This window comes from Paraburkholderia solitsugae, assembly GCF_013177695.1.
Lineage (GTDB): Bacteria > Pseudomonadota > Gammaproteobacteria > Burkholderiales > Burkholderiaceae > Paraburkholderia > Paraburkholderia solitsugae.
The window spans coordinates 57672-110348 of record NZ_WOEY01000089.1 but is presented as its reverse complement, the minus strand read 5'-3'; the positions used below and the strand labels follow the sequence as shown (position 1 = coordinate 110348).

48 protein-coding genes (1 of these 48 cut by a window edge) are annotated in these 52677 nt (G+C 60.3%); 22 read left to right on the top strand and 26 right to left on the bottom strand.

What is annotated here, in order from left to right; all coding sequences use genetic code 11:
• A partial coding sequence (locus GNZ12_RS22910) for a LysE family translocator (protein WP_172313927.1) occupies positions 1 to 321 on the top strand: 321 nt, incomplete at its 5' end.
• Positions 322 to 404: 83 nt separating this feature from the next.
• Here GNZ12_RS22910 and GNZ12_RS22905 read toward each other — a convergent pair.
• The 9 genes from GNZ12_RS22905 to GNZ12_RS22865 all read right to left on the bottom strand — a co-directional run bounded on the left by GNZ12_RS22905 (position 405) and on the right by GNZ12_RS22865 (position 8061).
• Positions 405 to 776 (bottom strand): hypothetical protein, encoded by a 372-nt coding sequence (locus GNZ12_RS22905; RefSeq protein ID WP_172313925.1) that lies wholly within the window; start codon positions 774 to 776, stop codon positions 405 to 407.
• Positions 777 to 1213: 437 nt separating this feature from the next.
• On the bottom strand, positions 1214 to 1369 hold the full coding sequence (locus tag GNZ12_RS22900; RefSeq protein WP_172313923.1) for a DUF3309 family protein: 156 nt from the start codon (positions 1367 to 1369) through the stop codon (positions 1214 to 1216).
• Between the two features lie 145 nt (positions 1370 to 1514).
• Positions 1515 to 1742 carry a hypothetical protein gene (locus tag GNZ12_RS22895; RefSeq protein ID WP_172313762.1) on the bottom strand — a complete coding sequence of 76 codons (228 nt, stop codon included), beginning with the start codon at positions 1740 to 1742 and terminating at the stop codon, positions 1515 to 1517.
• Positions 1743 to 1810: 68 nt separating this feature from the next.
• Positions 1811 to 2317, bottom strand: coding sequence for a DNA-binding protein (locus GNZ12_RS22890; protein WP_216673321.1), 507 nt, complete (start codon positions 2315 to 2317; stop codon positions 1811 to 1813).
• Positions 2318 to 2562: 245 nt separating this feature from the next.
• A complete protein-coding gene (locus tag GNZ12_RS22885) occupies positions 2563 to 3780 on the bottom strand; it encodes a glycosyltransferase (protein WP_172313919.1) in 1218 nt (405 codons plus the stop codon).
• A complete protein-coding gene (locus tag GNZ12_RS22880) occupies positions 3777 to 4454 on the bottom strand; it encodes a glycoside hydrolase family 16 protein (RefSeq protein WP_172313917.1) in 678 nt (225 codons plus the stop codon). The genes GNZ12_RS22885 and GNZ12_RS22880 overlap by 4 nt, the downstream gene beginning before the upstream one ends.
• A 99-nt stretch (positions 4455 to 4553) precedes the next feature.
• Positions 4554 to 5855, bottom strand: a complete 1302-nt coding sequence (locus GNZ12_RS22875) for a nucleotide sugar dehydrogenase (protein ID WP_172313915.1) — start codon at positions 5853 to 5855, stop codon at positions 4554 to 4556.
• Complete coding sequence (locus GNZ12_RS22870) at positions 5839 to 6864, bottom strand: hypothetical protein (RefSeq protein WP_172313913.1); 1026 nt, start codon at positions 6862 to 6864, stop codon at positions 5839 to 5841. The genes GNZ12_RS22875 and GNZ12_RS22870 overlap by 17 nt, the downstream gene beginning before the upstream one ends.
• 135 nt (positions 6865 to 6999) lie before the next feature.
• Positions 7000 to 8061, bottom strand: a complete 1062-nt coding sequence (locus GNZ12_RS22865; protein ID WP_172313911.1) for a hypothetical protein — start codon at positions 8059 to 8061, stop codon at positions 7000 to 7002.
• 777 nt (positions 8062 to 8838) lie between these two features.
• On the opposite strand from GNZ12_RS22865, the gene GNZ12_RS22860 reads away from it, so the two are divergent.
• Positions 8839 to 9921: a glycosyl hydrolase family 18 protein gene (locus GNZ12_RS22860; RefSeq protein WP_172313909.1), complete on the top strand. Its 1083-nt coding sequence runs from the start codon at positions 8839 to 8841 to the stop codon at positions 9919 to 9921.
• Positions 9922 to 10017: 96 nt separating this feature from the next.
• Here GNZ12_RS22860 and GNZ12_RS22855 read toward each other — a convergent pair whose 3' ends face one another.
• The 6 genes from GNZ12_RS22855 to GNZ12_RS22830 form a co-directional block, all read right to left on the bottom strand.
• Positions 10018 to 10242: a hypothetical protein gene (locus GNZ12_RS22855; RefSeq protein ID WP_235993847.1), complete on the bottom strand. Its 225-nt coding sequence runs from the start codon at positions 10240 to 10242 to the stop codon at positions 10018 to 10020.
• Positions 10243 to 10821: 579 nt separating this feature from the next.
• Positions 10822 to 12462, bottom strand: coding sequence for an MFS transporter (locus GNZ12_RS22850; protein ID WP_172313907.1), 1641 nt, complete (start codon positions 12460 to 12462; stop codon positions 10822 to 10824).
• A gap of 19 nt (positions 12463 to 12481) precedes the next feature.
• Positions 12482 to 12766 carry a DUF3303 domain-containing protein gene (locus GNZ12_RS22845; protein WP_172313905.1) on the bottom strand — a complete coding sequence of 95 codons (285 nt, stop codon included), beginning with the start codon at positions 12764 to 12766 and terminating at the stop codon, positions 12482 to 12484.
• A gap of 486 nt (positions 12767 to 13252) precedes the next feature.
• On the bottom strand, positions 13253 to 13480 hold the full coding sequence (locus GNZ12_RS22840; RefSeq protein ID WP_172313904.1) for a hypothetical protein: 228 nt from the start codon (positions 13478 to 13480) through the stop codon (positions 13253 to 13255).
• Between the two features lie 183 nt (positions 13481 to 13663).
• On the bottom strand, positions 13664 to 13948 hold the full coding sequence (locus GNZ12_RS22835; protein WP_172313902.1) for a hypothetical protein: 285 nt from the start codon (positions 13946 to 13948) through the stop codon (positions 13664 to 13666).
• A gap of 88 nt (positions 13949 to 14036) precedes the next feature.
• A complete protein-coding gene (locus tag GNZ12_RS22830; protein WP_172313900.1) occupies positions 14037 to 14318 on the bottom strand; it encodes a hypothetical protein in 282 nt (93 codons plus the stop codon).
• 415 nt (positions 14319 to 14733) lie between these two features.
• Here GNZ12_RS22830 and GNZ12_RS22825 point away from each other — a divergent pair, with 415 nt between their 5' ends.
• Entirely contained in the window at positions 14734 to 16794 is a 2061-nt protein-coding gene (locus tag GNZ12_RS22825; protein WP_172313898.1) for a serine/threonine protein kinase, read from the top strand.
• A gap of 69 nt (positions 16795 to 16863) precedes the next feature.
• Here the strand turns inward: GNZ12_RS22825 and GNZ12_RS22820 are convergent, their stop codons facing one another.
• Positions 16864 to 18603: an IS1634 family transposase gene (locus tag GNZ12_RS22820; protein WP_172313896.1), complete on the bottom strand. Its 1740-nt coding sequence runs from the start codon at positions 18601 to 18603 to the stop codon at positions 16864 to 16866.
• Between the two features lie 217 nt (positions 18604 to 18820).
• Positions 18821 to 20827, bottom strand: coding sequence for an SUMF1/EgtB/PvdO family nonheme iron enzyme (locus GNZ12_RS22815; protein ID WP_172313894.1), 2007 nt, complete (start codon positions 20825 to 20827; stop codon positions 18821 to 18823).
• A gap of 399 nt (positions 20828 to 21226) precedes the next feature.
• Here GNZ12_RS22815 and GNZ12_RS22810 point away from each other — a divergent pair, with 399 nt between their 5' ends.
• The 9 genes from GNZ12_RS22810 (at position 21227) to GNZ12_RS22770 (ending at position 33982) form a co-directional block, all read left to right on the top strand.
• A complete protein-coding gene (locus GNZ12_RS22810) occupies positions 21227 to 21730 on the top strand; it encodes a DUF4399 domain-containing protein (RefSeq protein ID WP_172313892.1) in 504 nt (167 codons plus the stop codon).
• A gap of 47 nt (positions 21731 to 21777) precedes the next feature.
• The gene (locus GNZ12_RS22805) at positions 21778 to 22212 is read left to right on the top strand and encodes a DUF4399 domain-containing protein (protein ID WP_172313890.1); all 435 of its coding nucleotides are present in this window, start codon (positions 21778 to 21780) and stop codon (positions 22210 to 22212) included.
• Positions 22213 to 22497: 285 nt separating this feature from the next.
• Positions 22498 to 22782, top strand: coding sequence for a hypothetical protein (locus GNZ12_RS22800; RefSeq protein WP_172313888.1), 285 nt, complete (start codon positions 22498 to 22500; stop codon positions 22780 to 22782).
• Positions 22783 to 23113: 331 nt separating this feature from the next.
• Positions 23114 to 24514 carry an efflux transporter outer membrane subunit gene (locus GNZ12_RS22795; RefSeq protein ID WP_172313943.1) on the top strand — a complete coding sequence of 467 codons (1401 nt, stop codon included), beginning with the start codon at positions 23114 to 23116 and terminating at the stop codon, positions 24512 to 24514.
• Between the two features lie 228 nt (positions 24515 to 24742).
• Complete coding sequence (locus tag GNZ12_RS22790) at positions 24743 to 27352, top strand: FHA domain-containing protein (RefSeq protein WP_172313886.1); 2610 nt, start codon at positions 24743 to 24745, stop codon at positions 27350 to 27352.
• Positions 27330 to 28703 (top strand): HlyD family efflux transporter periplasmic adaptor subunit, encoded by a 1374-nt coding sequence (locus GNZ12_RS22785; protein WP_172313884.1) that lies wholly within the window; start codon positions 27330 to 27332, stop codon positions 28701 to 28703. The genes GNZ12_RS22790 and GNZ12_RS22785 overlap by 23 nt, the downstream gene beginning before the upstream one ends.
• Before the next feature lie 37 nt (positions 28704 to 28740).
• The gene (locus tag GNZ12_RS22780; protein WP_172313882.1) at positions 28741 to 29493 is read left to right on the top strand and encodes a peptidylprolyl isomerase; all 753 of its coding nucleotides are present in this window, start codon (positions 28741 to 28743) and stop codon (positions 29491 to 29493) included.
• A gap of 77 nt (positions 29494 to 29570) precedes the next feature.
• Entirely contained in the window at positions 29571 to 32627 is a 3057-nt protein-coding gene (locus GNZ12_RS22775; protein ID WP_172313880.1) for a peptidase domain-containing ABC transporter, read from the top strand.
• Positions 32624 to 33982, top strand: coding sequence for a sigma-54 interaction domain-containing protein (locus GNZ12_RS22770; protein WP_172313878.1), 1359 nt, complete (start codon positions 32624 to 32626; stop codon positions 33980 to 33982). The genes GNZ12_RS22775 and GNZ12_RS22770 overlap by 4 nt, the downstream gene beginning before the upstream one ends.
• A 28-nt stretch (positions 33983 to 34010) precedes the next feature.
• On the opposite strand, the gene GNZ12_RS22765 is transcribed toward GNZ12_RS22770, so the two are convergent.
• Positions 34011 to 34169, bottom strand: coding sequence for a response regulator transcription factor (locus GNZ12_RS22765; protein WP_172313876.1), 159 nt, complete (start codon positions 34167 to 34169; stop codon positions 34011 to 34013).
• Between the two features lie 130 nt (positions 34170 to 34299).
• Between GNZ12_RS22765 and GNZ12_RS22760 the strand changes: the two genes are divergently transcribed.
• The 5 genes from GNZ12_RS22760 (at position 34300) to GNZ12_RS22740 (ending at position 41132) form a co-directional block, all read left to right on the top strand.
• Positions 34300 to 35421 carry a sensor histidine kinase gene (locus tag GNZ12_RS22760; protein WP_172313874.1) on the top strand — a complete coding sequence of 374 codons (1122 nt, stop codon included), beginning with the start codon at positions 34300 to 34302 and terminating at the stop codon, positions 35419 to 35421.
• A gap of 144 nt (positions 35422 to 35565) precedes the next feature.
• Entirely contained in the window at positions 35566 to 35817 is a 252-nt protein-coding gene (locus tag GNZ12_RS22755) for a hypothetical protein (RefSeq protein WP_172313941.1), read from the top strand.
• Positions 35818 to 35906: 89 nt separating this feature from the next.
• Positions 35907 to 39365: an adenylate/guanylate cyclase domain-containing protein gene (locus GNZ12_RS22750; protein WP_172313872.1), complete on the top strand. Its 3459-nt coding sequence runs from the start codon at positions 35907 to 35909 to the stop codon at positions 39363 to 39365.
• Positions 39366 to 39376: 11 nt separating this feature from the next.
• Positions 39377 to 40426, top strand: coding sequence for a patatin-like phospholipase family protein (locus GNZ12_RS22745; RefSeq protein WP_172313870.1), 1050 nt, complete (start codon positions 39377 to 39379; stop codon positions 40424 to 40426).
• 91 nt (positions 40427 to 40517) lie between these two features.
• The gene (locus GNZ12_RS22740) at positions 40518 to 41132 is read left to right on the top strand and encodes an HD domain-containing protein (RefSeq protein ID WP_172313868.1); all 615 of its coding nucleotides are present in this window, start codon (positions 40518 to 40520) and stop codon (positions 41130 to 41132) included.
• Positions 41133 to 41194: 62 nt separating this feature from the next.
• Here the strand turns inward: GNZ12_RS22740 and GNZ12_RS22735 are convergent, their stop codons facing one another.
• Positions 41195 to 41965: a PP2C family protein-serine/threonine phosphatase gene (locus GNZ12_RS22735; protein WP_172313866.1), complete on the bottom strand. Its 771-nt coding sequence runs from the start codon at positions 41963 to 41965 to the stop codon at positions 41195 to 41197.
• A gap of 5 nt (positions 41966 to 41970) precedes the next feature.
• A complete protein-coding gene (locus tag GNZ12_RS22730; RefSeq protein WP_054035641.1) occupies positions 41971 to 42258 on the bottom strand; it encodes a hypothetical protein in 288 nt (95 codons plus the stop codon).
• Between the two features lie 460 nt (positions 42259 to 42718).
• On the opposite strand from GNZ12_RS22730, the gene GNZ12_RS22725 reads away from it, so the two are divergent.
• Both GNZ12_RS22725 and GNZ12_RS22720 read left to right on the top strand, forming a co-directional pair.
• Positions 42719 to 43222, top strand: coding sequence for a lecithin retinol acyltransferase family protein (locus tag GNZ12_RS22725; RefSeq protein ID WP_172313864.1), 504 nt, complete (start codon positions 42719 to 42721; stop codon positions 43220 to 43222).
• A 58-nt stretch (positions 43223 to 43280) separates the two neighbouring features.
• A complete protein-coding gene (locus tag GNZ12_RS22720) occupies positions 43281 to 43535 on the top strand; it encodes a hypothetical protein (protein WP_172313862.1) in 255 nt (84 codons plus the stop codon).
• Here GNZ12_RS22720 and GNZ12_RS22715 read toward each other — a convergent pair.
• Positions 43532 to 44410, bottom strand: a complete 879-nt coding sequence (locus GNZ12_RS22715) for a LysR family transcriptional regulator (protein ID WP_172313860.1) — start codon at positions 44408 to 44410, stop codon at positions 43532 to 43534. The genes GNZ12_RS22720 and GNZ12_RS22715 overlap by 4 nt on opposite strands.
• A 99-nt stretch (positions 44411 to 44509) precedes the next feature.
• On the opposite strand from GNZ12_RS22715, the gene bla reads away from it, so the two are divergent.
• From bla to GNZ12_RS22700, 3 genes are all read left to right on the top strand, one after another.
• Positions 44510 to 45448, top strand: coding sequence for a class A beta-lactamase (bla, locus tag GNZ12_RS22710; protein ID WP_172313858.1), 939 nt, complete (start codon positions 44510 to 44512; stop codon positions 45446 to 45448).
• Between the two features lie 301 nt (positions 45449 to 45749).
• Positions 45750 to 46214 (top strand): DUF4126 family protein, encoded by a 465-nt coding sequence (locus GNZ12_RS22705; RefSeq protein ID WP_172313856.1) that lies wholly within the window; start codon positions 45750 to 45752, stop codon positions 46212 to 46214.
• A gap of 290 nt (positions 46215 to 46504) precedes the next feature.
• On the top strand, positions 46505 to 47269 hold the full coding sequence (locus GNZ12_RS22700; protein WP_172313854.1) for an IclR family transcriptional regulator: 765 nt from the start codon (positions 46505 to 46507) through the stop codon (positions 47267 to 47269).
• On the opposite strand, the gene GNZ12_RS22695 is transcribed toward GNZ12_RS22700, so the two are convergent.
• The 5 genes from GNZ12_RS22695 to GNZ12_RS22675 form a co-directional block, all read right to left on the bottom strand.
• On the bottom strand, positions 47257 to 48081 hold the full coding sequence (locus GNZ12_RS22695; protein WP_172313852.1) for a citryl-CoA lyase: 825 nt from the start codon (positions 48079 to 48081) through the stop codon (positions 47257 to 47259). The genes GNZ12_RS22700 and GNZ12_RS22695 overlap by 13 nt on opposite strands.
• Before the next feature lie 2 nt (positions 48082 to 48083).
• Positions 48084 to 49283 carry a CaiB/BaiF CoA transferase family protein gene (locus GNZ12_RS22690; protein WP_172313850.1) on the bottom strand — a complete coding sequence of 400 codons (1200 nt, stop codon included), beginning with the start codon at positions 49281 to 49283 and terminating at the stop codon, positions 48084 to 48086.
• Between the two features lie 16 nt (positions 49284 to 49299).
• On the bottom strand, positions 49300 to 50733 hold the full coding sequence (locus tag GNZ12_RS22685; protein WP_172313848.1) for an MFS transporter: 1434 nt from the start codon (positions 50731 to 50733) through the stop codon (positions 49300 to 49302).
• A 124-nt stretch (positions 50734 to 50857) separates the two neighbouring features.
• Positions 50858 to 51208, bottom strand: a complete 351-nt coding sequence (locus GNZ12_RS22680; RefSeq protein WP_172313846.1) for a response regulator — start codon at positions 51206 to 51208, stop codon at positions 50858 to 50860.
• Between the two features lie 506 nt (positions 51209 to 51714).
• Positions 51715 to 52677, bottom strand: partial view of a porin gene (locus GNZ12_RS22675; RefSeq protein ID WP_172313844.1) — the 3' portion only. 177 nt of this gene lie beyond the right edge of the window; only the last 963 of its 1140 coding nucleotides appear in the window; its start codon lies off the right edge, out of view; its stop codon occupies positions 51715 to 51717.

Sequence of the window (52677 nt, the reverse complement as noted above, 5' to 3'; positions counted from 1 at the left end):
GGCACGGATCAGCAACGCAGTCTGTTCTGGCGTGGGTTCGCAACGTCCGGGCTCAATCCGAAGACGCTGCTGTTCTTCCCGTCGTTTTTCCCGCAGTTCATCAGTGCGCCTTCAGATGAGGTGAACTGGTCCGCGAATCAGCAATATCTCTTGCTGGCCGCGACGTTTGCGCTGGTATTCGCGCTAGGCGTGGCGTCGACGGCGGTGTTTTCGCACCGCTTGCGGACGGTGTTGCAACGGCCGAAGCGGCTGCGTGCGGTCAATCGGCTGATGGGCAGTGTGCTGGTCGGCATGGGCGCGTTGATGGCGGCGGTCCGCTGATCGAGTCACTGCGTACCGCCAGGATCAACGTCATACCACCGACGATAAAACTCATCACTGGCGAGACAGATGACAGGTCGCGTTCAGCCTGGTTTGGTCGGCGTTCTGACCGCGCTTTGCACCTCGACATGGCGATAGACGTCACGACAAAATTGCATGCCGCCTTCTTGCGTGCCTTTTACGGCGACCGCTATCTGCGCAGCGCCCTCAACATGTTCAGGCACCGGCGGATTGACGAGCGCGGCGTCGATAGCGAGTGGATCGGTCGGCGAGGTCCGCATGATGCCGATGCCCTTGATCGTCACGGCGAGGCAGGGATCCGGCACTTGCGGACCGTGAGTGGCGGCGACGTTGAAATTGATGTTCAGCGTCCAGAAGCCCTCGTGAATATTCTGATGAATGATCACTGCCTTCACCACGTCCTGATGTGACAGTGTGTATTCGTTGTTTGCCATTGGTCCCTCCTTGCTCGTACGCAGTCTGTGCGTACGCGTGCAGATATGGCATGTGCGAGGACTAGAGGGCTAGTTTTGCGCACCGTTTTGACCAGCGCAAGGGGAAAGGTAGGGGCGTCGATGCGCGGATCGGTGCTGAGGGGGGGGAGGAAGCGGACGCAAGAAGAGGACACAGGAAGGCGCCCTGGTTGCGGGCGTCTTGGGATGCGCGTCCGCAGGAACTGGCAGAGCCGCATGGAATGACCTTCAGGTGAACTGCATATCTGGCAAAGGATTAATGGAAAATGAGGTACAGGATAACCAGTACGATCAGCGGGACGCCAAGAAGCCAGCCAAGAAGGTAAGGCATGATGTGATCTCCTTTCGTATCGATGTTTGAATACGATGGAGATTCAGCATCCGGCGTGCCTGACGGTATTCGCTTTACTTCAACCCGGCTATATCACGCCGGCGATGACCAGCACGATCACGACAATCACCACGATGCCGAGGCCGCCGGTCGGCCCATAACCCCACGAACGACTATGCGGCCACGTCGGAAAAGCACCGATGAGGAGAAGGATCAGCACAATCAGAAGAATAGTTCCCAACATATCAATCACCTCCGCTTGGGTTGACAGGACCTGCCTGTCACGACAGCCGTGCAGCGCGCGGTTGGGCGAGCTTGCGAAAAGGCAGTATCGATGTGTTGGGTTGAGCAACCCATGTGCCCGAGGCGAAAGTCCGGGCGTGAACTGTTTAAAAGAGGACATAAGAAGAGGCGCCCCTGGTTGCTGGCGTCTCGGGGCGCGCGGCCTCCTGCGCGAGCGACTTCATAAACATCTGAATCCCACCCTTGGACGCCACGTAATCGAAATGCCCGGCCAGGTCTTCATCGCGCGGCTCACGCTTTTTGTCAGCAGGTGATCTTGCCTTGCGGGTCCTATCCGCGACAAAACCATCTGCCGATATCCTCCGCTTGTCCATCACCAGCTACCAGTTTATCGGGTTGACTACCTTAACCGATTCGCCAAACCCGGTTGCATCAGGGCCTTTCATGGCGTTTCGTTAGCTCTCGCGACAACTGCGAGGTGAGTAAGCAATCCGTTCAGCCGTTCAGTGATCGCTTGACTATGCTCCTCTAGCGTTGCGATTTTGAGCTTTAGCTGCTGTTCGCGCTCCATGAACCCGGTCCGCTCCTCATCAAAAGCCTGCCGCGCACTATCAAATGCTTTAGACGCTTCTGTACGCGCGTGGGCATATATTTCAAGTATTCCTTCCAGGAATGAAGCCTGGACGCTGATTGGCAACTTGGTTTCGGGAAATGGCGCTGGTCCTTGGGCGCGAAGCGCCCGCATGAAAGATTTGACATCCTGCTGGACGTCCGAATGAGAACCCCAGCCAGTGATTTCCCTGACCACCCGCGTCGTCGGCGTTTCTCCCATTTCGTAAAGTAGCTTCCTACAAACGAAATGTGAAGCTTCTTGCCTGGTAGCACCGCTTGAGCGAATTGCGTTGACCGCGTCCGCTATCTGAATGTATTCGGGGCAAAGGGATTGCATATTTTTGTGTACTTGTCGGTCGACGTGCGGCCGAAAAACAGTACATTAGGATAGTTAACTTAAGCGACGCGGCACTCCAGCATCAGAGCAACCGCCACGCATTTCCACGTATCGAAGGTCTGGGTGTGAAGTGCCCGCCCCTGCCTTGCGTCGGTGTGGTAACACCACGGCATGAACGGATTTTCCATCTGATCGTGAACCGAAGCGAAACGTTCGCCTCTTCGCATCCTGTTGCATTGATGACATCACGCCTTCTTTTCGGATGTGCCACGCGTACCCCATTCACCGACGTCGAAGGTGCAGAGAGCTACCAGGGTGGTGAAGAACGAATCGACGATGAACCAGAGACCCAACGAGCCTACGATTAACGGGTTAATCCTCTGCTCAGGATTGCGGTTGCGGATGTACATGTTGAAACAGATACCGAATACCACGTAGGCGCCAAAGTAGACTTGCGTATCCAGAAAGAGATGCTGGGCTGCCCAACCCGACGCAAGCGCATAGATGTACATGGCCGGCCAAAGCACGGTCAGCGTGCCCGGCATGAGAATGTTCACCACCGTCAATGGATGAAGGACCTCCAGATTGTCTCCGAACGTTCGAAGCGTCCAGAAGAGATCGCGAAGGCCACTGCGTCTCCAACGAAGTTGTTGCATGAATAGCTGCTTGAAGTTGCTCGGCGCCGCCGTCCAGCACTGTGCAGTGATGTCGATGTAGGTCTTCAATCCCTTGAGCAACAGAAGATGGGTCATGTAGCGATCTTCACCGTCCCTGACGCCGATCCCAAACCAGTTTCTCCTCTTCACCTGTTCCTCGATCGCTTCGAAATGTTCGCGCCGGACAGCAAACAGGCAACCGGAAATACATGTGACATTTCTCGTCCAATTCTGCGACATTTTCATAATCTGAAATGCGTAGTAGTAAACGAGCGTTTGACACTGTGTAAGGATGTTTTCCATGGAGTTACTAATGCCAACTCGACCACCCACAGCACCGATGGTTTCATCGATGAAGCAGGCGGTCATTTCTCTGATTGCGCGCTTGTCGAAAATGCAGTCAGAGTCTATGCAGATCAGAATCTCACCCGATGAATACGACAGTGCATGAGACAACGTGTGGTGCTTGCCGGAATTCACGGTATTCCTGAACGCCCGAACAGTAGGCCATTTCTTCGCCGCTTGTTCGATCCATGCGAACGTATCGTCGGCCGAGCAGTCATCTACTGCAATGATCTCAATCTTGTGCAGTGGATAATCACTGTCGATAATGCTTTCGATCGTAGTAAATACGTGCTCCCCCTCATTAAAGCAAGGTAGAAGAACACTCACTTTCGGCTCAAGCTCATAATTTTTTTCAATGAAGGTCGATTTCCCACATAGCCTGAGAAGGAGTGTGATACCAAAATTCATCACCATTACCATCAATGGCAATGCGAAAATAAGATGAACGAGCGAATCAATCACTGGAGCCTCATTGATTTGATGACGAATTCAACCTCGTTATGGTCCTCGGGACTTGGACTATGAAATAACCACAGGTTGATAATTAAAGTCTGAGGCTGATCAGCAATGTCGCCACGAAAGTCGATTGTCTTTCCGTGCTGGATCGGGGACTCCCATGTCACCTGATCATGCTGCCACGTCATGTCGAACGTCGCGTTCGCAAGGTCTTTGGGCACCTCAACTGTGTCATGCCGGTTGCCCTTGTGACTGCGGTACCAAGCGGTGTAATTGACTTGTGGAGCTAATGCGTGGCCCCAGCGTGCAATCTCTATATCAATCTCGTTCGTCCCGTCTTCGCCAACATCTTTGGGTGGGTACATAAAGATACCGAAAACGACGTTCTTGTCTATTGAGCCTATCGGCCCGCTGACTTCGAAGGAATATCGACCGAATCCAAAGCGTTTAACAGATTCAATTTCAACGCACGTGAATTCACCCGACTGCGATCTGGTCATCCTCAGATGCAGCCAACCTTTGGTGTCAACCCACACTCCCTGCTGGCTCCAGATGCCCGATGCGCATGGTTGACCGCTGCCGGTCCGCACATGCCATTTCGCTCCGGCCCAATCGATCTCCGCCGCGCTAGCTATCGACAGAGATAGAAACGCAAACGCCGCACATAAAAGTTTTTTCATTCTGCATCGCTATAAATCTGATCTTCGAAGACCGCAGGCGTACGCGCGGCCGCCTATTAAAGCGAGCGCGCGTTCATTCCGTTGCAGCCGGCAACTGTATTACGCTCGGATCAAGGTCACGTTGCGTGGCTCATCGCCTCGATTGAGAATGCCCTTTACGTCGGTCACCACGGAAGATTGATGGGGATGAATGTGTTTGAGAATAGTTGCCCAGCCATCGCTCACGAATTCGCTATGTGCTACAGCCAGAACAACGGCGCGCGCCGTTTCATATTTGTCATACCGGGTGAGTCTGATGCCGTATTCCCGCTGAACCTGTTCGGGATCTGCAAGAGGATCGATAACCTGAACGTCGATGCCCCAACTCATGAATTCTCTTACCAACCCAACCGCCTTCGAGTTTCGGATATCAGGAACGTTCTCCTTAAAGGTAATGCCAAGCACCGTAATTCTCGAATCCAGCGGCAATCCGCGATGTCTCATCGCCTTCAACGTTTTTTCCGCCAGCAGCCCTGGCATCTTGTCGTTTACCTCCCTTGCGGCAAGTATCAGTGAAGGAATGTAGCCTACCTGAGCCGAGCGGTGGGTGAGGTAATAAGGATCCACAGAAATGCAGTGACCGCCCACGAATCCAGGCACGTACTTGTGAAAATTCCACTTCGATGCAGCCGCGTTGATGGCATCGTGCGTGTCGATGTCAAGCCTTGAGAATATCTGCGACAGCTCGTTCATCAACGCGATATTGACATCTCGCTGCGTGTTTTCGATCACTTTAGCCGCCTCGGCAATCTTGATACTCGCAGCGCGATAGGTCGTCGTGATCCGTGAATAAATGCTGTCCACCAGGTCGAGCGTTTCCCGAGTATCTCCCGAAATGATCTTGGTCGTGTTCGTGAGAGTGTGAACCTTGTCGCCGGGGTTGATTCTCTCTGGCGAGTAGCCCACCCAGAAATCGTGCCCATATTGCCGCACATGACTTTTGTCCAGGGTACCGTTTTGCTCCAGGATTGGAACGCAAACATCTTCCGTTACACCGGGATAAACGGTGCTCTCGTAGATGACAGTGGTCCCTGCACTCATATGCGCCGCAATTGTCCGCGTTGCGCCGATTACGGGCCCAAGGTCAGGAACGTTCGCATCGGTAACCGGCGTTGGCACGGTCACAATAATAACGTCGGCGTCACGCATGGCAAGGTGTGGCTGGTGCGTGAGTTGCCACTTCGCGGCCAGCAGCAAGCTTTCCTCCAACTCGCCCGTCCGATCATGCCCAGAAAGCAGTTCGGCGACTCGATTGCTGTCGATGTCAAAGCCGACCACGTCGAAATGTCGTGCCAGCTCACAAGCGAGCGGAGCGCCCACGTACCCAAGACCGACCACTAGAATTTTATTGGCTTTGCGCATAATCGTTGGAAAGTAGGGTGATTTTGAATCTCGCCAGATGCGCTTCCATAGCGGCAATGGCGAGGCTAACCCGGATCAGCGACTTCATCCTCAGTGCCTCAGTCGAATCCGCTTCACGCAAGCTCCCTAAGTCGGAACTTAGGCGGTTTGTCTCTTCAATGAGTTGTGGCAGAACGCTTTTCTCTGCCGCCAGGCTGGCGGAGATGCTTTGTTGGAGTACGAATGCCTGATGAGAGAGCTCGTCGTTTTGCTGACGACGCATCTCCATTAAGGAACTCGTGGAATTCTCGAGCTTCCTCTTGTACGATGCGGCATTGAAGTTATAGGTGAAAGTCAGGGATACGAACGGTTGAGCCCCCGTCGAAGTGCCAAACGGCTGACCGGAAATCGGTTTCTGCATTCCGCCGACGAGCGAAACGTCCCATGCCTGCAATGCCTGTTTGTGATTGAGTTCCTCCTGTAATTCCAACGTCAGGTCGTCTACCTGATGCAACGCCTGTTCAACGTTGATCTGGGGGATCTCCGGGAACTGGGATATGGCCGCCTCGCTCTTCGCGGTGGTGTACTGATGATAGATTTCCATACGCTGCTGAGTCAGCGCAACGATATCGGCAACAGTTGCATTACCTGCGCGCTTCCGCTTTTCAGTTGCGGCGATTTCTTCATCGAGGATACTAAGGACATTTGCGAGATCGGTTATCCGTTGGAGCGTGACCTGGTTTTCAATGAAGGGCAGCTTGTATTTGACAATGCGCTCGACGTCCAGGCTGTGGTCATATAATTCGCATTCGAGAGCGGCCGCTCGGATCGCGGAGTTTCCCTGAAGATGTTTCGAAAGACTTTTCGATACGCCAATCACGGCTTGTTTGAGCGTCGGATTCGTGTCCGATTGCCCCATGCGCCCAAAGCCTTCGATCCCGCTATCGAGGGTTTTTTCCGCATCCCCCACGTCTTTCACATACTGACAATATGCATTCTTTTCATCCGCGTTCGGAGTTTGAGCGAACACGGAGGTGGCCAGTATTGTGAGCAGAAGCGCTGCGTATTTTCTTTTACACATTTGGTATGAAAATCAATTTTTTGATGATATGAATCGATGTATTCATGCGGATAATGGTATCTACATGGAAGCGAACAACGACTCCTAAAACAGCAGCGGTTTGCGTCCCAGGAATACGACAGATGATTCACTCGATTTTTTATCGTCGAAGTTGACGCCGGCGAATTTGCCTTTAATGTCAGTCTTGAACAGTGGATGACGGGCATATTCCTCCGCGTCGAAAACACGCGTGATCGTCCCGACCCTACGGCACAGCACCACCTGTAGGTAGCAGTCGTAAACCGGTGCTCCTTGCTTTGCATAAGACAGGTTGTCGTATTGAACGAACACAACTGGAACTGGCTTGGTGAGTGCCTGGTAATATGCCGATTGCCGGGCGATCTCCAGCACCCGCTCGCCGTCCGCAACGCTCGCTCGTAATTGTTCAACAGAACGTCGCGCCGTTTCTGTGCCAATGATCGCCTGCGCCTGCGCGATTTTCAGCTGTGCTTCGCTATTGAGCGACTGTAGTGCCTCTAGCGATGTAGCGCCATTCATGCCGAGCGTCTTGCCGGCATCAGAAGCGAGTCGCGCCTGCTCCCCAAGCGTCACTTCGTTGATACGCGAATCCGTGACAGCGTTGAGACTCGATTGAATCGTGAGACGGCGGGATATCGCATCGTTCCTGGTAATCAATCCGGAGGCAAGCTCCGAGTCGAGCGATGCGAGCATTGGCCTTACATCGCTAACGGCCTGTTCCGTCTCGATCGTATCCGCGCGTTTTTGCTGAAGTACTTTCCGGATATCAGCGCCAGTCTTCGAAAGTCCTTTCGATTCGTTGCGTGCAGCCGCGTCAAAGCGCGCTATGAGGGATTGAGTTTCAGCAATCTGCTCGCCACCGACCCGGTACGTCTGAAGCGCTGTTGAAAGATCTACCTCGTTCTTGAGTAACGTTGCCTCAAGCGTGGCGACCTGCGGCTGATATGCCAACACCTTTTCCTGTGTTGGGGAGAGGACAATCGGCGCTGACCAGTTACGATTGAGCGCGTAAAACACCATGAGGGAAAGGTAGGACAAGACACCCGTAACGATGATAATTAGAACGCTGGTCATCGTCAGCCGATATGTCGAAATAATCGTTTTTTGAAAATTTTTAAAATTTAACATTGTCAATGGATCTGTATTTTTAATTGATCACAGCGAAGTGACAAAGCGCTATCCCCTATCTCTGGTTCTGTCCCAGAGATCTAGCCTAGGCAGTCCGTCCTACCCCCGAACGCAATACAACCAGGAGAACCGCCACCGTCCGCTTACGATTCATACTGAGCAGGATCCGTGCCAATTCATTGCGCGAAATTTTTCCCGGTCGCGACCCAAGGATGATTAGCTAGCCTCCAGAGGCATCTAAACACCAGCAGACAAGTCTCACGGGGCGTCTGACGGCTGCCACGAAGCAGTGATGCTGCCGAATACGTGTGGCTATTCCTCGTACGACAGCGCGAAAAGATGAGTCAAATAACCCGCTTCGTGTACTGGCGGGAACCAACACGTTACGAATCCAGATGCGGTGTTACGTAACAAAACGCGTTACAGACGAACGCGTGCGCTGATTGTTCAAGATTCCTTCGGCGGGTATTTTTGGCCATCTTCCGAAATCTGAAAATCTTCTCCAAACCCTTTCTAGGACTGGTTTTCAGTGGTGCGCGACAGCGGCAGCAAGAAGTTGTCCGAGGCACCGCTTGCCTCTCCTCGCATGCCGCTTCGGTTATCGCCGGATTGGCCAGCCCCCCAGCAGTGAGAACACGTCGCTTACGCTCGACTGGCAGTGCTCGGCCATGGCGTGGATTTCTATCGTCTGTAGCGGAGGCGCATTCTCGCTTCGGTACTCAAGTTTTCGCTCAGCGGACCGTAAATAGAGCCACGAGTTCGCCTAACTGGACCGCCATGAAAATAGTCTCTCTGATCTGCGCTGTTGGCACCGCGCTCACACTATCCGGCTGTGGTGGTGGTGGTGGTGGCACGTCGGCGACAAACGCTTCTACTTCAGCTTTTACCGCCACTGGCGCTTCGCCGCCTGTCGCAGCACAAGCCAAACAGGTGCTTGGCTTCTCTAGCGGCAGCAGCGATTCCATAGTGTCCGCTGAATCTGCCTCCACGCCCGTTACCGCCGTGTCGATAGGTAACGTACTAGTGGCGGCTGATGGCAGCATGAGCGGGACGCTTCCCGCGAATCTCCTATCCAGTGTCCAGGTCGCCGGCAAGGCGTCGTATGTTCGGATCTCAAATTCCGGCGTGACGGGCTTCGATCCGACTATCGCCCACGGCGCGTTGGTCACCAACCGTGCCGCCACCCTCCAGAACATTGTCGCGCTCGCCACAACGGCGAACCTCACCGGCATCAACCTTGATTTCGAAGGCATTGATCCTGCAGATCGCGATGTGTACACCAGCTTTGTGACCGACCTGGCAGCAAAATTACATGCAATTCACTCGACGTTGCTACTGAGCGTGCCGGCAAAGACGAGTGACAATGCGAGCCAAGCGTGGACGTGGCCATACAATTACGCGGCGCTAGGCCAGAACGCAGACCTGATCCAAGTGATGACCTATGACGAAAACATTCCCAGCGGCAAACCAGGGCCGGTTGCGGGTAGCGACTGGATGCTGGCGTCGCTGCAGTACGCCGCGACCCAGATCCCAGCGAGCAAGATACTGCTCGGTTTGCCTGCATATGGATACGACTGGAATCTGACTTCCGGTTCAGGTACTTCGATTGCGTTCAAGGACATTCCTGCGCTGCTCGCGTCGACCGGCGCCCCCCCGCAGTGGGATGCCGCAACCAACTCCAGTCATATTGCCTATGTCGCGTCGGACGGGAGTACACATCAGGTCTGGTTCGAGACGACGCAAAGCATTCAGGTGAAAGCGCAATTCGCGAATACACTCAATCTCGCGGGGGTGTCGATGTGGGCCTTGGGTGACGAAGATGCGAGCTTCTGGAGCGCGATTAAGGCTGCGATCAACTGAGTGATCTGCTTCGATGTGTCCAAACTTCGGGGCAGGTGCGTGAGATGGTGAACGCGTCCGCCATGGGCGGACGCGCTCGAACTGCCACTCCGATTTTCACGGCCCCGTGAACTCGTCTGCCCGCTCCGCCTCAAACCGATCCAACTCCCCAAGCAAACGCTCGATTTGAAACGTCTGCAATTCGTTCAGGGGGAATTCATCCTGTATGCGTTGTAGCCGCTTCCGCCAATATGCTGGTGGCAGCACAGGTTCACCACGAAAGGCGCGCAGCGATGGCGCCATCACACGCGCTACGTGCGCGATGTCTTCATCCATTGTCATGCAGGAACCCCGGAAGACCTCGTTGTTTAGTTTTGGCCTTGTTTTATGGGCGCGCTTGGGTGAAAGCGGGTTGGTAGTAAGTGCGCAAGCGGCGTCGCCAATGGTAAGAAAACACAATCGTTCGGTCAAGCTTTCTGACGATTACTTATGCGAACAGTGCGTCGAATTTCCCCCCATTTAAACATCTTTTCGATCACGCCACGGTTCCATGCGGTAGCTCTGTTAGTCCTCGAGAAAGGGTAACTAGAGTCCCGCAATCGCATCAACGCATCACGAGTCAAACGGTGCAAGTGAGTGCCTCCACACCTGAAGACGCAGATGGAAAAACAGGGGCGTGCTGGAAGCGGACGTGCGACTGAGGTGTAGCAGCGCCGGCAAAAGGATCAGTGCCCGGAGGAACGCAGCATTGGGAGATCATTCGTTGAATGCGCAACTACCCTGCGGCTTAAGTTGGCGGTGTCAAAAATCCGTGCGTAGGCCGCGCGAACCAGTGCGTGCGAAAACTGGCGAGCTGATAACTGCGACCGCTCACTGATACACGCGAACGACATCGGAGCCCGAGTGTAAACCCGCAACCGTCTAAAGCGCATTACCCCGCGGCGGAAGCGCCTCGGCTTGCGTCGACCCTCCGTCGGGCACCCACTCCGCCTCCGGATAACTAATCCTCACCGGCGGCACAAACCACGCCAGACACAACCCAATCAACGCAGCCGCACCCGCCACCAAAATCCCGATATGAATCGACTGCACCAACGCATCCCGTGCAGAATTCATCATCGCATCGCCCGCATGCCCCGCGCTCACCAGACGATTGATCAACGCCGCCTGCTCCGCGCGGTCCACCAGCAGCTCAGGACTTGCGAACGATTTGAACCACTGCGTCGCCTGATATGACGCGAGCGATCGATGCACCCCTTGCGTGTAGAGATGCCCAAGCAACGCTCCCGTCATCACCGTACCCAGCATCCCACCAAAAGTCCGCAGCGACTGCAGTAGCGCAGTTGCCGCACCGAGCTGATCACGCGCCACGATCTGCTGCGAACAGACCGTCAGGCTGGTCGCCACCAGACCGAGCCCAAGACCGCTGATACCCATGCACGACATCCACACAAGATGCGGCTCGTTACCTCTCAGCACGATCACAGCCAAACACGCCAGCGCGGACAGCGCAAAACCCACATACATAATCCCGTTCGCGCGACGGATTCGTGTGACGATACGATTGTTCACCACGCTGCCGACAGTCGTGCCGAGCAGCAACGGCGTAATCAACATCCCCGAGTCGTGCGCGGACATTGCATAGCCGCCCTGAAACAACAGCGGCACATAAAACACCAGCGAAAACAGCGCGAAACCGCCGAGCACCGACATCGCGAAGAGCGCAGAGAGCTTACGGTCCAACAGCATATCCACCGGAATGATCGGATACTTGATCCTCCGCTCCCATAGCCAAAGCGTTAGCGCAAAACTCCCCGCAACAACGGCCAGCACGATCGTTATCGTGTCGACGCCGTACTTCGGAAACAATTCGATCAGCAATTGCAGCGAACCGAACGTGACGGCGACCACGAACGCCCCGAGCCAGTCGAGCCGCACGGGACCCTTATGCCGCAGATGGAGCAGCGGCGGTAGAAAGCGCTGCACGAACAGCAGCGACACAACGCCGACCGGTACGTTAACGAAAAACACCAGCCGCCAGCCGCCGTATTGTGTGAGGATGCCCCCGAGCGTCGGCCCGACCATATTGGCGATGCCAAACGCGGACGTGACGAACACGAGCCAGCGCAGCCGCAGCTTCGGATTGGGGAACAGATCGGCGACGGTGGCGAACACCGTGCCGATCAGAATGCCGCCACCTATCCCCTGCAGGCCGCGCGAAATCACCAGCAACAGCATGCTGGTCGAAAGGCCACACAATACCGAGGAGCCGGTGAACAGCAGAATGGCGGCGATCAGAAACGGCTTGCGGCCGAACAGATCCCCCAGCCGCCCGAAGATCGGAATAGTGATCACGGAAGCCAGCATGTACGCCGTCGCGACCCATGCGTACAGATCGAAGCCCTTCAGATCGGCGACGATGCGCGGTAGCGCGGTGCCGACAATGGTCTGATCGAGCGCCACCAGCATCGAGACAAAGGCAATGCCAAGCATCGCCAGCAGCGACTCGCGAAACGGCAGCAGTTGTCCGCTGGGTAGAGGCGTGTCGAGACCAGGCGTCATGACGGTCCTATTTGCGTACTTACTTGCGCGCGGCCTGATATGCACCCAATGCCGCACCGAGGTCCTCGTCCGTCATCGCGGGGACGATGCTCATCGTCAGTAAATCGCCCCATTCGAGCGCCAGCGCCGATAGTCCGCGCGAATCGTCCGCCTCGACGACCGCAAAACCATGTAATGCGCCGATCGCATGCCAGCGCCCCAGCAATTTGACACCCTCAGGCGCTTGGCCGCCGGTTTTCATGAAGCGCTCGATGACGGAATTCTCCGCTGTCGGCAGGCCATTCCATTGCACGATGAATTTCATTGCATGTCTCCAATATGAATTTTCGGTGCCGGCTCGTGGCGCGCCGTCATCGCCGCTCGTGCCGTGCGACGCTTTTGCATGCCTCGCGCCGCCAACACTTCTGCGCCGGGTTGCCGTCAGGATAGCGGGTGCTATCGGCGAACGGCATAAAACCACGTGGCATCCTAAATATCATAGGTGAGCGCACGGTCGCTAACGTCGCCGCGTGCGGACATTCGCCAGGTCGATTGGACAATGCGTCCGCCGCCGGGAAAGCGTGACGGGCGCGTCTGTTTCCAATTACGGTCATCTCGCGCGTCCTACAAGAAGGACCTTTAAATACGGCTGTCGACGATGTCGGTATCGATCTGGTTCGAAGCGCGCCATGCAGTGCGCCGGTACGACCGGCACGCAAGCGAACGGCCAGCGCACAAGGCGCGTATGCATGAAACACAAACGGCACGCGCGTTAAGCGCATGCCGTTGCTTCGGATGTCTGGGTCCGGGCCTAGCCGGGCGGCGAATTGCGCGGCACCGCGGCAACGGGCACATCGGCAATGGTCTGATGTGCCGCGGGAAAACCCGGCGGATAGTCGACGACACGTGCAGAACCCGGCACCCCCTGAACGGCGATGCTCGCACGCGCACCGATCCGTGCGCCGCCGACAATGGCGGCCATCGCCTGGCGGTCGAGTTCGACGCTGTCGGTGAGGTCTTTGATAACGAGCTTTGTCATGGCGGCTCCAGGGATCAGGCGAGGGCGGCGGTTGGCGCGATTCTCCCGTCGCCGCCCGAGTGTGTTTTTAAGTATTCAGAGGTCTCGTCGCACTATCAGTATAGGAAATCTGCTTACAGTTCGTCTGTCGGATGTGACCAGGTCGCAGTAGGGAAGCCCCCGGCCCCACGCTACCGCACGCCGTTAAACGTTGGCGAAATTGGCGCCGAACAGAGACGGGCTGACATTCAGATTCAACGGCACGAATCCCGCGCCGATCACACCGATATTGTTGAGGGCGGCAACATTGACGGTTTGTATCTGGCTGAGGTTCTGGTTCACCGAGACGTTGACGTTGGCGATGCCGCTCAGGCCGGCCACCGACGGCAAGCCGGGCACGCTGCTGCCGGTGCCGCCGGCCACCGCCGACATTGCGTGGCGGTCGAGCTCGCGGGTGCGGGACAGATCGCGAATCATGAGGGATGACATGGTGATTCTCCAAAGGTGCGCGGAAGACGGGCGTGTTCGGGGCGAAGCGGAGATTGCCGAAGGCCTCTTCGCTTCGCCGAATTACGCTTTACACGTGGATGTTGTTGCTCGACGTGACGGAGGGATTGATCGTCGAGGTGAGGCCAGCGGCGAACGCGACGTTGTTGGCGTTGGCGCTCTGGATGTTCATCTCGTTGCTGATCAACTGCGTGGCGTCGACATTCTTGCTGTTGTTCGGTGCGACCACCGGGCTGAAGTTGAAGTACGACGAGCTGGGGAAGCCGTAGCCGTAGCCGCCACGCACGGCGCGCATTGCCTTGCTGTCGAGTTGTTCGGTGATCGAGAGGTCTTTGATCATCAGCGTGTTCATGGTAAATCTCCTGGAAGAAAACATCACAGTCTTGCGGTTGGGTTCGAGCATCTTGTCTGCTCGAGTGTCACTAATGCATGGGCTGTGCCAGCTTTATTCTCGTCTCCTAATAAAATGGGCGAATGCTTGATGCACAAGGCTGTCGCGCCACGCTGCCGCGCCGGAGCCGCAGCACGACCCCTGGCAGGCGACGGGCGGTTGACGGTGCGTACCCAACAACGCACCGGATTCTGTTGGCTGTCGCAAGACACTCTCCGGCGGTGCACGCAGCGGGGCAATCCTGGTTTGCGAAAGCGCGGGTCGGGGACTAGTATCGAAGCGGCACATGTAACTGGTTACGACAGGTTTTCTATCAGCCCGAGGGGCACCGGTCGCATGCGATCCGGCCCAACGGCAGCGGCGGCGCTTCGCACAAATGGCTAGCCTTGCGCATGTGATTCGCGACTATCAGAACGGCGATCTGTCACGTGACGAGTTCGTCGCTCAACTCGACAGCACGTTGACGACCGAAGGACTCGGTCCAACGCAGCTGCTGGAGATGCTCGGCGCGGCGCATCGCAAAGCCCCTCTGCCTGACGATCTCTACGCCGAAGTGCGGCGGCGCATCGAACAGTTGCGCGTCTCGAACGTGGCGGCGGGCGGCGAGGAAACCGGCATGCAGACTACCGTCGAGATACCGTCGGTACGCTCTGCGAGTGCGGCAAGCTCGGCAAGCGAGGCGAGCGCCGCCGGTACACCGGGAACTGATCAGATCAAAGGCACGGGCGATACGCTGAACAACCGCTTTGTCCTCGAGGAATGTCTGGGTGTCGGCGGGATGGGCACGGTGTACAAGGCGCTCGATATGCGCAAGCTCGAGGCGTCGGATCGCAAGCCGTATGTCGCGATCAAGGTGCTCAACGTCCAGTTCCGTGGCAACCCGAATTCGCTCGTCGCGCTGCAACGCGAGGCGCGCAAGGCCCAGGTACTCGCGCACCGCAACATCATCACGGTGTACGACTTCGATCGCGACGGACCGATCGTCTATCTGACGATGGAGTACCTGACTGGCAAGCCGTTGAGCCAGCTATTGCGCACGCCGGGCTATAAGGGGATGCCGGTTCGCGCCGCGTTGCCGATCGTGCGGGGAATGTGCAATGCGCTCGCCTATGCCCACGAGCACGGCTTCGTGCATTGCGATTTCAAACCCGCCAACGTCTTTCTCACGACGAATGCCGAAGTGAAGGTGATCGACTTCGGCATCGCCCGTGTGTTCCAGCGGCCGGAGGAAGAGAGCGATGCAACGGTCTTCGACCCCGGCAGTCTCGGCGCGTTGACGCCTGCGTATGCGAGTCCGGAAATGATCGAACATCGCGAGCCGGACCCGCGTGACGATATCTACGCGCTCGGTTGCATTACCTACGAGTTGTTGACGGGCCACCATCCGTTCGACCGATTGTCGGCGACGCAGGCTCGCAATGCGCAGTTCAAGCCGCAGCGCCCGCCCAATCTTGATGCGAAACAGTGGCACGCATTACGGGCCGCGCTTTCGTTCGATCGCAACACGCGCATGCCGAGTGTCGCGCGTTTCATTGCGGCGTTCGACAACGAAGCGCGCTCGGAGAAATCGGGTACCTTCGTCAAGGCGGGGTTCGCGGGTTTCGCCGTGGTGTGTGCCGCAGCTGTTGCCGTGTTTGCTTTGCGGTCGGCGCCGAATCGTCAAAGTGGCACGCAGCCGGGTGCGGCGGCTTCGGAGGCGTCAGCGTCGCTCGGGGCATCACCGCCGGCGCAACCTCCGGCACCGCCAGCGCCGAAACCCGCGCTGACCCTGGCCGCCGTCGCACCGGTGCTGGCGCAGGTGCCATGCTCAGCGCTGTCCGCTTCGACGCAGGACCACTCCTTGACGGTGCGCGGCTATGTCCCACAGCACTACGGCGCGGCTCGCCTGAAGGACACGCTGACCGAATTGCCGGGTGTCGACACGCTGACGCTCCAGGTCGAACCGGTCGCCGACGATAAATGCGACACGATCAATGCGCTCGCCCCCTATTGGACCCGCAACTGGCAAGCAGGCCACCTTGCGTCGCTGCATGTGCGCCCGCCCGGCGGCCAGTTGAGCGAGGGCGATCCGCTGGTCGTCGACGTGACCACGCCTGCTTTCGACTCGTATGTGAACCTCGACTACTACCAGCTCGACGGCAGCGTCGTGCACATGGTGCCGAGTCCGCGCGCGAAGGACAATCAGGCGCCGCCGCACTACGCGGCCACTATCGGTAGCGCCGGTGACTGGATTATTTCGAAGCCGTTTGGATCGGAGATGGTGGTGCTTCTGATTACGCCTGCCCAGTTATTCGACAAGCCGCGGCCCGAAAGCGAATCACGTGCCGATTATCTGCGCGCACTGAATACCCGGCTTGCGCAGATTGCCGGAAAATACGGTCAGGATCACATCGTCGCGGACTTCGCGCCGATCACGACGAAGCCGCACACACCTTAGGCCGAACTTTGACCAGGCCGAAACATAAGCTATTGATTTCGCGCTGTTATGCGTGCGAAGGCGGGATGGTTACTGGGTACAGGCGGGGTTAACGTTCAGGAGGCGGAAGGCTTTTTCCTGAATGGGCGTGGGCCGCGTCGTCATGACGAGCCTGGCATCCGGATTGAGTGGCGTATGACAGACGTTGTACGCGAGCGTGGCCAGATCATCGAGCAAGGTGCGGAAGCTATGGACCGGCAAGCCGTCCTCGCCAAGCCTGGTCGCGTCCTTAGCTTTCGCCTGGTCCGAACGTCGTGCCTTGGCCACCGGCGACGCGCGGCTAGCGCGCGCCTGCTCGACATATTCATCGTCAAACAGCATCGGCTTTAACTTCTCGCGCATGTGCCACTCGACGTAGTAAGCGAGCATGCACAGAAAGACATGCGCGCGCACGCGCCCGGCGTTCCAATGGAATACCGGACGCACCTGCAGGTCGACCGTCTTGAGCGAACGGAAGGCCCGCTCCACGACTGCCAGGCCCTTGTAGGCCGTCACGGCCGCCTCGGCTGACAGAGCCGCTGCCGGCAGACTCGTACGCACCACATACAGACCATCAAGTGCTGCCTCCTGCTGGATCTGCACCGTCTTGCGCTCCCAGCTAAAGCTCGTGTCGGTGATGCTCAACTCGAAGTGCTTGGCCATCTTGAAGTGATCGATGACCCGGCCCACGCGCAAGGCAATCGCTTCGGTACCCTTGAGCCGGTTGCGCACGCGCGAGGTCGCTTCGGCTATCTTCATCAGCTCTGCTTCGGTGGCCTGCAGCAGCGCCTCGCGTTTGCGGCTGCGCTCCTCGGCCAACAGCGGATTGCGACACACGATGAGCCGCTCGCCGGGGAACGCGTCACTCGTCATCTCAAGCAGGTTGCGCTCATCGAACAGCGACGGCTGGAAGGGTCCCGTCTCCTGGGCGAGCGCGGCCATCTGCGGCGCGCGCAGGCTGCTCACCCAGTCCAGCCCGGCCGGGCGCAACACCGTGTCGATACGTGCCTGCGTGAGCATGCCCCGGTCGCCCACCCAGGCGAGCTTGTCGATCCCGTAACGGTCTTTGAGCTTCTCCACCTGAGATGCTACGGTCGCGGGATCGGCGGTGTTGCCGGCGAAGACTTCGACCGCCACCGGGATGCCCTCAGACGTGCAGACCAGCCCGAACACGATCTGCGGGTCGTCACGCTTGCCATCGCGGCTGTAGCCGTGCGCCGCGAGCTCGCAGCAGCGTCCGGTCACCCATGTCGAAGTGAGGTCGTAGAGCACCAGCGTACTACCGGCCAGATGCTGGCGGGCGAGGCGCTTCTCGATGCCCGCCTGAGCCTCTCCCAGCCAGTCGAGGGCGGCATAGACCTGCTCGAGGTCGACTTCCCCCAGCTCCAGCAGCCGCGACAGCGAGTGGGTCGCGGTCTCGTCGCGCAACATGCGATGGGTGGCGAGCTTGGAGGCGGGCGACACCACCCGCGCCACCAGCAGCGCCATGACCACCGAGCGCACCGCGGCGGGTGCGGTGGCGAACCACTGCTCGGCGCCGCAGGCGCGCGCCGCGCCGAGCACCGCGGCCACATGCCCGTGCGGCAGGCTGCGCTCGATCACGAAGGCATCATCGACCGAGGATACGGCGACACCGCCGCGTAGCAGGACCTTCAAGCCCTCGATTACCTCGGCGGGAAGCGACGAGAGGTTGGCCAGGGTGCGCTTCCTGACCTTGTTGCCGTCACGATAGGACTCGCGCAGCAGGATTGCGGGTGGCGAGTTGCGGTTGGGGACGTGTTCGATGTACATGAACACGAATAAAAGCAAAGCATGCGCGAAAAATCAAGGTGATAATGTGAATTACATGGCTACATAGGACTACTAAAAAATTGCCGAACCCTACAACTGATGCGGGTTCCAGCAATTTCAGAAGCTAAAGCTGGGCTTAGGCGACACGCCGGGACTGTCCGCAGCCGAGGAAGCACTCGCAGCCCCCGCATGACCCGCTGCCATCGCAGCACCCGCCTTACTTAAGATCCTTGACCACCCTGAAGCCATCCTGCGACTGGCGCACGCTCGCGCTGTACTTGAAGCGTGTCGCGCTCAGCATGTAGTTCCCGCCTTCGCGCCACGAGCCGCCGCGAATCACCCGCATGTCGCAGCTGGGACTGTCCCACGCGTGGCCGTCGACGGGCGCGCCCTGGTAGGAGTTGTGCCAGCAATCGGCGACCCATTCCCAGACGCTGCCGTTCATGTCATACAGGCCGACCGGATTCGGCGCGAACGAGCCGGCGGTCTCAGGCCCTTCCTTGTGCCAGGGACCGCCGCAGTCCTTGCAATTGGCGTTGCCCTTGCGCATCTGATCGCCCCACCAGTATGTCGTTGTGGTGCCGCCCCGGTCCGCGTATTCCCATTCGGCCTCGGTGGGCAAGCGGTACGATTTGCCGGTCGTTTTGCTGAGCCACTTCACGTACTGTTGCGCGTCGTCCCAACTGAGGTCGCGTGCCGGCGCGGCTTTGTTGGTATTGCTTTCGGGCGTCAGCTTTTGACAGGCGTTCGCTGCGGCGCACGCATTCCATTGCTCGACGGTCACCGCGTATTTGCCGATCGCGAAGGGCGCGCCGATGGTCACGTGATGGACGGGCTTTTCGGAGGGGTCGTCGGTGTTGCTGCCCATCGAGAACGCGCCGGCAGGCAAGGCGATCATGATCGGGCAGGTGGCGCAATCGCGGTTTTCTCCGGCGCCAGGTGGATGCGCCGTGGCTTTTTGTGCGACCGCCGGCGTGGAAGGGGCCGCGGGTGGGGTGGTCGTTGCGGTCGGCGTGGGCGCGGCTGCGCGCGGGTGGTCCTGCGGCGCGGCGCTGGCCGGTGCGGCTGGCCGCGCGGTTTGCGGTGTCGGCGCGACCGGCGGTGCAGCAGATGACGTGGTCGATGCCGAAGCGGACGGCGCACTCGCCGATGCCGCAGCGCGCAACCGGTCGATGCGTGCGTGGGCGAGCGTGGCGAAGCGGCCGTTCGGATAGGCCTTCAGATAAGCCTCGTAATCGCCCGGGTAGTTGCTGTCCTTGATGGAATTCCAGAAGGTAATTTCATACTGCTCGCTGCTGTCCTTCGGCAGGATGCCTCTGCTGCGCAGCACGATAAGTGGGTCGTCGCTGGTAGCGGATGCGAGCGGCGCACTAACCGCGCGAGATATCGGCTCGCTCAGACTCGCGGCCTTAACAGGCGATGACGCGATCCACGGCGTTTGTTCACCGGCAGTGACCACGTTAACCCTCGTCGCCACACGTTGAAACAATCCCACAAGATCCTGTGATGAATAAGCGTCGTTGAGCGAGCGCAGCAATGCATTCGTATAAACGCCGTGATGCATGCCATCCGCTGCAAAGCCACCCGGCACCGTGGCGTAAGCGACCACGGTATTGGCGGGTAGCGCGGACGCATCGAGCGTGACGTCGCCGGAGAACGGGTTGTTCAAACACGTATCGAGAATCACGAGATTGAACGCGTCGGCACGCGGCGCGCGCATCGCCTGCAATACGGCATTCAAATCGACGCCTTCGCTGACCAGCCGCGCCGGTGCGCGTGCGTCGAGGCCGGCGGGTACGAGCAGCGTCTGCCGTCCAATATGCATACCGTGTCCCGCGAAATAGAAGAGGCCAATACCCCCTGTTCGCAGACGTTGGCGGAATTCGCTGATGGCTTGCCACATTTGCTGCGGCGTTGCATCGGTGCGCATGACGACGTCGAAGCCGTGCGCACGCAGTGTGTCGCGCATAGCTTCAGCATCGCGCGGTGCATTGCCGCGAATCGGGGCTGCGGGATCGCCGTACGTGCCGTTGCCGATTACCAGCGCGATGCGCGCAGGCTGCGTATTGTCCTTCTGCAGTGTGAGCGGCGTGATGAACGTTGCCGTCGTACGCGTAGCGGCAGCGCCATGTTCCGCGCCGTCACGCTGCGCTGCGGCATAAACACTGCCCCAATGCGCCTGAATCGCCCCGGCCATACACACCAGCAGGAATGTTCGCCACATATTCGTATCCTGTTTGTTCCGGATAGAACATAGGGTTTCGACGGCCGCGACGCCCGCATCAGCCGCTGGAGCGGACCGAGCGCAGCATCGATGCCGCTTTCGACGCTCCATCGACACCCTATGAACAACGATAGCACGCGGTTTGCGCGCCACAACTGTCCGCGCATCGTCAACGCGGTATTCGGTTAACGAGTGTGGCGTATCTTTTTGGCAAGTTACGACCTAAGCTAATTCACAAAGTAACGCAGTACGGCCGTTTTAGTAATGCGGCCGCTCATCCACGTGAACCCGCCACGTGAATCCACGTGAAATCACGCGAGCGCCCGCGACATCCAGCGGGAGCGCCCGGTCTGCACCTGGCGCAGAGGCAGCCATGACCCCTCTTCGGGAGAGTGCACAATGCGAAGAACCCATACACTCGGCGTGCTCGACCTACGTCATGGAACGAAGGCGAGTCTTGCAGCGTTCTGCACCACTTTGTGCACCGCGCTTTCACTCTTGCTAGGCATCGCGGCACTGTCTGAATCCGCGCTTGCCGAACAAACCCCTTCGCCACCGGGCGCCGAGGAATACATCATCTGGCCGTCGGATGGCGCGGTGATTCACGGCGGCAAACTGTGGGTGCGGATGGGGCTGCGCAACATGGGCGTGTGTCCGAAGGGTGTGGCGGTTCCGAATACCGGTCATCACCACCTGCTGATCGACACTGACCTGCCGCCGCTCGACCAGGAAATTCCGTCGGACCGCAATCATCTGCATTTCGGTGCGGGTGAGACGGACGCGCGCATCGAGTTGCCGCCGGGCAAGCACACCTTGCAACTCATTCTCGGCGACCACAACCACATACCGCACGTGCCGCCGGTGTATTCGAAGAAGATCACCATCACCGTACTAAAAGACTAGGGCGTCCCGTGCATTCAAAGCGGGTCCGTCAGGACGGAGAGATCATCATGGTCAGGATCATCGCGCTCGCGGCGCTAGTGACATTGGCGTCGCTGGCCTCGCCGAATCTCGCCACGGCCGGCACGACGCCATCGCCGGCCGGCGCGCACGTCTATATCGGCTATCCGAACGACGGACAGGTGGTGCCGGCCAATAAACCGTTTCGGGTGTGGTTCGGCTTGCGCTATATGGGCGTGGCGCCGAAAGGCGTCAAGTATCCCAACACGGGGCACCACCATCTGCTGATCGACACCGACCTGCCGCCGATGGACCAGGAAATTCCGTCGGACCGCAACCATCTGCATTTTGGCGCGGGCGAAACGGAAACAATGATTCAACTGCCTCCCGGCAAGCATACGTTGCAACTGCTGATGGGTGACGACAAGCATATTCCGCACAACCCACCGGTGTACTCGAAGAAGATCACCGTCATTGCGCGTTGACGCGGTATCGACGCAACGCTGCTCTCCGCTGCAGTGTCACGTCGCAGCCAACACCGTCGCGCGCGTTGTTGGCTGGGATCCACCAGCTTCAATTGGCCCTACCGTGGCTGTCGCGTTTCGTCCGCTGGCACACCATCCCCGAAGTCCTTTATCCACGGCCGTCTGGAACATTTCTTAGGATCGGGAAGCAAAACTGGCACAGCCCATGCGTTAGTGACACTCGAGCAGACAAGATGCTCGAACCCAACCGCAAGACTGTGCTGTTTCCCTTCCAGGAGATTTACCATGAACACGCTGATGATCAAAGACCTGTCCGTCACCGCCCAACTCGACAGCAAGGCCATGAGCGCCGTGCGCGGCGGCTACGGTTACGGCTATCCGTCGTCGTCGTTTTTCAACTTCACGCCCGTGTATGCGCCGAACAACAGCAAGAACGTCGACGCCACGCAACTGATCAGCACGTCGATGAACATTCAGAACGCCAATGGCAACAACGCAGCCTTCGTCGCCGGCGTGACCACTACGATCGATCCGCATGTGAGCTCGAGCAACAACATCAACGTGTATTGAACGGCTCAGGCCGCCGCGGAGGCGCTCAGGCCTCCGCGGGACGCGCAACCTCAGCGCGTCAAAAAGATTTCGCATCCAATCGTTCTTTCCACACGACCCCAGCGTCACCGCTCGATCCCCGCGCCGACCTTCCTGCACCGCTTCGATGGTGAAGCCGGGCAGGACATGCTTTACTTGAATGGCGCGTTCTCCTCGTGCAGCGTAGCCGGCGTAATCGGAGAAAATCGTGTCAGCGTTGCTTGATTCATTGGCCCGTCAGCGCTTCTTCAATGCCTGGACGCGGTGCCGTGCGGACCGTCGACCGGCAAGTGCGAGACGCACGGCTCCGGCGCTGCGCGGGCTCTGCGCCGCAACGGCCTGCGCGCTGTCGCTGTGCGCGTGTGTCGACGTCAGCATGCCCGATTACAAGCGACCCGATACGCCCGCCAAGGCGTCGTGGTCGGATCAGAAAGGCTCGCCGGTATCGGCGGCCGCGACCATCGACCCGGACTGGTGGAAAGGCTTCCACGATCCGTATCTTGACACGCTGATCGCTAAAGCGATCGCAGGCAACTTCGATATCAAGGTGCTGGCCGCGCGTATCGACGTGGCCGGCGCGCAGATCGGCGAGGCCAAGGCAGGCGCGTTGCCGACCATGGATCTTGGCGGCGGCGCCGATTTCGAAAAGAGCACAGGTCAGACGTTTTCAAAGCAGTACAACGTCGCGACGCAGGTGAGTTGGGACATCGATATCTGGGGCAAAGTGGAAAAGGGCGTGCAGGCGCAAAAGGCCGAATTTCACGCTAGCGAAGCAGATTGGCGCGCCGGTTATCTGGAACTGGTGGCGAACGTCTCCAGTACCTATTTCCAGATCCTGCAATTCGACGACCAGATCGAGCAGCAGCAACAAACGCTCGTGACGAACCGGCAGATTCTCACCATCTACGACGGCCAACGCCGCAACGGCCTCATACCGCAAACTCAAGTGCTGCGCCAGCAGGCCGAGATCAACCGCCTGACGAATCAGTTGCTCGAACTGCGCCGTGCGCGTGATCTCGCGAACAACGCGCTATGCACGCTGCTGGGCGTGCCGGCAGGCGAGTTCCAGTTGCCGAAGGGGCATTTGCAGCAACGCGTGCAACTGCCCGTGGTGCCCGACGGTTTGCCCGCGCAACTCCTGGCGCGGCGCCCCGACGTGGTGGCCGCCGAGTTCAGAGTGCTGGAAGCCTACAACCTGGTCGGCGAGGCCAAGCTCGCACAACTGCCCACCATCAACCTCACCGGCCACGGCGGCACCGCGAGTTTCGCGCTGACCGATTTGTTGAAGTCGTTCACCTACGGATTTCTGCCCAGCATCGACATTCCGCTTCTCGATCCAGGCGTGCGGGCTCATGTGAAGGTCACGCAAGCGCAATCGACGGTCGCCGAACAACAGTACCGCGTAGCGGTCATGGGTGCGTTCGAGGAAGTGGAAAACGCGCTGGTCAATCTGAATTCGCATAAGGCACAGCGCGTGGAATTGCAGCAGGAGGTATCGCGCCTGCAGATCGTCGCCGATCAGATTCAGTCGCAATTGCGCCTTGGCGTGGTTTCGCAGCTGGAAGTTTTCGAAACCGAACGGACCTTGCTGGAAGCACAGCAGGAACTGCTCGCCAACCATCAACTGATTCTGTCCGACACGGTATTGCTTTATAAGGCGCTGGGCGGCGGTTGGCCGAGTGTGAATGTGCAGGCGGAAGTAAAGGAACACTGAGCTAATCCGAGGCGTGGCGCGCGCGTGGCGTATTTCGGCTGCATATGACGCAAGAATGGCCCTTACAACCGACGATCTGAAAATTGACACTTGCCATGCGTGACTTAAAATTTGTAAGGAGCCAGGTTCTGCACGGCTCACTGGAACATCCGCTATTCGCCATAGTTCTTCTTTCCGTTCCTGCTGCGTTCTCGTCGCAGCGGGTAAACGATTAGTGATCCAGATAAAATGACAGCCGGCGAAGCTCCGATTGCTGAGATGCACGCGACACTGGACTCCGCGTTTGACGTGGTGCTGTCGCCGGTTGCGTCCGCGTCGTATCCCGCATTCGACGCGATCCGGATCGTCGACAGCCTGTTCGCGATCGGGCGCAGCGAGGTACCGTTTACCGACTACCCCGCCGAGCGGATTACCCGCCTGTCACGCCGCCATGCGCGGATTTTCACGGAGCACGGCGCCGTCTATGTCGCGGACCTCGGCAGCAAGAACGGCACGACACTCAACGGCATCGCGGTGCGGCAAGCCCCTGCGCGGGTGCGTGCCGGCGACGAATTGTGCTTCGGCGGCGAGCTTGGCTATCGCGTGAGCATCGAACCGCGCGCGCGGATCGTCGCCGCCGCGAGTGCGGCACCCGTACCCGGACTGCTGCTGGTGCCACAGCGCGACGACCTCGGACTTCAACCGATCGAGGTGCAGGCGTTCCCATTTCTCATTAGCAAGGCGGACGAAGTCTTCTCGCGTTATAAGGACCGCTATCCGCATCAGGTCAACTACATCTCACGGCGCCACGCGCACATCTTTCTGAAGGGCGGCGAACTCTGCCTCGAAGATCTCGGCAGCACCAACGGCACATTCGTCGGTGGAAAGCGGCTCGACGAAACCGCGCTGCCGCTTGTGGAGGGGGATGTCCTTGCATTTGGCGGCGACCACTTCGTCTACAGGGTGACGTTGCAACACCCCCCTGAAGTCGAGCCGACCGTGACCCAGCTATTCCTCAATCCCGCTGCCGACGAAGCTGCCGATACCGACAAGACCACGTTCGTTGGTGCCGCGCATTCGTTCCTCGATATCTTCTGCGTCGACCCGGGGCTGCAACGCGAAGACGAAGTCAACGAGGCGGCGCAGGCTGCGTCTGCGCACGCGAAGCGTGACGCGCTGGCGGGCGGTGCAAACGGCAAGAACGGAATAAACAGAACAAATGGAACAAGCGGCACGCATTGCGCAAACGACACACACGGCAAGCAAGGCACGCACGCAGCGAAGGGCCGGGCGCAGCGTTGGCGTCTTCTCGCAAGCGAACTCAGCAAGGCCTTTGCGGGTGGCGATCACACGCTGGAGCGTCGCGCCGTGTGGTGGAGTGGCGCGGCCTTCGCCGTTCTGGTGGTCATCGCGCTGACGCTTTACATGCGCGGCTCATCGGAGCGCGACTTGAGAAATATGCTGGCGAGCGGCGATTACACCAACGCGGTAACGGCCGCAAACGGCTATCTGGCGAACCATCCCGCCGACACAAAAATCAGTGCATTGGCGAGCGAAGCACTGCTGAAGGCGAAACTCCCCGGCTGGCTGAACACGCTGCAAAAGGCGCAGTTCGACCAGGCCGACGCGCGGCTCAAGGAGATGCGATCGTTGAGTGCGAGTAATGCGGACGCCGCCTCTCTGATAGGCGAGTTGCAATGGGTGGGCGACCTGGAGCGCTTCGTGGTGGGGCGCGGGGGAGTAGACGCGCCGATCCGCATGTACGCCGACGAGGGCACCATCAACGGCCTGCTGCAGCGCTGGGACGACGACGCGAGGAGCCATCAGCGCGCACTCGATCGCATCGCCTCGTATGTGCCCGTTTTTGCGGAGCCGTACGCGCAGGCGCTGAGCCATCTGCGCAAACTGGAAAGCGACGACTCGGTGTACCTCGCCGCCATCGACCGCCTGAACGGCACCATTCGCACCGAACTGGCGCGCGACAAGCCTGATGCGCTGCCGGCCGTGCTCGACGACTACGCGCAACGGTATCCGCGTCTCGCCGGACTCGATCGTGTACGGGACGATTTGCGCCACTACGCCGACGTGCTGAACGCCGCGCTTAGTCGGCAATTGACGCCGTTGCTCGTCTTGTTGAAAACGGTGCATTTCAGCACCCCGCCATTTCAGGCGCAATTCCAGCAACTGGCCGCGAGCCGCCTGCCGTCGGCGGACGTCATCCAGCGTCATGACGCTGCGAGCGCGGCGTGGCTGCGCGGCGATACCCAGCAGGCGCTGAGCGACTTGCAGGCCATGCCTGCCGGGCCGTGGTCCGACGTGATCACAGCGGAACTGGCGCACAAGAAGGCGCTGCTCGATCAGTTCACCGATTTGCAGAAGACGCGTGGCGGCAAGGATTACGACGAGCGCTTGCTGTCCTTCTACGCCAGTCTCGATCCCGCAGCGGACGCGTGGTTCGTGCAATCGATCCAGAAAGACGTCGCCGCTTTGCACGACAAAGCGCTGGCGCGTGCGCAGGACCTGATGCTGCGCGCGCAGAGTCTCTGGAAAGAGTATCGGGCGAGTGGTCCGATCGGCGGTACGCAACGGCTGGAAGCGGGGATTTCGCCCGGTTTTCGCAGCGAGGCGCGCCTGCTTTCCGATGCGCAGTCTGCCGCGCAGCAAGGCATGCGCATCTATACGCAACTGAAGGCGGATCATTCCGCCGACTTCGACCGCCTGCTGGCGGATATCCAGGCCGAAGCGGAGTTGCAGCGCCGCTCGCTGACCGATCTGCGCATGGTGTTGGACCCCGGGCTGTTGAAGGCGAAGCTGGCGTTGATCGGAGGCGAGCAGAGTGAAACGCGACAATCACCCTAGGCCGCTGTCGGAGGCGCTCGAGGACCACAGCGTCGAAGGCATCGCGATTCTGACCGCCGAGCCGGTGCGGCTTGCGCGCGCGCTGATCTGGGCAATGGTCGCGCTGGTGGTGGCCGGTTTGCTGTGGTCGTTCGTGGGTCGCGCGGATGTGATCGTCAGCGCGCAAGGCACGCTTTCGCCGGAATCGGAAGTCCGCCGCATCTATGCGCCCATCGACGGCGAGCTTGCCGATCTGTACATCGCCGAGGGCCAACCGGTATCGAAGGGCGACGTGCTGGCGCGGCTGAATGCGCGCGGCGCGATCGAGGCCGCGAGCAACGCGCTGCAGGCGCAGCTCAAGCTCGAAGACGCCGAGCGCGACTGGAAGCAGTTCCCCGAAAAGAAGGCGCTGATGGAGCGCAAGGCCGCAGCGCTGAAGGCGCAGTTGGAAGTGGAGGCCCACCAGCACGAAAATCGCGTCTCCGAGGGTACGACCAAACTCGCCGAAGGCCAGAAGGCCGAACTCGACGAAGCTCGCAGCGTGCTCGACAACGCGCGCCGCACGCGGGAGGCGGCGCGTCAGGAGTTGGACCGCTACTCGCAGCTTTTCGCGCAGCCAGGCGGCGGTGGTATCGCCGAGTTGCAGGTGGAGCAGAAACGCACCGCCGCGTTGGAAGCGGATAACGCCTACCGTGTCGCGCAATCGAAACTCGCGGAACTGGATTTCCGTCTGAGCCATGAATACGCGCAAGCTAATGCTCAACTCGAGACCAGCGGGCAGCAGACTACTGACCTGCAACTCCAGTACGACTCGGCAGTTCGCGACATCACTGACGCGGAAGACAAGCTGCGTCTGCAACTGCAAACCGCGCGCCTCGTGGCCGAAGCGGCCGCGCGAATTCGCTTCGAGAACATCGACAAAGACAATTTCCTGCTGATCCTCGCACCGGTCTCCGGCGTCATCACCGACGTGACCTCCACGCAGCGGGGCGACAAGATCCAGGCGAACGCGCCGCTCGGCGGCATCGCGCCGAAAGACGCGAAGCCGGTGCTGAAGATTGAAATCGCCGAACACGACCGTGCTTTTTTGCACGAGGGTCAGCCGGTGAAGCTGAAATTCAACGCGTTCCCGTATCAGCGCTATGGGCTGATCAGCGGCACGCTCGCCTATATTTCGCCGGCTACCAAGCCGTCCGTGCAGGACAAGCAGCCGGTGTACGAAGGCCGGGTGACGCTCGACAAGACCTACTACCAGATCGCCGACACCCGCTATCCGCTGCGTTACGGCATGACGGCGAGTGCGGAGATTGTGGTGCGCGAGCGGCGGCTGATCGATCTGGGTCTGGATCCGTTCAGGCAGGTGGCGGGTTGAGCGCGCCGATTACACGTCAATGAAAGGAGCGGATGACATGACCGCGATAGTGCGAATCGATGACGAAGTCGTGGACGTTTCCGAGTTCATTCGTCTTCTGAAATTGACCGGCCAGTTCGACAGCCTGATCGAGCAGATCGTGCGCGACAAGCTCACGGTGCATGCGGCGAAAAAGCAGGGGATTGCCGTCACCGCGGACGAAATCCAGCAGCGCGCCGATCAGTTCCGCCGGGTGCGCGGCTTGCATCGCGCGACGGATATGAATCAGTACCTCGATGCGCTCGGCGTGAGTCTCGACGAGTTCGAGGCTTTCATTACGGACGGGTTGTATCAGGAGAAGATGCTCGACGTAGTCGGCAACGAGGCAGCGATCAAGGATTACTTCGCGCTGAATTCGCCGAAGTTCGACGCGATCGAGGTAAGCCATATCGTGCTCGACAGCGAGGGCAAGGCGAAGGAAATGATCTCCTACCTGCACGACGATCCCGACAGCTTTGCCGACATGGCACGCGAGCATTCGATTGCAGATACGCGTGAAGCCGGCGGTGTAATCGGCAAGGTGCTGCGCGGATCGTTGAAGCCGGATATCGAGGCGAAGATTTTCAACGCGGCGGTGGGCGATCTGCTCGGGCCGTTTCCGTCGGCGGACCGCACGTGCTTTGAGATTTTCGCCGTGACGGCGAAGTATCCCGCGACACTCGACGCGGATGTCGCCGCTGAAGTCAGGCGTCTGCTGCGCGAGAGCTGGCTGATTGCGCGCGCGCAGGAGCACGTGATCGAAGCGCGCTAACCGCGTATTTCGCATCGCGCCGCAACAAAACATAGAAGCGCAAAGCAACGCATAGTCGAATCGAGGTCCGCAAGCACATGGATGCACCCCAGACCGCGCCCTCCGCCGCCGAGTTTCTCACCTCGGTGGAAATTCTCTCGCCGTTTTCGCGCGACGAGATCGAGCGTCTTGCCGAATATGCGCAGGCTCGCTTCTATTCGTTCGGGGAAACGGTGTGCTCGGCGGGTGAGGCGGCTGACGGTCTTTACGTGGTTCGTTCTGGCTCGGTGCGTATCTTCACCGAGGAACACGGCAAGGAAACCAGCATGGGCGTGCGCAAGACCGGCGAGATTTTCGCCGATATTGCGATGTTGCGCGCGTATGTGCATGAGGCGTCGGTGCGAGCGTCCGCGAAAACCGAGTTGCTGTTCATTCCCCGCGCCGCAATCGAGCCGGTGATCGCCGGCAATCAGGCCGCGTTGGCCTTTGTCGCGAGCTACGTGGCGATCAGTTCGGCCGGCGGTTTTGTCGCGCAGTTGTTCGATCTGCGCGGCAAGCTCAACAAGGCGGAACTCGAAGAGTATGTGCGCAGCGTCGGCGTGAAAAGGGTGGCCGCCGGCAAGGAAATCCTTAAACAGGACGGACGCGACGACCGGCGGCTCTACGTGGTGCGGCAAGGCGAAGTGCGCATTGTCCGTCATGAGGAAGGCCACGACTACACGCTCGCTACGCTAGGCGAAGGCGAGATCTTCGGCGAAAAAGCGTGTTTGATGCGGCAGGAGCAAATGGCGTCGGTGGTGGCGGCGACCGATACGCGGCTGCTGGTGATCCCGGAGCGGACGGTCCATTTCATCCTCGAACGCAATCCCAAGCTGCGCGAGGTTCTGGACGAGCGGATTCGTTACGGCGACCGCGAATTGCAACGGCAAAAGCGCCTCGAACAGCGGCGCAAGTTGCCGCTGATGCTCGATTTACAGACCAAACCCGAGTTTGGCGAAAAAGTCATCAAGCGCTTTGCGCTGGTCGAACAGGCTGAGGAAATGGATTGCGGCGCCGCGTGTCTCGCGATGGTCTGCCGCCACTACAGCATCCCGATGACGCTGGGCAAACTGCGTGAACTCGCCAACGTCACGACGCAAGGCGCCACGCTCGACAGCCTCGCACGCGCGGGCGAATCGCTTGGCTTCACCGCACGCGGCGTGCAATGCACATTCGATTCGTTGCGCGGTTTCGATCTGCCCTTCATCGTGCATTGGGAGGGGTACCACTATGTGGTGGTGTACGGGCTTTCGAAGGAATACGTGTGGGTCGCCGACCCGGCACTCGGCTTCAGAAAAATGACGGTGGAGGATTTCGAACGCGGCTGGAGCGGCACCTGTCTGTTGTTTACAGGTGGACCGAATCTCCTGCAGATGTCGGCTGCGCGTTCGCCGTGGATACGCTTTGTCGGCTACCTCAGGCCGTACAAGAAGATTCTCGGTCACCTGTTCCTTGCTACATTCGTCATTCAAGTACTCGGCGTGATTCCGCCACTGATCATCCAGAACATTCTCGACGGCGTGATCGTGCATCAGAACGTCAGCCTGCTGCATCTGCTGATCGGCGGTTTGATCATCGCCAATGTGTTCTCGCAATTGATGTCGTCGATTCGTGCGTATCTCGCGAATTTCATGGTGCGCAACATGGACTTCGCGATGATGTCGCAGTTCTTCAAGCACACCATGTCTTTGCCGTTCTCGTTTTTCGCCAAACGGAAAACCGGCGACATCTTCGCGCGCTTCCAGGAGAACCAGACGATCCGCGCCTTTCTCACTGAATCCACGGTGACCACCGCGCTGAATCTGCTGATGGTGTTTATCTACTTCACGATCATGTTCGTCTACAACGTGAGGATGACACTGGTGCTGATTGCGTTCGTGATACCGATCATGGCGCTGACCGCGCTGGCCACGCCGAAGATCAAGAACTATGCGCGTGAGGTGTTCACGGCCTCGACCGAATCAAAGTCATTCCTGATGGAAGCGCTCGCCGGTGTGGAGACCATCAAGGGCATGGGCATCGAGCGGCCGGTACGGTTGCGCTGGGAGAAGAAATACGCGAAGGCGCTCGAAGTGCAATACCGGGCGCATGCTTTCAGCATTCTCGTTGGGCTTGGCAGCCAGTTGCTGAACGCGGCGACGACGATCGCGATCCTTTGGGTCGGCGCGAATCTGGTGCTGGCGCGTGAGATGACCATCGGTCAGTTGATCGCGTTCAACGCGTTCATGGGCAGCGTGCTGGGTCCGCTGATGGGACTGGTCGGCTTGTGGAGCATGCTGAACGACGCGGGTGTGGCGATGGAGCGGCTCGGCGACGTGCTCGATATCGAGCCGGAACAGAAGCCGCAGGATTTGCCTTCGCGCGTGATGCTGCCTGAACTGCAAGGCGATATCAGTCTCAACGGTGTTTATTTCCGCTACGGCGAGGACGATTCGGCGTATGTACTGGAAAATATCAGCTTCGATATCAAGCCCGGCGAACTGGTGGCGATTGTGGGCCGCAGCGGCTCCGGCAAGACGACGCTCGCCAAGCTGCTGGTCGGCTTCTACGCGCCGACCGAGGGCAAGATGACGATCGACGGCTACGACCTCGGCGTGGTCGATAAAGCCTATTACCGTGCGCAGATCGGCTATGTGATGCAGAGCAATCTGCTGTTCTCCGGCACGATCGCCGAGAACATTGCCAGTGGCGACGACGCGCCTGAGCGGCGCCGCATCGAGGAAGTCGCGAAAATGGCCGACGCGCACGCGTTCATCAGCAAGATGCCGCTCGGCTATGAGCAGATTGTCGGTGAACGCGGTATTGGCCTATCCGGCGGGCAGATCCAGCGGCTCTGTATCGCGCGGGCGCTGTATCACGATCCGCGTCTACTGGTATTCGACGAAGCGACCTCGGCATTGGACTCGCAGTCGGAGAGCAATATCCTCGGCAATATGCACGATATTCTGAAGGGTCGAACGGCGGTCATCATTGCGCACCGGCTCAGCACCATCATGCGCGCGGACAAAATTCTGGTGCTTTATGAAGGGGCGATCGTCGAACAGGGCTGTCACGATGATTTGATCCAGCGCGGCGGCATGTACTACCAGTTGGTCCAGAAACAGTTGAGTGCGTGATGAAGATTCTCGACCAGGTAGAAGAGCCCAGCCCGGCGATTTCATACGCGGGCCTGATCGAGCGCATCGAGATTCTGCGCTCGACGCTGCGCTGGTCGTCCCGGCTCGAGCGCGCCGACATCGACAAGCTGCTCCGGCAAGCCACCTCGTTACGCGACGAGGTCATGCAGCTCTCGCACAAGGAGCGATTTGTCCAAGCCGCAACGGCTGCTGAGCCTGCTGCATCTGCCGATCAATCGCGTGGCGCGCGTAGAAAGGCATTGATCGAGCGTAGTTTCATTTTCGAAGGAACATTTGGCGACAATCCGCGTTTGCTCGAATCGCTCGAAATCGCCGAGAAAGCGGCACCGACCGATTTGCCGGTGTTGATCGACGGTGAAAGCGGCACCGGCAAGGAGCTGATGGCGAAGGTGATTCATGCGAATGGTTCGCGCTCGGACAAGCCGTTTATCTCCGTGAATTGCGGTGCGATTCCGGACAATCTGCTCGAGTCGGAATTGTTCGGTCACCGCAAGGGCGCGTTCACCGGTGCCTCGAACGACCGCAAGGGCAAATTCGAAAGCGCGCATACCGGCACGATCTTTCTCGACGAAATTGGCGAATTGCCGTTGGCCGGTCAGGTGAAGCTGCTGCGCGTGCTGGAAGCGCATGAGATTCAACGCGTGGGCTCCGATGAAACGATTGCCGTCGATACGCGCATCGTCGCGGCGACCAATCGCAATCTGCGGCAACTCAGCGAAGAGGGCAAATTCCGCGAGGATTTGTTCTACCGTCTCAGCGTGATTCACGTCACGTTACCGCCGCTGCGTGAGCGACGCGATGAGATACCGCTGCTGATCGCGTGGTTCGGCGACGAGGCCGCGGGTACGCTAAAACGAAGGCCCGTTAGATTGACGCCGCGTCTGCGGGACTTTCTGCTGAACTATGCGTACCCGGGCAATATTCGCGAACTGCGCAACGTGATGTATCGCGTGTCGTGCCTGGCTGGAGAGATGGCGGATATCGATCATCTGCCAGTGGATATGCGGCCGGCTGCGCCCGGTTCCGCCGCGGCATTGTCCCATGCAGCCACGGCGGCGGGACAGGAGCCAATCAGCGTTGCTAATCTGATGTCGCTGAGCGACGCCAAGCGCGCTGCGAGCGATGACGCGGAAAAAGCCTTCCTGGAGCGCGGCCTTCGCGAAGTGAGCGGCACTGTAGCGGAACTGGCGCGGCGCATCGATATGAACCGCTCGCATTTGCAAATGCTCCTGAAGAAGCATGGGCTGCATTCAAAGGATTTTCGCAACCGGAATGCGCCGCCTACGGGCAATAACGGTGCTGACGAGCACGATGAGGACGACAGCGGTAGTTGAGGCTGGGTGCTTGATGTCGATGGTCAATTCAGTCAGGACGCGATGCGCAGTACGCGGCGAGCGCGTCTACACCGTCAGCAGCCGTTTGGACGGCGTAACCGTCAGCCTCGAAGAACAGCACGTAGGCCTCGAGCAAATCCGGGTCGTCGTCCGCGATGAGTAAGCGCTCCGCTTTCGCAGTGGACATTGGGTTCCTATAGGTTGCACCCTATGTCACGCAATTTAGGGACCCGATAGAATCAAAGCAGCTATTTGCGCGTAATATAAATTCAGCGAATGCCCCATACTGACCTTTTTCCGCTTCTTTGAGGGCAAACATGCGATTGGCCGACTTCATCGTGCGCGACATTGAAACCATTGTGGTGCAATGGGAGGCGTTTGCCGCTACCCTCTTGCCGGCGGCCGCAGACATGCAATCGCTCGCTCTGCGAGACCATGCGCAACAGATTCTGCAGGCCGTGGCGAAGGACCTGTCGACGGCCCAGACCAGGGAAGCGCAAGCCGAAAAGTCGATGGGGCGGGCCCCCGTACTGATCGGCGCTCCCGAGACAGCTGCGCAGACGCACGCCCTTCTGCGGGCGCGAGGCGGGTTCGACATCAACCAGTTGGCTGCCGAGTACCGCGCCCTGCGAGCCAGCGTCCTGCGCCTCTGGATGGACGATTGTCAGCCCGAAGCCCCGCATCCGGATGATGTCATCCGGTTCAACGAGGCCATCGACCAGGCACTGGCCGAATCAGTCGGGTATTTCAGCGCGCAAGTGGACCAGGCTCGCAATCTTTTGCTTGGCATGCTCGGGCACGATATGCGCAGCCCACTCCAGACCATCCTGATGACGGCCCAATATCTGGCGGCGCTGAACGCTGGGGAGCAGGTATCCGTAGCCGCGTCCCGTTTGATCAGAAGTGGCGCTCGCATGCAGGCCCTTCTGAACGACATGCTGGATTTCAATCGAACCAGGCTGGGTTTGGGAATCAATATCGCGCCGACTGATGCCGACCTGAAGAAACTGCTTGCCGACGAACTCGACCAGTTGCGGGCAGCGCATCCAGACCGTCAGGTTGACCTGGACGTGGAAGGTGACTGTCAGGGTGTCTGGGACGGCCGCCGTCTCCAGCAGTTGCTTGGCAACCTGGTGTTGAATGCGATCAAGTACGGCGCGCCGGACGCGCCGGTGCGCGTGGTGGTGACCGGCGAGGAGCGGGACGTTCGTTTCGAGGTCAGAAATCACGGGCCCGCTATCGAGCGAATGACGCTGGATCGGATCTTTGACCCGCTCCAGCGTGGCCTGAATCAGAAAGAATCATATGACGCAGACGGCAACCTGGGGCTCGGACTGTATATCGCGCGCGAGATTGCAAAGGCCCATGGGGGCGAGATCGAGGCGCGGTCCGACGAGACAGAAACCGTGTTCGCCGTGCGCCTGCCGCGCCGTCAGTAGCACGCTTGATGTGCCATAGGCGGATCGACCGCTGACGTGCTTTTGGTGCGGGCGCTCACGATCGCCGAGCAACGGGTTGCGGGCGGCGTTCAGCTGTCCGGCTGACTATCGTGCGCACCAATCTTATGTGGGAAAACCAAAGTGATGAAGAAGACGGGAATTTCGATCGTTCTGTTCGTGGTGGCCGGGCTCAGCCCGCTGGCGCATGCGAGCCTGGCTACAGGTGCCCACCAATTCAAGAACGATGTCAAGACGGCAGGAAAGAAGAGCGGGCACGCTGTGCGCGATGCCGCGCACGCGGTCGGCCACGGTACGAAGGAGGCCGGCCATGCCGTTGCTGATGCAACCAAGCACAGCTATCACGCGACGAAAAAATTCGTGACAGGGCACGGATAGGGGGCGCTTCCCTAGCCGCTCGCCTCTTGTCGCAATCCGGTCCTGCGCCTAATGTTTAGAAGCAGGCACCGGACAGGGGAAGAGATCGTATGCGCTGCGCAAACTGCGGATTCGAGAATCCCGCTGGGGCCAGCTTCTGTGAAGCATGCCGCGCCATGCTGGCGCGCACATGTCCGCGCTGCGGACACGAGGCGGGGCTTTCCGCCAAATTCTGCAGCGAGTGCGGCGCGCCGCTGACCGATGGGCCCGCAGCGCCGTCCCTGCAGCCCCGGTCTGTTTCAGAACCGTCCCCGGCGCCTATCCATTACACGCCACACCACCTTGCCGAGCGCATCCGCGCCGCGCAGGCGGCCATGGAAGCCCGGGGCGAGATCGCCGGCGAGCGCAAGACCGTCACGGCGCTGTTTGCCGACATGGCGGGGTCCACGGCGCTGGTTCACGACTTGGACCCGGAAGAAGCCCAGCGCCTGATCGAGCCAATCGTCGCGCTGATGATGGAAGCCGTCCACTACTACGAGGGCTATGTCGCCAAATCGCTTGGCGACGGCATCCTGGCGCTGTTCGGCGCGCCCATCGCCCATGAGGACCATCCGCAGCGCGCGCTGTATGCGGCGCTGCGGATGCAGCATGCGATGCGCCGCCACGGAGACAGGATTCGTCTGGAGAAAGGCATCCCGCTGCAAATTCGCGTCGGCATCCACACCGGTGAGGTTGTCGTGCGTTCGATCCGCACGGACGACCTGCACACCGATTACGATCCGGTCGGACACACGATCCACATTGCGTCCCGGATGGAAGGGATCGCCGTCCCCTCGTCGATTCTGGTGAGCGAGCCCACCCACAAACTCGCCGCGGGCTATTTTGAATTCAAGGCGCTGGGGGCCACGCAGGTCAAAGGGATCCCCGAGCCGCTCGTCGTGTATGAGGTATTGGGTCTCGGCGCGTTGCGCACGCGCCTGCAACTGTCGGCCCATCGCGGCCTTGCCAGGTTCGTGGGCCGCCAGACCGAACTGGACCATTTGCATGCGGCGCTGGAGCAGGTCAAAGAGGGGCGCGGACAGGTCGTCGCGGTGGCCGGCGAGGCCGGGGTCGGGAAGTCGCGGCTGTTCCATGAGTTCAAGGAACGCTCCCGGGCCAGCTGTGCGTTGCTGGAGACGTTTTCGGTTTCGCACGGCAAGGCCTTTGCCTATTTGCCGCTCATCGAGCTATTGAAGAACTATTTCCAGATCACCGCTCAGGACGACGAGCGGCAGTGCCGGGAAAAGGTCATGGGTAAGGCGCTGACCCTCGAGCGAAGTTTCGAGGATCTTGTGCCCTACCTTCTCTTTCTGCTTGGCATCGGCGAGCGCGGAACGGCGCTCGCGGAAATGGATCCGCAGATCCGGCGTGATCGGACCATTGACGCAATCATCCAGATTCTGACGCGGGAGAGCCGCGACCAGCCCATCGAGTTGTTGTTCGAGGATCTGCAATGGCTGGACCGCGAGACCGAAGCATTCCTCCTGAGCCTCATCGACCGCGTGGCGAATTCACGGATCCTGCTCCTCGTGAACTACCGGCCAGAGTATCAGCCTGTCTGGGAACGCGCGGGCCATTGCAGCCAGTTGCGACTCGAACCGCTGGGTCCGGCAGAAGCCCAGGGATTGCTCTCGGCGCTGCTTGGGGACGATCCCACCCTCGTGCCCCTCAAACAGCTCATCCTGGAGAAGACGGAGGGCAACCCCTTCTTCATGGAGGAAGTGGTACAGACGCTGGTCGAAGAGAAATCGCTGCTGGGCGAACCCGGCCGTTTCCGGATCGAACAAACCCCGGCTGCATTACATATTCCGACCACCGTGCAAGGTGTGCTCGCCGCTCGTATCGATCGGCTCCCCGTCGCGGAGAAGGACTTGCTGCAGGCACTTGCCGTCATCGGCAAGGAGTTTTCGTTCAGCCTGATCCGGCGCATCTGCGATGGACCGGGCGCTCCCACCGATGACGCATTGCGGGATCTGCTGGCCCGGCTGGAGGCCGCGGAATTCATTTACGAGCGTCCCGCGTTTCCGGAGGTCGAGTATTCGTTCAAGCACGGGCTGACTCAGGAAGTCGCCGGCCGCTCGCTGCTGACGGAGCGCCGTAGCGCCTTGCATGAGCGTGCGGCGCAGGCCATCGAGGCGCTGTTCCCCACCCGTATCGCGGATTACTGGAGCGAATTGGCGCATCACTACAGGCTAAGCGGCAATGTCGCGAAGGCCGTGGAATACCTGCACCGCACCGGGCAACAGGCGCTCCAGCATTCCGCCCATCTGGACGCGATGCGTCATCTCGGCGCGGCGCTGGAATTGCTCGATCATTTGCCTGAGACGCCCGAACGCGCCCAGCAGGAACTGACGCTGCTGCTCTCGCTGGCGGCCGCCGTGGCGACTGTCCGCGGCTTTGGCTCGCCGGAGGTCGTGGCGGCGTATACGCGCGCGCTGGGGGTGTGCGAACGCATTGGCGAGACCTCCAAGATCTTCCCGGTGCAACTGGGACTGAGGACGTATTACCAGCTGCGTGCGGAGTACCGCACCGCGAGCGAGCTGGGAGAACGGCTGCTGCGCATGGCACGGCAGACCGGGAAACCGGCGTGGCTCGTCGAGGCGCACCTTGCGCTCTCGACGAGCCTGTTCTACCTGGGCGATCTCGAAGCTGCCCGCGTCCATCAGGAACAAGCTCTGGTTTTCTATCACCAGGAAATGCGTGAGGAGCCGGTCTACGACCACGTGATCGATCCAGGCGTGCGCGCCCTGAACTTCCTGGCCTGGACCTTGTGGCAGCAGGGATACCCCGATCAATCGGGCAAGCGGAGCCAAGAGGGGCTTGCACTGGCCCGAAAATATACCGGTGGCTCAAGCCTCGCGCTGGCGTTGTCCCACACGGCGCTACTGCATCAGCTCCGGCGCGATGCGACGCTGACCCGTCAGTACGCTGAGGCCGCCATATCGCTCGCGGCCGAGCAGGGGATGCCGATCTGGCTCGCGTGGGGCACGATTCTGCGGGGCTCGGCGCTGACCCAGCAGGGAAGCGTAGAGGAGGGGATTGCGCAGATACGCGAGGGCCTGGCCGGCTACCGGGCGACCGGGGCCGAAATGGGGTACTCGTACTTTTTGGCTCTGCTCGCCGACGGCTACCGGCAAGCGGGAGAGACGGACGCCGGGCTGGGCGTGGTCGACGAAGCGATGGAGATGGTGAGTCGTTCGGGCGAGCACTGCTACGAGGCGGAGTTACATCGGATCAAAGGGCATCTGCTGCTCGGCGCGTCGAGCGATCGCAGTGGCGACGCCACCCGTGCGGAAGAAGCGGAGGCCTGCTTTCACCAGGCGATCGCAGTGGCCCACCGTCCGGGCGCCAGGTCGTTCGAATTGCGGGCCGTATTGAGCCTTGCTCGTCTGTGGCAATCCCAGAGCAAAACGGCCGACGCACGGCAGGCGTTGTCCGAGGTGTACGACAGCTTGACAGAAGGCTTTGACACCGCCGACCTGCGAGAGGCGAAAGCCTTGCTCGATACGTTGGCGTCGCGCGAGGGGTGAGGAGACGGGACATGACAACGAAGAATACAAGACGTCGCGGCGATGACGAGCGCAAGCCGGTCGCGCTGGCTTTGCAGGGAGGCGGGATGCACGGTGCATTCACATGGGGCGTGCTCGACCGCTTGCTCGAGGACGGCAGGCTGGCGATTGAAGGGGTGAGTGCGACCAGCGCCGGCTCGATGAATGCCGCAGTGCTCGCGTACGGGCTGCTGAAAGGGGGCGAGGACGGCGCACGGCAGGCGCTGCACGACTTCTGGCATGCCGTGGCGCAATCCGCCGAGCGTTACAACCCGTTGCGCTGGATGCCATGGCTGAAAGGGACGCACAGCTTCGGGTTCGATCATTCACCGTTATATGCGTTCGCCGACATGGCGCTACGAATCTTCTCGCCCTACCAGTTCAATCCGAACAATCTGAATCCGCTGCGCGAGGTGCTCGACAATCAGGTCGACTTCACCGCGTTGCGAAAACAGTGCCCCATTCATCTGTATCTGTGCGCGACCAACGTGGAGACGGGGAAAATACGCCTCTTCACGGGCGAGGACGTCTGCGCGGACGCCGTGCTTGCATCTGCGTGCGTGCCGACGCTGTTCCAGGCGATCACCATCGATGGTGAACACTACTGGGACGGCGGCTACATGGGAAATCCGGCCATCTACCCGTTGATTTACCACTGCAAGACGCGCGACGTCGTGATCGTCCACATCAACCCGCTGGTTCGCCGGGGCGTGCCGATTACGGCTGCCGAGATCCTCAACCGCATCAGCGAAATCAGCTTCAACTCGTCGCTGATGCGTGAGATGCGCGCGATCGCCTTCGTCACCGATCTGATCCAGCAAGGCAAAGTCAATGGCGGCGAGATGAAGGAGATGCTGATCCATTCCATTCGATCCGACGAGGCGATGTGCGCGCTCAGCGTGTCCAGCAAGTACAACGCCGATTGGGATTTCCTTTGCGGACTGCGCGATAACGGGCGGCGCGAGGCCGATGCGTGGCTCACGCATAACTACGGGAACATCGGGCAACGCTCGAGTATCGACATTCGCGAGGAGTTTCTTTGAGCATCGCGACTGGATCGGCGCAAAGCGACGACGTGATGATGGATACGGCGCCGAACGCTCACGCATCCGTGCAGGGTGGAAAGGGGTGGCAATGAGCCAGACGCAAGCGCGCTTCATCGCATTGTGGTCACGCAGCGGCGGCTTGCGCGCCGAGGCCGCCTATGCCGACCTGGCGCAGCTTTATGCCGAACCGACGCGTCATTACCACACGCTGCGTCATATCCGCCGCTGCTTGAACTATTTCGACCAGGCGCGTAGCGCGATTCCTCATGCCGATATCGTGGAACTTGCGCTGTGGTGCCACGACGTGATCTACGTTCCCGGCGCACGGGACAACGAGCAACGCAGCGCGGACTGGTTCCGGCAATGGGCCGATGACCGTATCGCAGCGGGCGAGCGCATTTGCGAAATGATCCTGGCGACCCGGCATACGCGTGTGCCGGCCGGATTGGACGAACAATTTGCCTGCGATATCGACCTCGCGGTGCTGGGCAGTCGGCGCAGCCGTTTTCGTGAGGACGGGGTGCGCCTGAGGGCGGAACTTCCCGACCTTGACGACCGCGCCTACGACATGCGCGAACGGACGTTTCTGGGCAACCTGTTGGCACGTCCGCGGATCTATCACACCGATTTTTTCCATACCCGCTGCGAAACGCGAGCGCGGGGCAATCTGACGTGGCGCCTCGGTCTGCCTGCGCCGCAATGACGATGAGATGGCGGTGCACGTCCGGCACGACAAGCTGCCAATGGCAGGGTTGATCTGTATTTTCAAGGTGCAGGGTTCAGCAGGGTTTTATCGGACGCATACGGATCTTCAGCTTGCACTACCACTGCGGTGACATTGTCGCGTCCGCCGTGCGCAATGGCCAGCTCGACCAGTTCGTCGGACGCGCGCTCACACGCCACCGAGGTCAGCACCGCCAGTATTTCCGCATCGCTGACCTCGTTGCTCAGACCGTCGCTGCATAGCAGGAAGACGTCGCCGTCAGCGACTTCGATCGCATCGTCATCGAGTTCGAGCACATCCGTTGCGCCGACCGCGCGCGTGATCATGTGCTGCGCCGGATGATGCCGCGCTTCTTCGTCGGTAATCACGCCGAGCGACTTGAGTTCTTCCACCTGACTATGATCGCGCGTGAGTTGCCGCAGTTGTCCTTCGCGGTAGAGATACAGACGACTGTCGCCGGCCCATAGATAGCCGCAGAAGCGGTCGCACGCGAGCAGCACGATGACTGTGCTCCCGATGCGTTGCACCTGGCGGCGGGCCGCTTCGTCCCGCAGTTGGCGATTGGCGGTTTGCAGCCGTGCCCGCGCGTCGGCGATGCAGGTTTTCATGGCGCGTGGCGGTGCGAGCCGGCTCAACGCATCGATCACCAACCGGCTCGCGAGATCGCCGACCGCGTGCCCGCCCATACCGTCGGCGACGGCCCAGCGCCCGGGTTCGGGCTGGTCGAGGCAGGCATCTTCGTTGATTTCACGGACGCGTCCGACGTCGGAACGCGCGGACGACGTCCATCGAAATTGGCTCGGACAGGTCACAAGGGTTACACCGTATCGTTTCTGCTGCGTGCGTCCGGGGAGACGTTGATGTTCGAGTTCGCGCCGGTGTTGCGCACATCCACCGACTGGAACGTGTTGATCATCTGGTTAGCATAGAAGTTGTTCGAAATGTCGTACAGGTTCACGACCGGACCAATGCTCGGCGTTTCCCGCACATAGGGCTGAATCCAGCCGTACACCCACGGCGCACCGCCGCCGCCGCGGATCGCCGCCATCGCTTTGCGGTCGAGCGCGAGGTTCAGCGAGAGGTCGTTGACTGTAATGGAAGCCATGTCGTTCTCCGGTTGGCCGCGTGCGTCGGGCGCGCGGTTGAAAAGGAATTGAACGTGATGGTGCAAGTGCCATGCCAATTTGCGGCTCGCCTGCGGGCTTTCTTGCAATGCGTTGATTGGACGGCGATTCCGGGCGCTTGCGTATGCCGCGCGTCGTCATGCGGAGCGGCAGAGGTCGGGATGTAGCCAACATCCGGGCGTGCGCACTGATGCAGGACCCAACACATTGGCCAGACTCCCAGACCCTGACAAATACGCTCGCTGCGGCTCAACCAGCCCCCCAACATGATCGACGTATGCCAACACACCGGCGTGATTTGTGTCGGCTCGCAACGGACACCTGCTGCGCTAAAAACGCCTCGCAATTCCTGTCAGGCCTTTAAATAAAGGCTTTTCCGCACATGGCCCGGATGATGCGCAAGATCTCGCAACAGTGTTGGATATTGAAGCGAGGCCAGCCATGAACACGAATCCTCTTCCGACGAGCAGCGAAGGCCGCGACGCAGGCTGCAATGAAGCGTCGACCATCGACTTGCCGATCGGCGCACATCTCGTCACGCAACGCAGCGGCTATGAACATCACGGCATTTACGTCGGCAATGGCCGCGTAGTTCATTACGCGGGCTTCGCAAGTTCGGCGCATCGCGGTCCGGTGGAAGAGGTGGAATTGACCCGCTTCGCCGCCGGTCATCCATTGACGATCCGCCCGACCCCGAGCGCCCGCTACATCGGCGATGAAGCCGTGCGCCGCGCGCGCTCCCGCCTCGGCGAAAACCATTACCGCCTGCTGACGAATAACTGCGAGCACTTCTGTTCGTGGTGCCTGCTTGGCGAGAGCCGCAGCGAACAGGTGCAGTGCTGCTTGAGGCATCCCCGCACCGGTATGCACGCGCTGGTGTGTCTGGTAAAGGCGTTTGTCGAACGTGCCGCGAAGGATGGTCAGGTCGCCGTCCAGTTCGCGTGAGCGAGTGGGAACGAGTTCAGGAACGAGTTGAGGAATTCAAGGATTCAAGGAGCGCATCATGGTTGCCGCAGAAAAGACCTTGCACTGGGCCGTCGACAAATGGCTCGCGCCGACACCGTCTATGCCCGCTCGTGTCGTGCGGTTTTGCCATAGCGCGTCGCAGCATCAGCGCTACGTCTGCGTGGAAGCACTTAGGCCTGGCGGCTTGCTGTCCATCTTCTTCTTCCGTCATGACGATGGCTCGTGGAACGTGTTCCCGCCGCAAGCCGAGCGACCCGCAATGAACGGCCATCGTCACGTGGCAGTTTGCTAACCAGGTGTGGGCGAGGCCGCTTCCTTGGCGATCCACTGACTGAACAGCAGCATCGCTGGCGTCATCGGTTTGCCCTTCAACCACGTCAGCCAGTAGCTGCCGGCATGAACTTCCACGTCGAACGGGCGCACCAGGCGGCCCGTGTTGATCTCGTGATCGAACATCAGCGCCGGCGCCAGCGCGATACCCGCGCCCTGCATGGCGGCTTCCACCATGAGCCGCGACGAATCGAATACCGGGCCGCGAATCGTCCGGGGCGGAATGCCGGCGGCCGCGAACCAGCTCATCCAGTCGTCAACGCGATAGGAACGCAGCAGGGTTTCGCTGGCGAGATCCGCGGGGGTGGACAGACGCCTGGCGATCTCAGGCGCACACAGAATCGCGAGCGGCGCGTCGAGCAGCCGGGTGGCGAGCGAACCTGGCCAGGTGCCGTCGCCGAAACGAATCGCGAAATCGAGGCCTTCTGTGGCGAGATCGACCAGATTGTTGTTCGTCAGCAGCTGCAGCTCGACAAACGGATGCGCGTCCCGGAACGACTTGAGCCGCGGCATCAACCAGCCCACCGCGAAGGTGCCCACCACGCCGACCGTCAACACCTCGTGAAAGTGGCCGCCGTCGAACTGTTTGAGCACGGCCTCGATGCGATCGAACGCCTCCGTGAGGACAGGGCGTAGCGCGAGCCCTTCGTCCGTCATGGCCAATCCTCGGGGCAGACGTTTGAAGAGCGCGGTGCCCAGCCGCTCCTCCAGTGTTCTGACCTGCTGGCTCACGGCCGCCTGGGTGACATTCAATTCGAGCGCGGCGCGCGTGAAGCTCAAATGTCGCGCGGACGATTCGAAGGCGCGCAGTGCATTCAACGGCAAATACGGTCTCATGGCGAAGACATAAGATTTTCTAGGGGATCGACTAACTTATCATCGTTTGCCAGCGGGCGTTGAAAAACCGATAGTTGCGGCTTCACATAAGGAGCGGCGATGATCACAAGACGAAAGTTCGCGGGCGCGATGCTTGGCGTTTCGATAGCTGGGGTTGCGGTTGGCAGTGGCGGCGCGTTTGGGAAAGTGGTGAAGGCGGGCGCAGCAAAGCAGGGCGGTGGCGTGGCCAACAAGGCGGATGCCATCCGTCAACGGCTCGCGCAGATCGAAGCGGAAAGCGGCGGGCGGCTCGGCGTTTCGATCGTCGATACGACGTCTGGATTACATGCCGGTTTGCGGACCGACGAGCGTTTTCCGATGTGCAGCACGTTCAAACTGCTGGCGGCGGGCTTGGTGCTGACGCGCGTGGATCACGGGCAAGGGGATCTGGAGCGGCGCATCGTGTTTTCCAAAAACGATCTTGTGCCGTATTCGCCGGCGACCAGCCAGCACACCCGCGAGCGCACTGGTGACGCGGGGATGAGCGTCGCCGACTTGTGCAAGGCGGCCATTACGCTTAGCGACAACACCGCGGCTAATCTGCTGCTGGCGAGCTTCGGCGGCCCGGCCGCTTTGACCGCGTTTGCGCGCAGTATCGGCGATGGCATCACGCGTCTGGACCGCAACGAGCCGACGCTGAACGAAGCGACGCCCGGCGATCCGCGCGACACCACCACTCCCAACGCGATGCTTGGCAATCTGCGCGAGCTTCTGCTGGGCGAGCGTTTGTCGTCGTCGTCGCGTGCGCAACTGCTGGCCTGGCTCGCCGCCAATCAGACCGGCGGCGAACGGATTCGCGCGAAGCTGCCGAAGGATTGGGGCGTCGGCGATAAAACCGGCACCGGCGATCACGGCACGGCAAATGACATCGCGATTCTTTGGCCGCCGGGACGGGGGCCGATTCTCGTCACCGTCTATCTCACGGAGACGAGCGGCGATGCGGCGCGCTGCAATGCGGCGATTGCTAGCGTTGGGGCGTTGGTGGTGGCGTCGGTTTGATCGTGTGAGCACGTTCGGCACTTGAATCGATTTGCTGCGAAAACGCGCTGACTATTGAAAGAACGGCCCTCGTCCTTTGCAGACGGTCGAAAGTCGAATCGTGCGACACTAGGGCCACACCGAAGGGGGACGAACCAGGACATGGCGGCCGCAACTGAGCCGGCAACTGCGGTACGGCCTCGACTCACGCGGTGAGAAGTTGACTGTCCAAGTGACTGCTTGACACCTGCCGCCGACGTTCGTCCGGATAAGCCGTCGGCTCGTCCAACCGCGCAGTATTGGCCCTGGTTCGGAATCCCCTATGTCTGTCTATGTCCTGGCATTGCTAATCGGTGTAGTGGCCGGCCTTCGCGCGATGACCGCGCCCGCGGCCGTCAGTTGGGCGGCGCATCTGGGATGGTTGCCGCTGCAGGACACGCCACTGGCATTTCTCGGCGCTACTGTCACGCCGTACCTCTTCACGGTACTGGCGATCGTCGAACTGATTACGGATCAACTGCCGACAACGCCTAGCCGTACCGTGCCGATGCAATTCGGCGCGCGTATCGTCCTGGGTGAATTGAGTGGCGCGGCGGTCGGGGCGGCGCATGGCGGTTTGCTGGGTGGTCTGATTGCCGGAGTGGTGGGCGCGGTGATCGGCACCTTGGGCGGCGCGAAGGTGAGAGGCGCATTGGCGCGTGCGTTCGGCCGGGACTTGCCGGCCGCGCTGATCGAAGATGGGGTGGCGATCGTTGGGGCGGCGTTGATTGTGATGGCGTTGCGTTGAGTCGAGTGAACTGCGCATTTGGCAAACGATGCGCCTTCGCGTGCGATTCGTTTTGCCCAAGGGCCACGATAAATACCTGACTAGCAGCAGACGGTCGGCTATCCGTGGACTTGGGCATTTTCGTTTCTAGGCGCGCGCGATACGCGAGTCGGCGAGCTGCTTTCGCGGCGCGCGTTTTGCCTTTGGGTCCCTGATTCCTGAACCTTTCGCCCTCGAAGAGTCTTCGACGGGTATGACAGCCCTCCGTCATGGCGTAAAATTTCCGCTTCGATATGAAGCAATGCTTACCCATGCCAACGCCTGCGGACAAATCAAACTCAAAGGAAAGCGAAGGCGTTGCCGTCATCGATCGTGCTTGCGCGATTCTGTTCGCCTTCAGGCCGGACGATGCCGCGCTCACGCTCGCCGAACTGGCTGCGCGCACGGGGCTCTACAAAAGCACATTGTTGCGGCTCGCGGGCTCGCTGATCCAGCACCGCCTGCTGCTGCGTCTGGACGACGGCCGCTATCAACTCGGCTCCGCGACCTTCATGCTCGGCGCGCTGTACCAGCGCAGCCTGAACCTCGGCGATATTCTGGTGCCGCTGATGCGCGAACTCGCGGAAACGAGTGGCGAAAGCGTGTCCTTCTATGTGCGCGACGAGGCGGTGCGTGTGTGTCTGCATCGCGTGGACTCGACGCATGCGGTGCGTTTTCACGTGCGCGAAGGCGACGTGCTGCCGTTGGAAAGCGGCTCGGGCGGCCATGCGTTGCTGGCGTTCGGCGATATGCCGGGCGCGCCGTACGAGAAGATTCGCGAGGACTTCTACTGTGTGTCGATCGGCGAGCGCGATCGGGAGACGGCCGGGATCTCAATGCCGGTATTCGGTGTGCGCCAGAGTCTGCGTGGCGTGCTGACGCTCGCGGGCCCAAGCTCGCGTATCGATCAGGCGTTCCTCGAACGCAATCTCGGTGCACTGTTCGATTGCGCCGCACGTGCTACGGATGCGCTAGGCGGCGACTCGCGCGCGATGCGCAACGCGCAGCGGCGCGCGGCCGAACTTCAAGGAAAGTGACGCTCGGGCTTGCCCGTGTAGGTGTAACTCATCTGCCGCGGCATCGGGCCTTTGTTGCGCTCGTTGCGCCCGCGTTGCTCCCATGCATGCGACAGAATCCCGACCGCGCGTGACAGGCAGAACACCCCGCGTGCCAACTCCGGCGCAAAGCCGAGCTCCGCGTAGATCACGGCGGTTGCACCATCGATATTCATCGGCACGGGTTTGTTCTTGCGCTGCTTGAGCAAGGCTTCAATACCGCGCGCGATGGCGGCGTATCGGCCGTCGATACTTTTCTGTTCGACGCTCTCGTCCACGAGCGAAAGAAGCCGGATTGCCCGCGGATCGACCGGATGAAAGCGGTGCCCAAAGCCGGGCAAATACTTGCCATGTTCGGCGGTAAAAGCATCGACACCTTGCTCGACGGCTTCTTCCAAAGCAGCGCCTTTTGCCATGCGTTCGGCGATCGAATCGTACAGTTCGACCGCCTGTTGACCGGCGCCGCCATGCACGTCATCCAACGCGTTGATTGCTGAAGCCATCGCGCCGTTCAACGGCAAACCGCAACTGGTCGCCATCCGCGAGATCGCAATCGACGGCGCATGCGGACCATGATCCACCGATGCCACCAGCGCGGCCTCGAACAGACGCGCTTGGGCGGCGTCAGGCAGTTCGCCGCGCAGCATCAGCCAGATCATCTGCGGGAAACTAACGTTGCCGATCAACTCCTGAATCGGGAACCCGCGCACCTTGATCGAGCCGGGATGAATATCGATGATCGAGGTGCTCCAGTACTCGGCGGCGAGCTTGGCGGCGTCGAATGCTTGCGTCATGTTCAGATGACTCCTTCGGAGCGTAGATGGTTGATTTGCGCGTCGTCGTAACCGAGCGAGGCGAGATGCTCGCGCGTGTGAGCCGATAGAACCGGTGCGGGTGTGGTCGGCGCCGTATCCGCATCGGACAGACGAAACCCCGCACGGGTGACGCGTTGCCGCTCAGCGGTGCCGTCGGCGGCAAACTCGCGGATGAACTCGCGCGATTCCAGATGCGGATGCGCGAGGATCTCCGGCACCGACATCACGCGCCCGGCCGGCACGCCCGCTTCGAAGAATTTCGCTTCCCAGTTCGTCGCGCTGTCGCTTGCCAGTGCCGCTTCGATTTCGGCCTTCAATGCGGCGCGATTTACTTTGCGTGCGTTTCGCTCGGAGAAACGCACGTCGTCGAGCAGATCGACGCGTCCGATCAGATGACACAGGCTCGCGAACTGCTTGTTCTCGTTTGCGGCGATATTGAGCGGCCCGTCGCCCGTTTTGAAGGTACCCGAAGGCGCGGCGGTGAAGTTTTCGTTGCCCATTGGCTCGGGCGTGACACCGGCGTTCAGGTAGTTCGACACGACCCAGCCCATCGTCGCCAGTGTGGCTTCCAGCATCGAGACGTCGAGCATGCGGCCGTGTCCGCTCGCGCGAGCGTCGACCAGCGCAGCGCAGATGCCGAACGCCGCGGTGAGACCGCCCACGGTGTCCGACACCGGATAGCCGACGCGCAACGGTGCGCTGTCGGCATCGCCGGTCACGCTCATCACGCCCGAGATACCCTGAATGATCTGATCGTAGGCGGGGCGTTTCGAAAACTCGCCGTCCATGCCGAAGCCGGAGATCGCGCAATACACGAGCTTCGGATTGACCTCGCGCAGCGCGTCGAAATCGAGGCCGAGCCGCGTCATCACACCGGGCCGGAAATTTTCGACTAGCACGTCCGCGGTTTTGACGAGCTCGCGCAAAATAGCCTTGCCGCGCGAGTCTTTCAGATTGAGCGTGATGGACTGCTTGCCCGCGTTCACCGCGACGAACGAGGCCCCCATGTTGCGCATCGACGCCTCCTTGTCGGCGCCCAACCGCCGCGCAAGATCGCCGCCCTCGGGGTGCTCGACCTTGATCACGTCGGCGCCGAGCAGCGCGAGTTGATACGCGCAAAACGGCCCCGCCAATACGTTCGATAAATCCAGTACCCGCACTCCAGCCAACGGCAGCGTCATCTTTGAAGCCTCTTGTTCAATGCGAAATTTCGTCGAGATTGCGGTTGTTGGTGCGTGGCCCGAAGATGCCGATCGCGCCCATCACCATCACCATCGAGACAGTAATCAACGCGAACACGCCCGGCACCTGGAAGTGGCGCAGCGCGAAGGCAATCATGAAGCCGGAAAACATCGCGGATAGACGCGACATCGAGTAGACGAAACCGACGGCGCGCGCCCGCAAACGCGTCGGGAAAAGTTCGGTCTGGTACGCGTGATAGCCAACCGACAGCAGCGTGCCGGATAGCGTGATCAGCACGCCGAGCGTCATCAGCATCGCGGGCGAGGTTTGCGTCGCGAACAGGCTGCCGAACACAGCGATACCGAGCGCCGACAACACGATCAACGTCTTACGTTCGATGCGGTCCGCGATCGCCATGCCGATCAGCGGCCCGAACGGATTCGAGACTGCAATGACGAACGAGTACAGCAGGCTGTGCGTGATCGTCACGCCTTTGGAGATCAACAGCGTCGGCACCCATGACGCGAAACCGTAGAAGCCGATCGCCTGGAAGAAGTTGAACACGAGCATCGTGATCGCGCGTTTGCGATACGGCGGCTGCCAGATTTCGCGGAAGGCCGCTTTGGTGGTGGCCGGTTCGACGGCCGGGACAGGTGCGGGCAATGGCTTGCCGTATTGCCTGGCGACTTTCGCTTCGATCGCCTGCAGGACCTTTTCCGCTTCGGCGGCGCGGCCTTGCTGCGCGAGCCACCGCGGGCTTTCCGGCACGCGCCGGCGAATGGCCCACACCACGACCGCGCCAAGCGCGCCAATGATCACGACCCAGCGCCAGCCGTCGATGCCAAACGGTGTTTGCGGCACGAGCCACCACGCGAGCAAGGCGACCGACGGCACGGCGGTGTACTGCACCAGATGAACGAAAGCGAAGGCGCGGCCGCGTAGATGTTTCGGCACGAGTTCGCTGACGTAGGTGTCGATCGTCACCAGTTCGACGCCTACGCCAATGCCCGCGATCAAACGCCACAAGTTGATGGCCGGCGCGCTGGTTTGCAGCGCCATGATCAGCGTAGCGGCGGAGTACCAGAGTAGCGAGACGGTAAAAACGGTTTTGCGGCCATAGCGATCCGCCATGCCCGCGAAAAAGAACGTGCCGATGAAGAGTCCGGCGAACGATGCCGCCACGAAGGCGCCCAGCCCGGACACGCCGAAGAACGACGCGGTCGTTGTCGCATAGAGCCCGCTTTTGACGAGACCGGGGCCGACATAGGCCGTAAAAAACAGATCGTAGAACTCGAACCAGCCACCGATCGACAGCAGGAACACCAGCATCCATACCGTGCGCGTCGCGGGCAGACGGTCGATGCGCGCATTGACGCCGGGCGTGAGCCCCTGCGCACCGGCGCTTGAATCGGGCGACGCGCCGGGCGTGTCGATCGGCAGGCTTGCCATGGAATTCTCCTTGGAGTGTCTCTTGCTTAGGTCGTTCTGTCTAATAGAACAACGTTCTATTTAATAGATCCGGCGAGAGTAGCCCGTGTGGCGTCTGTCAGGAATTCGGGGTTTTACCTAGCCGTCAAACCGCCATTCGCTCCAGCATCTTGAGCAGGGTGTCGAATGAAAGCGGCTTGCGCACGTATTCGATAGTGGGATTCGGCTGCACGGGGATATCCGCGGCCGCGCTGCACAGGATGATCGGAATGGCGCGCAGATTGGGGTCGTCATACAGTGCGGCGCACAGTTGCAGCCCCGACATGACGGGCATCATGCAGTCCGACACGGTGATGTCGGGCCGGGTCTTGCGGATCTGTTCAAGTGCAGCCACCCCGTTGGACGCCGTCAGCACGGTATAGCCGTGCCGCTCCAGCAACAGTCGCCAGACCGTGAGGATGTCGAACTCGTCGTCCACGACCAGGATGGTTTTCATGGGCGGTTACGTACTTCGTCGCGGCGTCAATGTGACCGGCAAGTCTTGCGCTAAATACACGCCGGCTGGGCTGACAGGGCTTTCGATCTCGTCGGGACCGGAAACACCTGCTTCCACGCTGGGCAGGGAGGACGTCTGAGATTCGCGGATAGTCATTGTCGAAATGTCGTTCAAAGTACGGAAGAGCGACAGTTTGCAAATGGAATCAAGTGGACCGTGTATCGCTCAATGTAACTGTATGAGCAATTCGCGTTCCCGCTCGTGGGCGGCGTTACGCGTGTCGGCATTCGATGCAAGGGAATTTACCTGGACCCGTCCCGCTTGGCGCACAGCACGGGAGAGGGCGCCGCGTAGCGTGCGGGAAGGGCACGGGAGGTGTGGCTTACAGGTAGATATCGACAGCGTGCGGGAGCGCTTTTTTCAAACCGAAAAAAAGAAGGCTGCAGTGCGAGAGACGGGACGGACATTTCCCTCGCGCGTGTGGCGTACGGATCATGCGGTGTCTCCTAGAACGAATGACGAATGCCGACCATCACGCCGGTCTGGCCGGTGCCTGCCGTGGGTGTCGTGCCGCCGCCACCGGCGCTGACCGAGTAGCGCGCCTTTGCGCTGTTGGCGAGATACGAGCCCTGCGCATAGACGGCGGTGCGCTTCGACAGCAGATAGGTGGTGCGCAGCGTACCCATCGTGGCGCGCGTGTCGTGGTCGCTATTGGTGATGTGATAGACCTCGCCGTCGACGATGAATGCAGGCGTCACGAAGTACGAGGCGCCGACGAAGAACAGATTCGAGCGCACGTCTGCAATCGTGACGGCCGATGGCTCGACACGGCGATTGAGCCAGCCCGCGCCGATCTTTGCCTTGCCGATATTCGTATAGGCGCTGACTTGGGTGCGGATGTCTTTGTCGGCGGCATTGGTGAGTGGAATGGGCGCAACGCCGTCGAAGAAGTTCGCGGCCGCGGTACTGCCGCCACGCTGCTCTTCATACGACGCCGCCACGCCGAACAGCGGTGCGTCGTACTTCAGCATCACGGACCACTCGCGGCATTCCGTTGCATGCCCGGCTACCGAGCCGGTGCAGGTGCCTTGGCCCGGCGAGTTGCCGGTGCCGGCCGCGTCGCGGCCGAACGAATAGTTCGCGCCGAATGTCACGCCCGCATACGTGCCGAGGTAGGTCACCGAGTTATCGGCGCGGGCGTTCGGTACATAGGCGTCGAGCGAGCCCAGGCCATAGATGTCCGGGCCGATCAGGTCCGCGCCCATCAGCGCGAAGTACGTCATGGTGTACTGTCGTCCGAACGACACCGTCCCGTACGGGCTCTTGATGCCCACAAACGCCTGACGTCCGAATAGCCGCCCGCCCTGGCCGAGATCGCCGCCGCGCACGTTGAAACCGCTTTCCAGCGTGAATACCGCGCTATAGCCGCCGCCCAGGTCTTCATTGCCGCGCACGCCCCAACGCGAAGG

What these genes read in the sequence shown, in the direction of transcription:
- GNZ12_RS22905 (WP_172313925.1), bottom strand. Translation starts at nt 776, where the DNA reads ATGGCAAACAACGAATACACACTGTCACATCAGGACGTGGTGAAGGCA.
- GNZ12_RS22900 (WP_172313923.1), bottom strand. Translation starts at nt 1,369, where the DNA reads ATGTTGGGAACTATTCTTCTGATTGTGCTGATCCTTCTCCTCATCGGT.
- GNZ12_RS22895 (WP_172313762.1), bottom strand. Translation starts at nt 1,742, where the DNA reads ATGGACAAGCGGAGGATATCGGCAGATGGTTTTGTCGCGGATAGGACC.
- GNZ12_RS22890 (WP_216673321.1), bottom strand. Translation starts at nt 2,317, where the DNA reads ATGCAATCCCTTTGCCCCGAATACATTCAGATAGCGGACGCGGTCAAC.
- GNZ12_RS22880 (WP_172313917.1), bottom strand. Translation starts at nt 4,454, where the DNA reads ATGAAAAAACTTTTATGTGCGGCGTTTGCGTTTCTATCTCTGTCGATA.
- GNZ12_RS22875 (WP_172313915.1), bottom strand. Translation starts at nt 5,855, where the DNA reads ATGCGCAAAGCCAATAAAATTCTAGTGGTCGGTCTTGGGTACGTGGGC.
- GNZ12_RS22865 (WP_172313911.1), bottom strand. Translation starts at nt 8,061, where the DNA reads ATGTTAAATTTTAAAAATTTTCAAAAAACGATTATTTCGACATATCGG.
- GNZ12_RS22860 (WP_172313909.1), top strand. Translation starts at nt 8,839, where the DNA reads ATGAAAATAGTCTCTCTGATCTGCGCTGTTGGCACCGCGCTCACACTA.
- GNZ12_RS22855 (WP_235993847.1), bottom strand. Translation starts at nt 10,242, where the DNA reads ATGACAATGGATGAAGACATCGCGCACGTAGCGCGTGTGATGGCGCCA.
- GNZ12_RS22850 (WP_172313907.1), bottom strand. Translation starts at nt 12,462, where the DNA reads ATGACGCCTGGTCTCGACACGCCTCTACCCAGCGGACAACTGCTGCCG.
- GNZ12_RS22845 (WP_172313905.1), bottom strand. Translation starts at nt 12,766, where the DNA reads ATGAAATTCATCGTGCAATGGAATGGCCTGCCGACAGCGGAGAATTCC.
- GNZ12_RS22840 (WP_172313904.1), bottom strand. Translation starts at nt 13,480, where the DNA reads ATGACAAAGCTCGTTATCAAAGACCTCACCGACAGCGTCGAACTCGAC.
- GNZ12_RS22835 (WP_172313902.1), bottom strand. Translation starts at nt 13,948, where the DNA reads ATGTCATCCCTCATGATTCGCGATCTGTCCCGCACCCGCGAGCTCGAC.
- GNZ12_RS22830 (WP_172313900.1), bottom strand. Translation starts at nt 14,318, where the DNA reads ATGAACACGCTGATGATCAAAGACCTCTCGATCACCGAACAACTCGAC.
- GNZ12_RS22825 (WP_172313898.1), top strand. Translation starts at nt 14,734, where the DNA reads ATGGCTAGCCTTGCGCATGTGATTCGCGACTATCAGAACGGCGATCTG.
- GNZ12_RS22820 (WP_172313896.1), bottom strand. Translation starts at nt 18,603, where the DNA reads ATGTACATCGAACACGTCCCCAACCGCAACTCGCCACCCGCAATCCTG.
- GNZ12_RS22815 (WP_172313894.1), bottom strand. Translation starts at nt 20,827, where the DNA reads ATGTGGCGAACATTCCTGCTGGTGTGTATGGCCGGGGCGATTCAGGCG.
- GNZ12_RS22810 (WP_172313892.1), top strand. Translation starts at nt 21,227, where the DNA reads ATGCGAAGAACCCATACACTCGGCGTGCTCGACCTACGTCATGGAACG.
- GNZ12_RS22805 (WP_172313890.1), top strand. Translation starts at nt 21,778, where the DNA reads ATGGTCAGGATCATCGCGCTCGCGGCGCTAGTGACATTGGCGTCGCTG.
- GNZ12_RS22800 (WP_172313888.1), top strand. Translation starts at nt 22,498, where the DNA reads ATGAACACGCTGATGATCAAAGACCTGTCCGTCACCGCCCAACTCGAC.
- GNZ12_RS22790 (WP_172313886.1), top strand. Translation starts at nt 24,743, where the DNA reads ATGACAGCCGGCGAAGCTCCGATTGCTGAGATGCACGCGACACTGGAC.
- GNZ12_RS22780 (WP_172313882.1), top strand. Translation starts at nt 28,741, where the DNA reads ATGACCGCGATAGTGCGAATCGATGACGAAGTCGTGGACGTTTCCGAG.
- GNZ12_RS22775 (WP_172313880.1), top strand. Translation starts at nt 29,571, where the DNA reads ATGGATGCACCCCAGACCGCGCCCTCCGCCGCCGAGTTTCTCACCTCG.
- GNZ12_RS22765 (WP_172313876.1), bottom strand. Translation starts at nt 34,169, where the DNA reads ATGTCCACTGCGAAAGCGGAGCGCTTACTCATCGCGGACGACGACCCG.
- GNZ12_RS22760 (WP_172313874.1), top strand. Translation starts at nt 34,300, where the DNA reads ATGCGATTGGCCGACTTCATCGTGCGCGACATTGAAACCATTGTGGTG.
- GNZ12_RS22755 (WP_172313941.1), top strand. Translation starts at nt 35,566, where the DNA reads ATGAAGAAGACGGGAATTTCGATCGTTCTGTTCGTGGTGGCCGGGCTC.
- GNZ12_RS22750 (WP_172313872.1), top strand. Translation starts at nt 35,907, where the DNA reads ATGCGCTGCGCAAACTGCGGATTCGAGAATCCCGCTGGGGCCAGCTTC.
- GNZ12_RS22745 (WP_172313870.1), top strand. Translation starts at nt 39,377, where the DNA reads ATGACAACGAAGAATACAAGACGTCGCGGCGATGACGAGCGCAAGCCG.
- GNZ12_RS22740 (WP_172313868.1), top strand. Translation starts at nt 40,518, where the DNA reads ATGAGCCAGACGCAAGCGCGCTTCATCGCATTGTGGTCACGCAGCGGC.
- GNZ12_RS22730 (WP_054035641.1), bottom strand. Translation starts at nt 42,258, where the DNA reads ATGGCTTCCATTACAGTCAACGACCTCTCGCTGAACCTCGCGCTCGAC.
- GNZ12_RS22725 (WP_172313864.1), top strand. Translation starts at nt 42,719, where the DNA reads ATGAACACGAATCCTCTTCCGACGAGCAGCGAAGGCCGCGACGCAGGC.
- GNZ12_RS22720 (WP_172313862.1), top strand. Translation starts at nt 43,281, where the DNA reads ATGGTTGCCGCAGAAAAGACCTTGCACTGGGCCGTCGACAAATGGCTC.
- GNZ12_RS22715 (WP_172313860.1), bottom strand. Translation starts at nt 44,410, where the DNA reads ATGAGACCGTATTTGCCGTTGAATGCACTGCGCGCCTTCGAATCGTCC.
- bla (WP_172313858.1), top strand. Translation starts at nt 44,510, where the DNA reads ATGATCACAAGACGAAAGTTCGCGGGCGCGATGCTTGGCGTTTCGATA.
- GNZ12_RS22705 (WP_172313856.1), top strand. Translation starts at nt 45,750, where the DNA reads ATGTCTGTCTATGTCCTGGCATTGCTAATCGGTGTAGTGGCCGGCCTT.
- GNZ12_RS22700 (WP_172313854.1), top strand. Translation starts at nt 46,505, where the DNA reads ATGCCAACGCCTGCGGACAAATCAAACTCAAAGGAAAGCGAAGGCGTT.
- GNZ12_RS22695 (WP_172313852.1), bottom strand. Translation starts at nt 48,081, where the DNA reads ATGACGCAAGCATTCGACGCCGCCAAGCTCGCCGCCGAGTACTGGAGC.
- GNZ12_RS22690 (WP_172313850.1), bottom strand. Translation starts at nt 49,283, where the DNA reads ATGACGCTGCCGTTGGCTGGAGTGCGGGTACTGGATTTATCGAACGTA.
- GNZ12_RS22685 (WP_172313848.1), bottom strand. Translation starts at nt 50,733, where the DNA reads ATGGCAAGCCTGCCGATCGACACGCCCGGCGCGTCGCCCGATTCAAGC.
- GNZ12_RS22680 (WP_172313846.1), bottom strand. Translation starts at nt 51,208, where the DNA reads ATGAAAACCATCCTGGTCGTGGACGACGAGTTCGACATCCTCACGGTC.